The following is a 57,671-nucleotide window of genomic DNA, read 5'->3' as shown; positions in this document are numbered from 1 at the left end:
CGAGCGGGCGGTGAGCCGGTTCTCCTCCTCGACCGCGTGGGCGAGCACCGCCCAGTCGTCGAGTTGGTCCGGCCGGAGCGCCATCTCCTCGGCGGTGACGGGATAGCCGAGCGCGGCGCGCACGCCCGCCGCAACCTCCGGCGCCAGGGCGTCGAGCCGGCGGGCGGCGCGGGCGAGGAGCGCGATGCGCCCGAGGGCGAGGCCCAGGGCGGCTTCCGGCCGGGCGCCGCCCGCCTGGGGTGCGGCCGCGACCAGCCCCGGCAGGGCGCGCACCCGGCGGGCGAGGCCGGGGGCCTGGCCGTCGACGAGGCGGCCGGCCATGCGGTCCCAGAAGGCATAGGGTTCGGTGCGGGCGGCGGCCAGCCCGCGGCGCATCAGGTCGCGCAGCCAGAGATCCAGCTCGTCGAGGGCGGCCGCGACCTTGTCCTCGCGGGCCTGCCGGCGCCTGGCCTGCGCCTTCTCGTCGACGGGCTTGGCCGGCGCGGTGGCCTTGGTCTCGGCCGCGGCGGCGCGGCTCTCGCGCCCCTTCGCCCAGGCCGCGACCCAGTCCGGCGGCTCGGCCTCGGGCAGGGCTGAACTCGCATCGACCAGCATCAGGCCGAGGCCGTGCTTGCAGGGAAACTTCCGGCTCGGGCAGGTGCATTTCGAGGCCGGCCCGGCGAGGTCGGCGACGGTGCGGTAGGGCGTGGCGCCGCTGCCCTTGATCTCGCCCCAGATCACCGATCCCGCCCGGCCGAGGCCGCTCCATTTCGCCGGCTTGGCCTGATCCTGCCCGGCCTTGCGGCTCGCGGCATCGGGGGCGAGGTCGAGGATCTGTGCAGTCGTCAGGCTCATGCGGCAGGTCGGCGTCCGTCCATGCATCGTGTCTGGCGTGCGCCGCAGTCTGCACGAAACGATTTCGGGGGCAAGCGTGACCTTGGACACAAGATCAGGGATCGTTACACTTTACATCAGTTCCAAGTGTGATCTTGATGGTGCGGGGGCCTGTCGTTTGCCGGCTGGGGCGGGTGGATCAGGTGCCGGCGATCGTCTTGTGCGTGTCTCGAATGGTGTCCTGTCGTGGGGTTTTCTTGCGAGCGGTGTCGTGCGGTCCGCAGGGTATGCGAGAGCGACCGGCCATCGTGCGGGACAGGGCTATGGCCATCCATTTCAAGCTCTTCCCCTTTCCCGGACGACTGAAACGAAGTGGAAGGAGATCCGGGATCCAGCATAAGAAGCCGCGAAGCGTCCTTGTGCCTGAAGCGGTGCAGCATACGGAGCCGCTCCGCGGCGCTTCTCCCCTGGATCCCGGATCTCCTTCCGCTGACGCTTCAGTCGTCCGGGACAGGGGGCGATAAAGCGCGCGCCGATGGCGATGACGAGACGGCCGGAGCCGGTGAAGCGGCGCCCGTCCGCGCGCTCGATCGCGACCGAGTCGCCCGAGCGCGCGGTCACCTGGGCGATGTCGGCCCCGAGGGCAGGCGCGATGCCGTCCCGCGAAAACACCTCCCCGATGGCGGCGACGTCCGGATCCTCGCCGGCGGCGAGCCGGGGGCCGTGCTCGGCGATCGTCACCGCCGCGCCGCGATGCCCGAAGGCCTGCGCCGTCTCGCGACCCCGCCCGCCGCGGCGGCGCACCGCGATCACGACGGTCCGGCCGCTCGGGGCGGCGCCATCTTGCCCGCCGCCGCCTTGTCCTGGACAATCGGCGGAACCGCCGGCCGATGGCGGATCAGGAGAGGGACGCCATGCCGGGACCGAGCCGCTACCGGGACACCTACGCCGCCTGGCAGCGCGACCCGGAGGCCTTCTGGGCGGAGGCCGCCGCGGCGATCGACTGGGTGACGCCCGCCACCCGGGTTTTCGCCCCCGAGGAGGGCGCCTACGGCCGCTGGTTCGTCGGGGCGGAGGTCAATGCCTGCCACAACGCCGTCGACCGCCACGTCGCGGCCGGGCGGGGCGACCAGGCGGCGATCCTCTACGAGTCCCCCGTCACCGGGACGAAGCGCCGGATCACCTACGCGGAGCTGTTGAGCGAGGTCGCGGCGCTCGCCGCCGTGCTGCAGGATCTCGGCGTCGCGCGCGGCGACCGGGTGGTGCTCTACATGCCGATGGTGCCGGAAGCCCTGTTCGGCATGCTGGCCTGCGCCCGCATCGGCGCCGTGCACTCGGTGGTGTTCGGGGGCTTCGCCGCCCGGGAGCTCGCCGCCCGCATCGAGGACGCCGCCCCGAAGGTGGTGCTCGCCGCCTCCTGCGGCATCGAGCCGGCGCGGGTCGTCGCCTACAAGCCGCTCCTCGACGAGGCCTGCCGCCTCTCGTCCCACACGCCGGAGGCCTGCCTGATCCTGCAGCGGCCGCAAGGTCCCGCCGCGATGACCGGGGGGCGCGACCGCGACTGGGCGGAGGCGGTCGCGGCCGCCAAGGCGGCGGGCCGCGCCGCGTCGTGCGTGCCGGTCGCCGCCACCGATCCGCTCTACGTGCTCTACACCTCGGGCACCACCGGCAAGCCGAAGGGGGTGGTGCGCGACACCGGCGGCTACCTCGTGGCGCTGGCCTGGTCGATGCCGAACCTCTACGGCGTCGCCCCCGGCGAGACCTACTGGTGCGCCTCCGACGTCGGCTGGGTGGTGGGCCATTCCTACATCGTCTACGGGCCGCTCCTGCACGGCTGCACCACGGTGCTCTACGAGGGCAAGCCGGTCGGCACGCCGGATGCCGGCGCGTTCTGGCGCGTCATCGCCGAGACCGGGGCGGTCGCCCTGTTCACGGCGCCGACGGCTTTGCGCGCGGTGAAGAAGGAGGACCCGGAGGCCAAGCTCATGCAGGGCCACGACCTCTCGCGCTTCCGCACCCTGTTCCTCGCCGGCGAGCGGGCCGATCCCGACACCGTCGCGTGGGCGGAGCGGATTCTCGGTGTGCCGGTGATCGACCATTGGTGGCAGACCGAGACCGGCTGGCCGATCGCCGCCAATCCGGTCGGGCTCGGGGCACTCCCGGTCAAGCACGGCAGCCCGACGGTGCCGATGCCGGGCTGGGACGTGCAGGTGCTCGACGAATCCGGCAAGCCGCTGCCCCCCGACACGATGGGGACGATCGCGATCAAATTGCCGCTGCCCCCCGGCGCCCTGCCGACCCTGTGGCGGCAGGACGAGCGCTTCCGCGAGAGCTACCTCACGGCCTATCCAGGCTACTACAACACCTCGGATGCCGGCTTCCTCGACCCCGACGGCTACGTCTCGGTGATGGGCCGGACCGACGACATCATCAACGTCGCCGGCCACCGCCTCTCGACCGGCGGGATGGAGGAGGTGCTGGCCTCCCACCCCGCCGTCGCCGAATGCGCGGTGATCGGCATCCGCGACGCCCTCAAGGGCGAGGCGCCCTGCGGCTTCGTCGTGCTGAAGGCCGGCGCCGCGCAGGCGCCGGACGTGATCGAGCGCGAATTGGTGGCGCTCGTGCGCGAGCGCATCGGCCCGGTCGCGGCCTTCCGCCTCGCGCTCACGGTCGGGCGGCTGCCGAAGACCCGATCGGGAAAAATCCTGCGCGGCACGATGAAGAAGATCGCCGACGGAGAGGTGTGGGCGATGCCGCCGACCATCGAGGACCCGGCGGTACTCGAGGAGATCGGCGGGGCGTTGCGGGAGCGGGGGCTGGGATAGGGGCGGTCATCCGACAGAGGATCGCTCCCACGTCCCCGCGGCGGACAACGGCAGCGCCGCCGCCGCCTCGAGCGGCATCGGCCGGCCGGTCAGGAAGCCCTGCACCCGCGTCACGCCGAGCCCCTTGAGCACCGCATACTCGGCCTCGGTCTCCACGCCCTCGGCGACGATCTCGCAGCCGATGCGCCGGCCGTATCCCGTCAGCGCCTCGGCCAGCGCCCGGCGGCCGGAATGCGCGTCGATGCTCCGGATCAGGCTCATGTCGAGCTTGATGAATTCGGGGCCGAGATCGAGGACGTGCCGGAGCGTCGCGTGGCCGGCCCCGACATCGTCGATGGCGAGGCTCAGGCCCCGGCGCCGATACGGCTCCAGCACCGCGCGCAGGTCCTCGTAGGAGGCGACCGCAGCGTGCTCGGTCAGCTCGATCACCACCCGGTCGAGGGCCGCGCCCGCCATCGCCTCGGCGAGACGCGGCGAGGCGAGGCCGGCCGGCGACAGGTTGAGCGACAGCCTGATCCCGGGCGCCAGGGCGGGCAGCGCGCGCAGGGCCTTGCGCATGGCGAGGAATTCCAGCTCCTCGCCCAGGCCGACCTCGGCGGCATCCGCGAACCAGACATCGGGGCCCTCGCTCGCGGGACGCTCTCTCGCAGGATTCGAGCGCGTCGCAGGATGAGCGCCCAGGCTCGGCGGGAAGCGCGCCAGGGCCTCGAAGGCGGCCAGGCCGCCATCGGCCGTGCGGTAGATCGGCTGGAACACCATCTCGACGGCCTCGGCCGCGATCACCCCGGCGATGCGCCGGCGCTTCGCCTCCCGCTCGCGCGCCGCGTCGCGGGACTTCCACAGGATGGATTCGACGACCTCCGCGCAGAGGCGCAGGGTGGCGAGGTCCCGGGTCGTGAGGCTCCGGTCCGGCGTGAAGCTGAAGCAGCACACCGTCCCGTAGGTCTCGCCGTCGGCGTGGCGCAGCGGGACGCTCAGATGCGCCCCGACCGGCATCTCGCGGGTGGCCGTCAGCTGCGCCGCCACCGGATCCTCGGCCGCGTCCTGCATCAGGCCGGGCATCAGGCCCTTGGCGACGTAGTAGCAGAAGCTCTGCTCGAGCGGGGCGTGGGTGCCGACGACCACCGGGTTGTGCGCCGCCCCGGCATCCGAGAAGCGGAAGACCCGATCGCCCGCGACGAATTCCGAGATGAAGCCGACATCCATCGCCAGATGGCGGCGCACGGCGCGAAGCACCGACAGGATTTGTTCGCTGGCTGTGCCGGACGGATCGCCGAAGACTGATCTCAGGGGCATCGTTCGATTCGGCTGGAGGAGGGAGACAGTACCATGATCTCAACCAAAAGTTGTTTTCATTGCAGGGCCTGAAAACACGATTTTTAATTTTTGTTAAATAGATAATTGGAATTTAGTCTTACTAACGATCGGAGCGAATGATTTTTCGCTGCCACTGTGTCCGGAGTGGAGATTTGCAAGTAACGTCAAGGAGTCCAGCAGGTCGACGATGCTGCGCGGACCGCACCGACGCAGCGGTTCGATACAACCAGATGTTTCGTCGGTCCGGTTCACAGGTCGCGTACTCAAGGTCAGAGCAGGCATCTTGATATGCTCGGGTTTCTATGACGATTCAAGCACTTGCAAAAATTTCATAGAATTGCCATGATGACAAGGCCAAGCGCTCACAGTCGATCTGACTAGAGAACTCGCCATGCTCGGTTCGGATACCCACGGCATCCAGCGTCCCTCACGCGACGGTGCGATCGCGGTCGCGGACGAGGTGCCGCTGCCCCTCAGGGCGCTGCGCGACAGGATCGAGCTCCGCCTCGCCGATCTGGCGGCCAGCCTGGGGCAAGGCCCCGAGGTGCGCGAAACGATGCACGCCCTGCGCAGCGCCCTGTCCGACATCTGCGCGCTGACCGAGACCGACCCGAAGGTCCTGCGCCTCGTCGAGCGCCTTCTGGGCGCGGGCGAGCGGCTGGCCCAGGCCGACGGCCTGCCGCGCCGGTCGCTGGCGGCGACACGCGGCGCGGCGACCCGGGCCCTCAACGCCCTGACCGCGGCCCTGGTCGAGACGCGCCCGAGCCGGATCGCCGTGAGCCTCGGCCGCGGCTGGTAGGCGCGCCTCTCCGGTTCGGGCCCGCGGCCGGCGTTCGCGGTGCGCCAGCGCACGCCGCGCCGCGCCGGCGGCGCGCAGGCGCCCTGCATCGCCCGCGCTGGCCGGGGCCGCGGCCCCACGCCACATTGGCGGTACCCTGGCGGCCATCCTGCACCGGAGTACCCGTATGAGCTCTCCCCTCCTGTTCCAGCCCCTGCACCTCGACGGCCTCGCGCTGGAGAACCGCATCATCGTCGCGCCGATGTGCCAGTACTCGGCCCGCGACGGCGAGGCGTCCGACTGGCACATGATGCATCTCGGCCAGCTCGCGCTGTCGGGCGCCGGGCTCCTGACCCTGGAGGCCACCGCCGTGTCGCCGGAGGCGCGGATCACCTACGGCGATCTCGGCCTGTGGGACGACGGGACCGAGCGGGCCCTGGCGAAGGTTCTGGACGCGGTGCGGGACTACGCGCCGGTGCCGGTCTGCATCCAGATCGCGCATGCCGGCCGCAAGGCCTCGAGCGAGCCGCCGTGGCGCGGCGGCCACCAGGTGGCGCCGGATTCGCCCCGCGGCTGGCTCACCGAGGCGCCGTCGGCGCTCGCCCATGCCGAGGGCGAGGTGGCGCCCCGCGCCCTCGACCGCGAGGACATGAAGCGCATCCGCGACGGGTTCGCAGCGACCGCCCGGCGGGCCGTCCGCCTCGGCATCGAGGCGGCGGAGATCCACGCGGCGCACGGCTACCTGCTGCACCAGTTCCTGTCGCCGCTGTCGAACCAGCGGACCGACGCCTATGGCGGCAGCCTGGAGAACCGGATGCGCTTCCCCCTCGAGGTGTTCGAGGCGGTGCGCGAGGTGTTTCCCGCCGGCCAGCCGGTCTGGGCCCGGGTCTCGGCGACGGACTGGGTCGAGGAGGGGTGGGAGGTCGAGCAGACCATCGCCTTCGCCGAAGGCCTGAAGGCGCGGGGGGCCGCGGCCATCCACGTCTCGACCGGCGGCGTCTCGCCCCGGCAGAAGATCGCGATCGGGCCCGGCTACCAGGTGCCCTTCGCCGAGCGGGTGCGGGCGGCGACCGACCTCGTCACCATCGCGGTCGGCCTCATCACCGAGCCGCGCCAGGCGGAAGGCATCCTGGCGGAGGGCAAGGCGGATGCGGTCTCGCTCGCCCGCGCGATGCTGTACGACCCGCGTTGGCCCTGGCACGCCGCCGCCGAACTGGGGGCCCAGGTCCGGGCGCCGAAGCAGTACTGGCGCTCGCAGCCTCACCACCTGAAGGATCTGTTCAAGGAAGCGAGCTTCGGGCAGCGGTGATCGCGTTCACCCTGGGTCCGCTACACTCAACATAGCCAAAAGCCGATCCGCGGGGCAGATCGGTTCTCGTGACTCTCGCCCTTTCCCGGACGACTGGAGCGTCAGCGGAAGGAGATCCGGGATCCAGCACAAGAAGTCGCGAAGCGTCCGTGTGTGCGCAACGGTGCAGCAGGCGGAGCCGCTTCGCGGCGAGTCCTTGCGCTGGATCCCGGATCTCCTTCCACTTCGTTGCAGTCGTCCGGGAAAGGGCGAGGGTCGTAAAATGATGTCTGGAACCGTCCTCACCCGTCCTGCCCGTCCTCCAGCAGGATCTCGCGCTTGCCGGCGTGGTTGGCCGGTCCGACGATGCCCTCGCGCTCCATCCGCTCCATCAGCGAGGCGGCCCGGTTGTAGCCGATCTGCAGGCGCCGCTGGATGTAGCTGGTCGAGGCCTTCTTGTCGCGAAGCACCACCGCCACCGCCTGGTCGTAGAGGTCGGCCGACGGATCGCCGAAGCCGCCCTGGTCCATGACCGGGGCGTCCGCTTCCTCCTCGCCCTCCTCGGCGGTCACCGCTTCGAGGTAGGAGGGCCGACCCTGGCGCTTGAGATGGGCCACCACCTGCTCGACCTCGTCGTCCGAGCAGAACGGCCCGTGCACCCGGGTCGTCCGGCCGCCGCCCGCCATGAACAGCATGTCGCCCTGGCCCAGCAGCTGCTCGGCGCCCATCTCGCCCAGGATCGTGCGCGAGTCGATCTTCGAGGTCACCTGGAACGAGATCCGGGTCGGGAAATTCGCCTTGATCGTCCCGGTGATCACGTCCACCGAGGGGCGCTGCGTCGCCATGATCAGGTGCAGACCGGCGGCCCGCGCCATCTGGGCGAGACGCTGGATCGCCCCCTCGATGTCCTTGCCCGCCACCATCATCAGGTCGGCCATCTCGTCGACCACGATCACGATGTAGGGCAGCGGCGCGAGGTCCATGACCTCGTCCTCGTAGATCGCCTCGCCGGTCTCGCGGTCGAAGCCGGTCTGGACCGTGCGGGTGATCACCTCGCCGCGGGCCCGCGCCTCCGCCACCCGGGCGTTGAAGCCGTCGATGTTGCGCACGCCGAGCTTCGACATCTTCTTGTAGCGCTCCTCCATCTCGCGCACCGCCCACTTGAGGGCGACGACCGCCTTCTTCGGGTCGGTGACGACGGGGGAGAGCAGGTGCGGGATGCCGTCGTAGACGGAGAGTTCCAGCATCTTGGGATCGACCATGATCAGGCGGCACTCCTCCGGGGTCATCCGGTAGAGCAGCGACAGGATCATGGTGTTGATGGCGACCGACTTGCCCGAGCCGGTGGTGCCGGCCACCAGCAGGTGAGGCATGCGGGCGAGGTCGGCGATGATCGCCTCGCCGCCGATATTCTTGCCGAGGCAGAGCGCGAGCTTCTGCTTGGTCTCGGCGAAGGCCGGGGAGGCGAGGAGCTCGCGCAGGTACACCGTCTCGCGCTTGGCGTTCGGCAATTCGATGCCGATGGCGTTGCGGCCCTGCACGACGGCGACGCGGGCGGAGATGGCGGACATCGAGCGGGCGATGTCGTCGGCGAGCGAGATGACGCGGCTCGACTTGGTGCCGGGCGCCGGCTCCAGCTCGTAGAGCGTCACCACCGGGCCCGGCCGCACCGCCAGGATCTCGCCGCGCACCCCAAAGTCCTCCAGCGTCGATTCGAGCAGGGTGGCGTTCTGCTCCAGGGCGTCGGTCGAGACCGCGGCGCTCGGGGCCGGGTGGCGCGGCTCGGCGAGCAGCGTCAGGGCGGGCATCTCGTAGGCATCCGGCGCGGCCGGTGCGGGGGCGGGCGCGCGGCGGGTCTGGATCGGCGGGGGAGGGGGTGCGACGCGGCCGCGCGGGGCCTCCGCCTCGTCCTCGTCCGCGGAGTCGTCGTCGAACACCGGCTCGGCCCGGCGCGAACCCGCCTCGACCCGGCGCGGGGGAGCGTCCGCGAAGACCGGCTCGCGGCGGCCGGCCTTCGCCGGACGCTCGGCGGCCCTCTCGACCGCGGGCTCGTCCCAGGCCTCGTCCTCGCCGGGCTCGGCGAAGGCGCGGCGCGCGGCGAGCGCCGGCGAGTTGCCCGCATAGGGGTCGGCGGCACCGTGACGCCAGGAGCCGTCGCGGATCGCGTCGATCTTCTGCGCCACGGCGCTCCGCGCGCTGATCGCCAGGTGGGCGAGCGCCCCGAGGGAGGCGAGGCCGAGCCCGGGCGACTCGTCGTCATGGGACGGGCTCGCGCCGCGGCGGGGCTGCCGCTCGTCGTAGCGGCTCACCACGGGGGCGAAGGATTCGGCTTCGTCGTCGCCCTCCTCGTCCTCGATCAGGCCGAAGCCGCAGGCGCCGGTCAGGCTGACCACCGCGACCGCCGCGTAGAGGAAGCCCGCGAAGGCCCCGGCCGGGCCGGCGATCGCCTTGGCGGCGCCGAGCAGCGCGTCGCCCGCGACGCCGCCGAGGCCGGTCGGCAGCGGCCAGCGCGCGGTCGGCGGCAGCGCGCTCGCCATGCCGCTCGCCGCGCCGAAGCCGATGATCCAGAGCACCAGCCGCAATTGCAGCCGCGCCAGCCGGTGGGTGCGCAGGAGCCGCATGCCCCACACCGCCGGCGGCAGCGCGAAGGCGAGCGCGCCCAGGCCCAGGAGCTGCATCCCGAGATCCGACACCACCGCCCCGCCGAAGCCGAGGAGGTTGCGGGCCGTGCGCGAGGTGGCGTGGTTGAGGCTCGGGTCGTCGATCGACCACGTCGCCAGGGCCACGGTGAAGCACGCCGCCCCGACGAGCAGGGCGAGGCCGGTGACCTCTGTCGCCCGCCGCGTCAGGAACGCGCGGAACGTGTCGATGAGGCCATCGTAGGGCGAGGCCGAGCGACGAAGCGAACGCATGCGGGGCTGGACCGGGTACGCGGAACTGGACCGTGAGGATGGGGCGATGCGGTTAATGGTGGTTTAAGGCTAACCGCATCTTGCGGCATTGCGGGAGAGCGGCGGGACGGCGCTGGATCTGCTAAGGATTTCCGGTGGATGGCGGGTTCGGTCCGCCTGCTCTGCGCGAGGCATGGATGTCCTCTCCTGTCCTACACCGTCCTGACTTATCCGGTCCCGACTTGCCGGATTCCGAGACCGTGCATGCGGCCCGGACCTTCCTGCGCCACATCGCCGGGCGCTATCCCGTGAAGGAGACCGTGCTGTTCGGAAGCCGCGCCCGCGGGACGCACGATGCCGATAGCGATGTCGACTTGGCGGTGATCCTGAACGGTCCGGCTGGCCGGCGCTATCCGATCGCGGGCGAGATGGCGGAGATCGCCTTCACGGTGATGCTGGAGACGGGGATTCTGGTTCAGGCGGTGCCGCTGTGGGAGGACGAGTTCGACCGGCCGGAGACGTTCAGTAATCCGGGGTTGATCGCGGCGATCAAGCGGGACGGGGTTCGCCTGTGAGCAGACCTGCGACACCTGAACGGTATCTGGAGAAAGCCGAACAGGCGGCGCGTTCAGCCCGGATGCTCTTAATTGCAGGGGATTTGGATGGCGCTTGCAATCGTGCGTACTACGCGATGTTTGATGCTGCGCAGGCGGCTTTGATAGCGTGGTGCCAGTCTTCTGCCGGATCGGCCAGCAAAACACATCGCAGTCTGATCGCTGCTTTCGGGCGGGATCTTGTTCAGACTGGGCGTATCGATGCTGACTTCGGGCGCGCACTCAACCGCGTTCATGAGATAAGGCTGCTCGCGGACTACACTGATGAGCCTCCTAGTTTGGTCGAGGCAGAGTGGGCTGTCGCTCAAGCGGAGTTGTTGCTGGCAGTATTGCGGACAAAGATAAAAATTTAGCGATAGCAAAAATTCTGACAATATGATCGAGTGGCCTATTCATGAAAAAACCCCGGCGCAATCGCACCGGGGCTCTTCCACACTCTCGATCCTGCTGGCGAAGTCGGGCAGGACCGGATCAGGGTGGTCTTCCGCGGTGTTGGTGCCGATCCTTCGGTTCGCGAGGCCAACACCATGTCGCTCCGCCCGACCATCCCGAACGATGTTCCCGACGAGACCGCCCACGTTGCCCGCGCCGCCTTCCCGCACGGCTCGCTACTCCTCAGCCTGCGAGACGAGCTCGGCCCCATCTTCGATGATAAGCGCTTCGCCGCCCTGTTTTCGCCCCTCGGCCAGCCCGCCGAGGCACCCTGGCGCCTAGCCCTCGTTACTTTGCTCCAGTTCGCCGAGCGCCTCTCCGACCGGCAGGCGGCCGATGCCGTGCGCAGTCGGATCGACTGGAAGTACGTGCTCGCCCTGCCGCTCGTCGACGCTGGCTTCGACGCCTCCGTCCTCTGCGAGTTCCGGACGCGCCTCGTCGCGGGCCGGGCCGAGCACCTGCTCTTCGACGCCGTCATCGAGATCGCCCGCGCCCGCAACCTCGTTCGTTCGGGAGGACGGCAACGGACTGACGCGACGCACGTGCTGGCAGCGGTCAGCAGCCTCAATCGTCTCGCCTGCGTAATCGAGGCGATGCGCCACGCCCTCAGCGCGCTGGCCGTCGCCGCTCCGGCCTGGCTCGCGGCACACGCCCAGAGGCACTGGGCGGAGCGCTATGAGCCTCGCGGTCTGGCCGAGCGCCAGCCGCGCGCTGCGCCCGAACGTCGGGCGCTGGCCATCGGTGTCGGCGCGGATGGGCACGATCTCCTCTCAGCCGTCCACTCCGCAGATGCACCCGTCTGGCTACGACAGGTTCCCGCGGTCGAGACCTTGCGCCGGATCTGGATCCAGCAGTTCTGCCACGAGGGCGGCGCGGTTGGCTGGCGTGAGGCAGGTAATGTGCCGCCCGCAGCCCTGTTCATCAGCTCGCCCTACGATCTTGACGCGCACTTCGCGCGCAAGGGCACGGCTTCTTGGGTCGGCTACAAGGTCCACCTAACCGAGAGTTGCGACGCGGATCGGCCGCGCGTGATCACCCACGTGCAGACCAGTGCGGCGCCCCTTGCCGACGGCGCGGTGACGACGTCGGCGCACGAGGCACTCGCCGCGAAGGGTCTGCTCCCGGCCCAGCACCTCGTGGATACCGGTTACGTTGATGCCGGCATCCTGGTCGAGACGCGCCAGCGCTTCGCCGTCGACCTGATCGGCCCGGTGCGGCGCGACCTGCGCTGGCAGGCCAAGAGCGGGTCGGGCTTCTCGGCCGAGGCGTTCCACGTCGACTGGGGGCAGCGACAAGTGACCTGTCCGCGCGGCGCCGTGAGCGCGAGCTGGACGCCGGCGGTCGACAACCGCGCCACGGCCGTGGTCAAGGTGAAGTTCTCGCGGCGCGACTGCAAGACCTGCGCCGATCGCGCGGTATGTGCGGGCCCCCATGCCGACCGCCGCCTGATGACCTTGCGCATGCAGGGCGAGTACGAAGCGCTGAAAACGGCGCGTCACCGACAAGAGGCCCCGGCTTTCGCCGCGCTCTATGCGTGGCGGGCTGGCGTGGAGGCGACGATATCCTGGGCGGTGCGTGGCTTCGGGCTGCGCCGTGCCCGCTATATCGGACGCGCGAAGGTCCACCTCCAGCATCTCGCCATTGCGGCGGCCCTCAACATGATGCGGTTGACCCGGTGGATCCTCGGCCTGCCCATCGCCGGAACCCGCAGCAGCCCGCTTGCCCACCTCTTCCATCAGACCTCACCAGCCTGACTTCGCCAGCAGGATCACTCTCCGATGAGAACCGGGACGTCTCCGTCCCGGCCCCCAAAGTCTCAGTAGTTGTAAGCCCGCTCGCCGTGATCGGCGAGATCCAGGCCCTCGCGCTCCTCGTCCTGGGTCACGCGCAGGCCGACCACCACGTCGACGATCTTGTAGAGGATCGCCGAGCCGACGCCCGACCACAGGATGGTGAAGCCGACCGCCTTGGCCTGGGACAGGAAGGCCGGGCCGAACTCGTAGGCCGCGGCCACCAGCTCGCCGGGCTTCGTCGCGTAGTCGGGGGAGCCGACGCCGCCCAGCGCCGGGTTGACCAGGATGCCGGTGGCGAGCGCGCCCAGGATGCCGCCGACGCAGTGCACGCCGAAGACGTCGAGGGAGTCGTCGTAGCCGAGCGCGTTCTTGACGGTCGAGCACATCACGAAGCAGACGGCGCCGGCGACGAGGCCGAGCACGATCGAGCCCATCGGACCGGCGAAGCCGCAGGCCGGGGTGACGGCGACGAGGCCGGCGACCGCGCCCGAGAGCATGCCGAGCAGCGAGGGCTTGCCCTTGGCGGCCCACTCGACGAGGAGCCAGGACAGGCCGGCCGCCGCGGTGGCCACGAAGGTGTTGATCATCGCGAGCGCCGCCGAGCCGTTGGCCTCGAGGTTGGAGCCGGCGTTGAAGCCGAACCAGCCGACCCAGAGCAGCGAGGCGCCGATCATCGTCATGGTGAGCGAGTGCGGGGCGAGCAGGTCGCGGCCGTAGCCGATGCGCTTGCCGATCATCAGGCAGCCGACGATGCCGGCGATGCCCGCGTTGATGTGCACCACGGTGCCGCCGGCGAAGTCGAGGGCGCCCCACTTGAACAGCAGGCCGGCATCGGCGTTGACGGCGTCGAGCGCGTCCTGGGCCGCCTTCTTCGAGGCCTCGTCGGTGGCCGCGGCCAGCGCCTTGGCGGCGTTGCCGACCGCGTCGGGGCCGCCCCAGTACCAGACCATGTGCGCCATCGGGAAGTAGATGAAGATCAGCCACAGCAGGCAGAACAGCATCAGGGCCGAGAACTTCATGCGCTCGGCGAAGGCACCGACGATCAGCGCCGGGGTGATCATCGCGAACGTCATCTGGAAGCAGATGTAGACGTATTCGGGGATGACGACGCCGTTCGAGAAGGTCGCCACGACCGAGTTGGCGTCGACGCCGCGCAGGAACGCCTTCGAGAAGCCGCCGACGAAGTCGTTGAGGCCGCCACCGTTGGTGAAGGCGAGGCTGTAGCCGAAGAACACCCAGACGATGCAGGCGAGGCTGACGATGGCGAAGACCTGCGTCAGCAGCGACAGCATGTTCTTGGTGCGGACCAGGCCGCCGTAGAACAGCGCCAGCCCGGGGATCGACATCATCAGCACCAGCGCCGACGAGATCAGCATCCAGGCGGTGTCGCCCTTGTTGGGCACCGGCGCCGCCGCCGCGGCCGGGGCGGCCTCGACGGTCGGCGTCTGCGCCAGGGACGGCTCCACCAGGACCAGCGCCAGCGCGGCGCCTCCCAGGCCGAGAGCCAGGACGTTGCGAAGCTTCATGGAAGAGGAACTCCCGATGGACTCGAAGGCAATGACGTTGGGGAAGGGCGGCGGGGCGCTGAATGAGGCCCCGCGCGGGTGGCGCCGTCAGAGGGCGTCGACGTCGGTCTCGCCGGTGCGGATGCGCACGGCCTTCTCGAGCGGCATCACGAAGATCTTGCCGTCGCCGATCTGGCCGGTGCGGGCGGCGGCCGCGATGGTGTCGACGACGTTCGAGACGAGGTCGACCGCCACCGCCACCTCGATCTTGAGCTTGGGCAGGAAGCTGACGGCGTACTCGGCCCCGCGATAGATCTCGGTATGCCCCTTCTGCCGGCCGTAGCCCTTCACTTCGGTCACGGTCAGGCCGTGCACGCCGATGCTGGTGAGGGCGTCGCGGACCTCCTCCAGCTTGAACGGCTTGATGATGGCCATGACGATCTTCATGGGACGAGCCCCCTTTCGATTTCGGCGACCTCGCGCCTGGCTTTGAGCCGGGGCGAGGCGTGATCCGGCGCCGCGGCGAACCCGTGGGCCCCGATGCCGGTCTCGAAAGGACGTCAATCAAGGAACGTGCCACGGCGCGGCAGCGGACCTACGGACAAGCTGCCCGGTTCCTGGGCCGATTGCGGATAATGAAGCCGCTCAGGGCGGCAATGCCGGTGAAAAAACCGCCATATGCCCAAACAGGAGGCAGAGAGGGCTCAGGCCTCGGGCTCGGGCGCCGCACGCTTCTCGCGGATCATGCCTTCCTGCGCGACCGAGGCCACGAGGGTGCCGTCGCGGGTGAAGATCAGCCCGCGGGAGACGCCGCAGCCGCCGGACGCGCTCGGGCTGTCCTGGGCGTAGAGCAGCCACTCGTCGGCCCGGAACGGCCGGTGGAACCACAGGGCGTGGTCGAGGCTCGCCGGCTGGATCTGGCTCTCGAACACCGTGCGGCCGTGGGGGATGAGCGAGGTGTCGAGCAGCGTCATGTCGGAGGCGTAGGCCAGCACGGCCTGGTGGATCGCCGGATCGTCCGGCAGGGGCGAGGTCGCCCGGATCCAGACGTGGAAACGCGGCGGCCCGGGCGTGCGGGAGGCGTAGCGCTCGGTCTCGACCGGGCGCAGCTCGATCGGCCGCTCGCGCTCGAAATAGGCCCGGACCGGCTCGGGCATCCGCGGCAGCATCGAGGCCTTGAGCAAACCCTCGCCGGGCAGGTCCTCCGGCATCGGCACCGCCGGCATCTCGGCCTGGTGGTCGAAGCCCGGCTCCTCGACGTGGTAGGAGGCCGACATCGAGAAGATCGGCCGGCCGTGCTGGATCGCCACCACCCGCCGGGTGGTGAAGCTGCGGCCGTCGCGGATGCGGTCGACCTCGTAGACGATCGGCACCTTCGGGTCGCCGCCGAGCAGGAAATAGGCGTGGAGCGAGTGCGGCCGGCGCTCCGGCGGCACGGTGCGGGTCGCCGCCACCAAGGCCTGGCCGATCACCTGGCCGCCATAGACCCGCTGCCAGCGGTCCTTGGGCGAGCGGCCCCGGAAGAGGTTCTCCTCCAGCTTTTCCAGGTCGAGGATGTCGAGGAGGTCGGCGACCGCGCGCACGGGACGGATTCCGGATCGAGGGAGGGGCGCGTAGCTGACGCAGGCCGAGGCGCGCCGTCAAGCGACGCCAACGGCCCGTACTCATGCTATGAGCCGTGCCGTTCGGACGAGCAGCGGGCGATGGTGGCATGGCGCAGGGTGGCGGCGTGAGCGGGCGACGGGGGGCGGCGCGGGAGATCGTCGTCGCGGGCGGCGGGCTGCCGGGGCTGGCGCTGGCACTCGCCCTGCGGCTCTCGTTGGGCGAGAGCGTGCGGGTCACGGTCTGCGACCCGGCCTTCGGCCGGACGGACGCCCCGCGGGACCTGCGTGCCTACGCGGTCGCGGCCGCCGCCCGGCGGATGCTGGAGCGCCTCGGCGTGTGGGACGCGGTGAGCGCGACCGCCCAGCCGATCCGCGAGATGGTCGTCACGGACAGCCGCCTCGCCGATCCGGTGCGCCCGACCTTCCTGACCTTCGAGGGCGAGGTGGCCGAAGGCGAGCCCTTCGCCCACATGATCGAGGGCGGCGGCCTGCTCGCGGCACTTCGCGATGCCGCCGCGGCTGCGGGTGTGGTGCTGGAGGCCAGCCCCGTCCTCGCGGCCGTGCCGGAGGCCGACAGGATCACCGCGCGCCTGCCGGACGGGCGCCGGATCCGCGCCGACCTCGTCGTGGCGGCGGACGGCGCCCGCTCGCGCCTGCGCGAGGCCGCGGGCATCGGCTGGGTCGGCTGGTCCTATCCCCAGTCGGGCATCGTCGCGACCGTGGCGCACGAGCGCGACCACGAGGGACGGGCGATCGAGCACTTCTTGCCGTCGGGCCCCTTCGCGGTGCTGCCCCTGCCCCCCGGCGGGTCGCTGGGCCACCGCTCCTCGATCGTCTGGACCGAGCGGCAATCCGAGGTGCCGGCCCTCCTCGGCGGCGGGCCCGAGGAGGCGCTGATCGAGGTCGAGCGCCGCTTCGGCTTACGCCTCGGCCGCATCGCGCTCGAATCCCCCTTGCGGGCCTATCCGCTCTCCTTCGGCATCGCCCGGCGCTTCGGCGCGAAGCGGCTGATGCTGCTCGGCGACGCCGCCCACGTCATCCACCCGATCGCCGGCCAGGGCCTGAACTTGGGCCTGCGCAGCGCCGCCGCCCTGGCGGAGGCGCTGGCCGACACGATGCGCCTCGGCCTCGATCCGGGCGGGCCGGAGGCGCTGGAGACCTACGAGCGCAGCCGGCGCTTCGACACGCTGGCGATGGGGGCGGCGACCGACGGCCTCAACCGGCTGTTCTCGAACGACGCCCTGCCGGTCCGCCTTGCCCGTGACCTCGGCCTCGGCCTCGTCGACCGGCTGCCGGGATTGAAGCGGCTGTTCATCCGCGAGGCGGCGGGGTTGCGGGGGCGGCAGCCGCGGTTGATGCGGGGGGAGGCGTTATAGGAGGCGGGATCGCCTTGTCTCACATCGACGGGCGCCTCGGCCTCCTCCGTCCCGGGTTCCATTCAGCGGCCTCGGGAAGTCGAGGAAGCGTCGCAAGACCGTCGGTGATGTGAGGAAGTCGCGGGTGGAAGTCCTGTCAGGCTGACGGCGCCCATGTCGGCTGGGGATGGGGAGCGGACCCTGACCATTCGCCCTGAAGCGGACGTTCCGCCGCCGGCCCAACCCGGCCGCCGGGACCCCTGTCGGCGCTTCTCCAAAGCGGTCGTTCGCCAGCCCTTCGGCAACTTCGGTTTGGGGTAGTGAGCTGGACTTGGTTGCCTATCTACGACCTGACGTTCGGCTAAGTGCTTGCCGGATCGCGCCTGAGTGGCGAGTGGGCGCGCGGCGACCATGGGGCTCTAAAGAACCGCGATGACCAGCACTGCCGATTGCGATCCCCTGGTGAAAGGAGTCGATGACGTCCTGATCACGGCCGAGCTGGCAACCCGACCATCCAGGGCTCCAGACTACGAAACCGAGAGCCGAGCGCTCGGACGCCTGGCCCAGGAGATGGCCACCAATCCCCGTGGCGTGCTCCAGAAATGCGCCGAACTGGTCATGGAGCTGTGCCATGCGGACTCCGCCGGCATCAGCATTCTGGAGCCCGGCGGAGCAGGCGGCGTGCTCCGCTGGCACGCCGCAGCAGGCGGGTTTGCGCCGAACCTTCATGGCACCATGCCTCAGGAGGCGAGCCCCTGTGGGACGGTGATTGAACGCGACTGCGTCCTTCTGTTCCACGAAGCGGAGCGGTTCTTTCCAGCCCTCCGGGGGGTCGAGCCGCGCATTTACGAGAACCTCCTCGCACCCTGGCACGTGGAGGGCAAAGCGGTCGGTACCCTCTGGGCCATCAGGCACACGCCCGAGGGACGGTTCGACGGAGAGGATGCACGCGTTCTGCAGAGCCTCGCCCGCTTCGCCGCAGCCGCGTTCCAGATGACCCTGGCCCTCGACGAGGCCATAGCCGAACGATCAGCGATACGCGCCAGCGAGCAGCAGCTCCGCGAGAGCGAAGAGAAGTACCGCACGCTGTTCGACGCGATCGACGAGGGGCTGGCGATCCAGGAACTGTTCTACGACGGCCGGGGCGAGATCATCGACGTGATCTTCCGTGAGGTGAATGCATCCTATGAACGTCAGAGCGGCCTTCATGACGTCGTCGGCCGGTCGCTCTTCGAAGTGTTGCCGAGAGTCGAGGACTATTGGCTGGACTTATACCGGGAGTTGGCGCGAACCGGTCGGCCGGTCCGGGTCCAGCACTATCAGCAGGACGTCGATGGCTGGTTTGACGTCTATTTCTCGCTGTTCGGCGAGGGCAGACGGTTCGTCGCCCACGTTTTCAACAACATCACCGAACGTAAACGAGCGGAGGCCGCGCTGCGGGAAAGTGAGGAGCGGCAGGCGTTCCTGCTGCGCTTCACTGATGCGATACGGTCCGAGCCGGACGAACAGCAGATCGTCGAGCGCGCCGTTCAGATGCTTGCTGAGGAGTTGGCTGTCGACCGGGCGTACGCGACCAAGCATTACCCGGCCGCCGACTTGACCAATGTCATCTATGAGGTCCGTGGGAGCGACCTCGCGCCGTTACCGGCCACGCTCCGCTTCTCGGATTTTCCTGAAGCGGGCCGGCAGACTTTCGAGCAAACCCTGGTCTTCGAGGACACAGCTAACGACCCCGGCCTGACTGAAGCGGACAAGGTTGCGCTGGCGTCCATGCGTGTGGGCGCGCTTCTGTCCCGGCCGTTGCGCCGGGGCGGCAGCCCGATCTTCGCACTAGGCGTCGTAAGCGTTATTCCACGCCGCTGGACGGCCGCTGAGATCGCCCTGGTTGAGGATGTCGCTGAGCGAACCTGGGAAGCGGCAGAGCGGGCGCGCGGCGAAGCAGCGCTGCGAGAGAGCGAGGAGCGCTTCCGGCAGTTCGCAGATGCCTCGGCAGCAGGTCTCTGGATCAGGGCGGCGGACACGCTCGCAATGGAGTTCATAAGCCCCGCGGTCGCGACGAGCTACGGCGCCAAAGCGGACGCTCTCCTGGGCGATGTGACGCGCTGGGCCGCGATGATCGTGCCGGACGACCGCGACGCTGCCCTCGGCTGTCTAGAAGAGGCGCGGCGCGGTGAAGTCGTCGTGCACGAGTTCCGGATCCAGCGTCCATCCGACGGCGCTTTCCGCTGGATCAGGAACACCGATTTCCCGTTGCGCGACAACGGCCAGATCCTGCGGATCGGCGGGATCGCGGAGGACGTGACCGAGGCCAAGCTCGCCGCCGAGCACACGGCTGTCCTTCTGGCCGAACTCCAGCACCGGGTGCGCAACATCATGGCGATGATCCGCTCGGTGACCCGCCGCACGGGCGAGCGGGCCGCCAGCGTGCCGGACTACGCCGAGCTGCTGATGGGCCGCCTGCTCGCCCTTGCCCGCGTGCAGGGGCTCCTCACCCGCGCCGCGAACGTCAGCGTCGGGATCGCAGGCCTCGTGCATGACGAGGTGAGCGTGCAGGCGCAGCACGAAGGGCAATACGATCTCGCCGGGCCGGATGTCGCGCTGTCGCCCAAGGCCGCGGAGGTGCTGACGCTGGCGGTGCACGAGCTGGCGACCAACGCTCTGAAGTACGGCGCCCTGTCCGTCGCGGACGGCAAGGTCACTGTCCGGTGGTCCGTCGTCGAGAAGCGTAACAGCCCCTGGCTTGTCTTCGACTGGACGGAGGAAGGTGCACCCGAGCCCCCGCAGCCGACCCAAGATGCGCCCCGCCGGCGGGGCTTCGGCAGCGAGCTGATCGAGGCGCGCATCCCCTACGAGCTGCGCGGGCGAGGCAAGGTGACGATCGAGCCCGGTGGGGCACGCTGTCATTTGGAGTTCCCGCTCAAGGAGGGCGCCAGCATCCTGGAAACGGGTGCGCCGCAACGCATGACTGTCTACGGAGGAGCCCTCGATATGACGGGTGGACCGGATCTCACGGGTCGCCGTGTCCTAGTGGTAGAGGACGACTTCTATCTCGCGACTGACGCCGCTCGAGCCCTTGAGGGCGCAGGCGCAGAAATTGTCGGCCCGTGTGCGAGTGAGGAGGCTGCGCGAGCGGAGCTGGACGAGCAGCGGCCCGACGCTGTCGTGGTCGACATCAACCTTGGTCCGGGTCCGTCGTTCAAGCTGGCCGAGACGCTGAAGGACCGCGGCATCCCGTTCGTGTTCACGACCGGCTACGATGCCGAGGTGATCCCGGCCGAGTTCGCTGGCGTCGAACGGTTGGAGAAACCGTTCCAGCTTCGACAGATCGTCGGTGCCGTTGCGAAGCTCACGACGGTGGCGTAGCCCGGGAGCGGACCTTCCCAGGGTCTGCGACGGGTCGGCAGCGGACTCCGACGCGATCAGGTCGCGCGGGTGACGAACCCGAAGCCTTCACCGCAGATCCGCCACGTGCCGCACGGCGAAATGCGTCAGCTCCGTCAAGGTCGCCACCCCGAGCCGCTGCCGCAGGGCCGCGCAGGCATTCGTCACCGTCTTGTAGCTGACCGACAGGTCCTCGGCGATCGCCGCGTAGCCCCGGCCCTCCGCCAGCAGGGCCAGGATGCGGCGCTCGCGCGGGCTCAGGGTCCCGAGCAACAAGCGGCGCGGATCGGCCTGGAGCAGGGCGACCTCGGTGGCGAGGCGCCCTTCGAGATAGGGCCGCCCCGTGCGGACCTGCTCGTAGGCCCGCACCAGATCGCCGGCCGGCGCGTCCTTGAGCACGTAGCCGACGGCGCCGGCGGCGAGGGCGCGGGCGACGATCGCCGGGTCCGCGTGCATGCTGAACACCAGCACCCGGGTGGCGGGCGCGCGCTTGCGCACCCGGCCGATCAGCGCGAGGCCGGCGAGATCCCGGCCGGGAAAGGCGAGGTCGATCACCGCCACCTCGGGCCGGTGGCGCAGGATGGCGCGGTAGCCCTCCGGCAGGCCGGCGGCGGCGCGCACCTCCGCGCCGGCATCCTCCAGCAGGCGCCGGGCGCCCTGGAGCACGATCGGGTGATCGTCGACGACGACGACGCGGGTCACGGCGTCTCCTCCTCGGGCGTCCCGGTCGGAAGCACGATCCGCAGCGACGTGCCCGGCTCGCGCGGCACCAGGGCGAGCCGGCCCCCCAGGCCCTCGACCCGCTCGCGCATCCCGGCTAACCCCCGTCCTTCGCCTCGCCCCTCGCCCCGATCCCCGATCAGGCCGGTCCCGTCGTCGACGACGGCGAGGTGCAGGCTGCCCTCCTGCTCGGCGACCTCCACCGTCACCCGTGACGCGCCGGCGTGGCGCAGCGCATTGGTCAGGCCCTCCTGCACGCAGCGATAGACGGTGAGGTCGACGAGGTCGCCGTAGCCGGCCCTCAGGCCCGCGACATGCCCCTCGACCGCGATCTCGGGATGGTGCCGGGCGGCCTCGCGCACCAGGAGTTCGAGGCAGCGGCTCAGGGGCACCTGGCCGAGGCCGGCCGGGCGCAGGCGGTTGAGCAGCGCCCGGTTGATCGTCTGCACCCGCGTGACGATCGCCGCGATGTCGTCGGTGCGCTGGGTCAGGCGGGTGCGGGCGGGCTCGTCGAGGGTCGCGGCGATGCGGGCGATCGAGGAGGAATTGGCCTCCAGCCCGAACAGGCACGGGCCGAACTCGTCGTGGAGCTCGAGCGCCGTGCGTCGGCGCTCGTCCTCCTCGGCGGTGAGAAGGCGCCGGGTGAGCCGCAGGTTGGCGGCGCGCGCGCTACTCAGCGCCTCGGCGAGGCGGTTGAACCGGGTCGCGATCACCGCGAGCTCGCGGGTGTCGGGCCGGTCCACGCGCGCGTCGTAATCCTGCTGCTCCAGCCGGGTCAGCCCGGCGGCGAGCTGGGCCAGCGGGCTCAGGATCCGCCCGAAGGCGAGGAACAGGATCGCCAGCATGGCGAGGCTCAGGGACAGGCCGGTGAGGCCGAGCGCCAGGGCATAGCCCCAGACCTCGTCGATCTCGTCCGAGGGCTCGGCGGTGACGAGCGCCGTGCCGATGCGCTCACCCCGCAGCACCAGCGGCACCTCGTGGCGGTGCGCCGGCGGCGCGATCACCTGAGCGAACCAGCGGGGCGCCCGCCGCGTGCCCTCCCGCGGCGTCCCGGCCTCGGTCGGCCGGTGCGCGGCGTCGACGAGCGTCACCCGGACGTGGCGCAGGCCCTGAAAGCGCAGGGCGAGGGTGCGGAACAGGCCGGACAGGGGCGCGTCCTGCAGCGCCTGCAGGGTCTCGGCCACCAGCGGCTCGACCACCGCCATCGAGGCCGCGGTCTCGACCTCGGTGGCGGTGCGCGCCTTGTGGATGATGACCGCGCCCGAGATCGCCGCCGCCACCCCGTTGATGAGGACGACGACCACCATCAGCCGCGCCCGCATCGGGCGGCCGGACCAGAGCGCCGGCAGGAGCCGGGGCAGCGCAGGGTTGGGGGCGAAAGGGGAAGTCGGGCGCAACGGGCTCTCGGGAAAATTCCGTGGACAGGCTGCGCGGGTAAAGGATGGAGCGCGTCTCCCCTCTCCCGTTTGGGAGAGGGGCCGGGGGTGAGGGTGGCTCGGGTTCACGATGGATTACCAACCGTCGAGCTGCGTAGCTCGACAGTTCAGGGTCATTGCGGAACCCGAGCCACCCTGCGCGATCTTCGATCGCCCCTACCCCTCTCCCAAACGGGAGAGGGGATCCCGCGCTCTTCCGATCACGTCGGTGTATCCGGACAGCCGTCGCATGACACGAGCCCCGCGGCGGCCCCCGTGTCAATTGGAAGGCGCTACCAGATCATCCGCACGCCGCCATAGACCGAGAGCGGCTGCACCAGGGTGGTGGTGCGGGGATCGTTCAGCACGTAGCGGCCGGCAAACGCCGTGTCGCGCTCCAGGAAGGTGCCGAAATTCGCGTAGCGGTTGTTGAACAGGTTGGTCACCAGGCCGAAGATCTGGATGGTCGGCGTCAGCTGGAAACTGGTGTTGAGGTTGGCGGTGAAGTAGGCCGGCAGCTTGCGGTTGAGGTTCGACTCGTCGCCGCGGAAATAGGACGACGAGAAGGCCTGCATGTTCATGCCGAAGCGCCATTGCGGGGTGATCGCATAGTCGAACCCGGCCTTGATCTGGTGGTCGGGCACCAGCGGTACCTTGTTGCCCGGGCGCACGCTGATGAGCCCGTCATCGGCGAGCGGATTGTTGGGCGAGGACAGGTCGCCGCGGAACTGGAAGGTGGCGTCGATCAGCGCGTAATTGGCGTAGAGGCTCAGGCGCCCGGTCGTGTACTCGCCCGCGACCTCGATGCCCTGGCGCCGGGTCGCCGGCACGTTGACGAAGTAGCCGCGCGCCGCGTTGCCCGGCACCGCGACCTGGAGGATGTCGTTGGTGAGGTCGGTGCGGAAGGCGCCGAGCTTGTAGGTGAGGAGGCCGCCCTCGTAGACATTCGGCACCGAACCGCGGAGGCCGACCTCGTAGGTGCGGGCCTCGACCTGGCGCAGCGGCGGATCGGCGACGAGGGAGTTCGGCAGCAGGCAGGGCCGGTCCGGGTTGGCGCAGGCGAGTTCGAGCGGCGTCGGCGCCCGGTTCGACTCGGAATAGCCGCCATAGACGCTCAGCCAGTCGGTGACCCGGTAGGTCAGGCCGGCGACCGGGTTGATCCGGCTGAAGTAATGCGTGCCGGTGACGTCGGGCGAGAAGCCGGTGAGGTCCTGGGTACTGATCCGGGCGAAGTTCAGCCGCGCGCCGGCGGTGAGCGAGAGCCGGTCGGTGACGTCGAACGTGTCGAGGGCGTAGAGGCCCATATAGAGGTTCGAGCCTGAGACCTGGCTCGGCGCGATGCCCAGCGCCGCCGCCGTGCGGATCGGCCCGGTGCCGAGGCCCGGGATGTTGCCGTAGGTCGGGTTGAGCGGGTCCGTGGTGACGCTGAGGTCCGGGTTGATCACGCCGAGCGTGCTCGACGACTTGAAGCCGTAATCCGCGACGTCGATGCTGCCGCCGGCGATGAAGGTGTTCGGCCGGTCGAAGACCCGGTCGCGGTTGGTGGCCTGGAGCGTGCCGCCGTAGCCGGTCGCCTCGGTCCGGACCGTGTCGATCGTGCCGTAGGGCACGCCGGCCCGGAACGGGATCCGCTGGTTCTGCGGTCCCAGGATCAGGAACTGGTTGCGGAACTGCGCCTGGGTCTGGCCGGGGGCCGCCGAGAACCCGTCATCCTCGAAGCACAGGGAGCCGCGGAAGTTCGAGCGCGAGCTGCAATTCTCGAAGTTGCCGTCGTTGCCGTCGATCACATGCTGGCTGAGGCGGCGGACATAGGCGTTGCCCGAGAGGTCCCAGGTCGGCGACAGGTTGACCTTGCCGGTGACCTGGATCTGGCCGACCGCGGTGTCGATCGATTGCGGGGAGGTGAAGATCGCCCGCTGGTTGGTGCGGGTGAAGTCGACCGGTGCGGCGGCGGCGGCGCCGAAGTAGGTCTTGGCGCCGGAGGCGATGATGTGGAATTCGGAATCGAGGGTGCGGTGGCCGAGATCGGCGTAGACCCGGCCGATCTCCGAGGGCGACCGGTAGCGCCAGCCGGCATCGCGCAGGCCCTCGCCGGCGAAGTAGAAGCTCCAGGGGCCGATCACCTCGCCGTACTGGAGGGTGCCCAGGATGCGGCCGTCCGAGCCGCCCATCACCGAGACTTCCTTGCCCTGCCAGGTGAAGCCGTTCTTCATCTCGATGTTGACCGCGCCGCCGAGCGCGTTGAGGCCGAAGATCGGGTTGCCGGTGACGATGTCGATGCGGTTGATCGCGACCTGGGGGATCAGGTCCCAGTTCACCACGTCGCCGAAGGCCTCGTTGATGCGGGTGCCGTTCTGGTAGACCGCGAGGCCCTGCGGCGCGCCGAGCAGCGGCGAGGCGTCGAAGCCGCGATAGGTCAGGGTCTGGCGGAAGCTGCTGCCCTGGCCGTCGGACAGGTTCACGCCCGGGGTGGTGCGGGCCAGCGTGAAGGTCGGGTCGAGGGTGGCGCGGTCCTGCTCGAATTGCCGCGCCGTCACGGTCTCCACGGTGAACGGCACCTTGGCGAGCGGCAGCGCGCCGCCGCCGTCGATCCGATCGCCGGTCACGGGCCCGCTGCGCGTTCCGGCGGCGCCGCCGACCGGCGTCACTGGCACCACGTCGATCGTGTCGAGGGCGATGGTGCCCTGCGCCACCGCCGGCGCGATCAGCCCGGCCGAGACGAGAGCGGTCGTGACCAGAAATCCCCAGCGCGACGCCGTCATGCCCGACACACTCCCCCACCCGGCTCGTTTTTCGTGACGCCGCGCGGCGCCGCCCTCGGGAGTAGAGATAGCGAGCTTCACCGTTCTGCCGCAATCCCGCCGGACGGGGCATTGCACATTCCGGCAGTTCTGGTGCAGAGTCGGCGCCGGAACGATATGCGCCGTGACCTCGCGGCAACAATCCGTGAGTCTGAAAAGACTTTTTTTGGGAAGATCCGGCAATCAGATTTGCTTGATGTTCCCGAGAGAGTGACTGTCCCGAAGCTGACGGCGTGCTGTCAGGGCTGGCCGAGGGCCGCGACCGCCTCCGCACCGGTGAGCGGCGCGCTGTCCCACTGCGCCGGCCGGTCGATCGCGCCGCGCAGCATCGCCTTGTAGACGTGGCGCGGCACCTCTTCGGCGCCGAACTGGGCGAGGTGGCTGGTGACGAACTGGGCGTCGAGCAGGGTGTAGCCGCCACGCTTGAGCCGGGCCGCGAGGTGCACCAGCGCCACCTTCGAGGCGTCCCGGGCGGTGTGGAACATGCTCTCGCCGAAGAAGGCCGCGCCGAGGGAGACGCCGTAGAGACCCCCGACCAGGATCCGCGGCTCGCCGGCATAGACCTCGACGGTGTGGCAATGGCCGAGGTCGAACAACTCGCCGTAGAGGGCGCGGATGCGGGCGTTGATCCAGGTCCGGTCGCTGTCCCGCCGCGGCGCGGCGCAGCCCTCGATCACCGCGTCGAAATCGCGGTCGGTCACCACCTCGAAGCCGCCGTTGCGCACCGTGCGGGCGAGGCGCTGGCCGAGATGGAAGCGCTCGAGGGGCAGGATGCCCCGCTCCTTCGGCTCGACCCAGTACAGGGTCGGATCGTCCGCATCCTCCGCCATCGGGAAGATGCCGGCCGCGTAGGCCTTGAGCAGGATCTCGGCGGTGATCTCGACGTTCAGGCTGCCGTGCATCGGCGGGGGTTCCAGGCGCAGGGAGCGCGGGGAAGGCATTCTCCCCCACGGCCGAGTCTTGGCAAAGGTAGACCCTTGGCAACGATCAACCCTTGGCAAAGATAGGGCGTGGGACACCGCGCGACGAGAAAGGGCCCGCGGCCGTGGGCCGCGGACCCTTCGATCCGGAACCGGGACGCCGCCCCGGCTCGACCGCGATCAGCGCAGGAGCGGGCCGCCCGTGGTGTTGCCGAGATTCGGGTTCATGCGGCTCGGCATCTCGGCATTGCCGCCGGTGGCCGAGTCGACGTCGGTCGGCAGGGTGTTCTTGCCGACGCCGCCGACGCGGGACGGACGATAGGGGTTCGCCACGGTGCCGGTGGTGAGAGGGTCGATCACCGGGGCGACCGGGTTCGGCAGCACCGGGCCCTGGTAGACGGGGGCATCGTAAGCAGGGGCTTGGGCCAGGGCGGGGGTGGCCAGGAGGGCGGCCACGGCGGCGAGCTTGATCACGCGCATCGTCAGTCTCTCCGAGATGTGAAGTGTGCCATAACGACCGCGACCGGATCTGTGCTCTGCCTGACGCAGGGTTGGTCCAGTTCGCGCTGTCCGTTGTTGCCGGGAGAACTGACGAGACGTCACCGTGTTCCGCTGCGCCCGCGAAAATCTCGTGCACCATCGATTGCTGCGGTGCCGCGCGCGGACCGGCACGTCCGGACACGAAAAAGGGCGCCACGCGGCGCCCCTTCGTCGATCCCGGAACGTGCCCGCGCGATGCTCAGCCGATCTCGAGCCCGCCGGTCTTGAGGAACTCCTCGAGCCAGTGGATGTCGTAGAGGCCGTTCTGGATGTCGGCGTTGCGCACCAGGGTGCGGAACAGCGGCAGGGTTGTGTCGACGCCCGCGACCACGAACTCGTCGAGGGCCCGGCGCAGCCGCATCAGGCACTCGTTGCGGGTGCGGCCGTGGACGATGAGCTTGCCCATCAGCGAATCGTAGTGCGGCGGGATGCGGTAGCCCTGGAAGGCCGCCGAATCGACCCGCACGCCGAGGCCTCCGGGCGGGTGGAAGTAGGTGATGGTGCCGGGCGAGGGCCGGAAGGTCGCCGGGTGCTCGGCGTTGATGCGGCACTCGATGGCGTGGCCCTCGACCCGCACGTCCTCCTGGCGCACCGACAGCGGCGCGCCCGCCGCCACCCGGATCTGCTCGTTGACGAGGTCGATCCCGGTGATCATCTCCGTGACAGGGTGCTCCACCTGAATACGAGTGTTCATCTCGATGAAGTAGAACTGCCCGTCCTCGTAGAGGAACTCGATCGTGCCGGCGCCGGTATAGCCGAGCTCCTGCATCGCCCGGGCGACCGTGCCGCCGATCTGCTCGCGCATCTCGGCGTTGAGCGCCGGGGAGGGGCCCTCCTCCCAGACCTTCTGGTGCCGGCGCTGGAGCGAGCAGTCGCGCTCGGCGAGGTGGATGGCGTTGCCGCGGCCGTCGCCGAGCACCTGCACCTCGATGTGGCGCGGCTTCTCGAGGTACTTCTCGATGTAGACCGCGTCGTCGCCGAAGGCGGCCTTGGCCTCGGTGCGGGCGGTCATCAGCGCCGATTCGAGGTCGGCCTCGCTGCGGGCGACCTTCATGCCGCGGCCGCCGCCGCCCGAGGCCGCCTTGATCAGCACCGGGTAGCCGATCTCGGCCGCGACGCGCTTGGCCTCGTCGGTATCGGTGACCCCGCCCTCCGAGCCCGGCACGCAGGGGATGCCGAGGCGCTTCGCCGTGCGCTTGGCCTCGATCTTGTCGCCCATCACGCGGATGTGCTCGGCCTTCGGGCCGATGAAGCCGATGCCGTGATGGCCCAGCACCTCGGCGAAGCGGGCGTTCTCGGACAGGAAGCCGTAGCCCGGATGCACCGCGTCGGCGCCGGTGATCTCGCAGGCGGCGATGATCGACGGGATGTTGAGGTAGCTGTCGCGGGCCGGCGGCGGGCCGATGCAGACGCTCTCGTCGGCGAGCCGCACGTGCATGGCGTCGGCGTCGGCGGTGGAATGCACCGCCACCGTCGCGATGCCGAGCTCCTTGGCGGCCCGCAGGATCCGGAGCGCGATCTCGCCCCGGTTCGCGATCAGGATCTTGTCGAACATGGGGCCCTGAGCAGGTTTCGCAAAAGTGGCCGCCGGTTTTGCGATAAAAAACCTGCGGCAGAACAAGAAACGAAGCGGCCTCGCGTTGGCGTGCCAACGCAAGGCCGCTGAGCGGTCACTCGATCAGCAGGAGGGGCTCGCCGAACTCGACCGGCTGACCGTCCTCGATGAAGATCGCCGTCACGGTGCCGGCGCGCGGCGCCACGATGTCGTTGAAGGTCTTCATCGCCTCGACGAGCAGCACCCGGGCGCCGCTCTCGACCCGCGAGCCGACCTCGACGAAGGTCTTCGCGTCCGGCGAGGGCTTGCGGTAGGCGGTGCCGACCATCGGCGAGAGCACCGCGCCCGGATGGGCGGCGAGCGCCTTCGGGTCGGTCTCGGCGGATGCGGCGGGCGCGGCGGTCGGGACCGCGGCGGCGGGCAGGGGCGGGGCGAGCGCGGCCGCCACCGGGACCTGCACCTGCTGCACCACGCGCTCGCGGGCGACGCGGATGCGCAGGTCGCCCTTCTCGACCTCGATCTCGCTGAGATCGGTCTCGGCGATCAGGGTCGCGAGCTCGCGCACGAGCTCCGGGTCGAAGGGATCATGCTTGTTGTTGGAGGGCACGGCGGGTCTTCGGCAATCGTGATGGGGGCGGGGGTTGGCCCGCCGGGACCCGGTCCCGGACGACGCGGGGGGCGTCTTCTCGTCCGGCGGGCGATCGGCGGGCCTCATAGACCATGCGGCCGGCGCGCGATAGGGGCGCCGGCCCGCATGGGCGGGGCGTTCAGCTCAGCAGGTGGCGTGGCCGCACTGGCGCACGCCGGCCACCGTCTTGCGGATCGGCTCGACGCCGACGGCGCCCGGGATGATCTCGTCGCCGATGATGAAGGCCGGGGTGCCCGACAGGCCGAGCTTGTCGCCGAGGCCCACATTCTCCTGCAGGGCCGCCTGGATGTCGGCGGCCTGCATGTCCTTCTGGAGCTTGGCGATGTCGAGGCCCATCTCCTTCGCCACCGCGATCGCCCGCTCGCCGTTCACCCGGCCGCGGCTCTCGAGCAGGCGGGTGTGGTAGTCGAACAGCTTGTCGCCCTTGAGCTGCTGCTTGACCGCGAGCGCCACCTTGCTGGCTTCCAGCGAATCGGGGCCGAGCACGGGGAAGTCGCGCAGGACCACCTTCAGCTTGGGGTCGCCCTTGATCAGGGTCTGCAGGTCGGTGAGCGCGCGCTTGCAGTAGCCGCAATTGTAGTCGAAGAACTCGACCAGCGTGACGTCGCCGTTCGGGTTGCCGGCGACGAAGCCGTGCGGCGAGTTGTGCAGGATGTCGCGGGTCTCCTTGAGGGCGCTGGCCTGGGCGACCTTCTGGGCGTCCTGCTGGCGCTTCTCCAGTTCGGCCATCGCCTCCTGCAGCACCTCCGGGTTCTTCAGGAGGTATTCGCGCACCACGGTCTCGATCGCCTGGCGCTGGGCGTCGCCCATCGGGGCGGAGGCAGCCGTCCCCGGAGCCGCCGGCGTGGTCGTCGGCGCCTGCGCGCGGGTCGGGGCGGCGGTGGCGACGAGGCCCGCGAGCGCGAGGGCGGGCAGGAGGCGGGGCAGGGGCAGCATCGTCGTCCTCATCGGGTCGTCCAACGTCGGTTGGAGCACAGGTCCGGCGCGCTCCTTGAGCCGCCGGTTAGGCGGTTTCGCGGCGGTCTTGTCAAATCACGCCTGCGCCTGCGGCAGGGCGCAATCTCCGGCAAATCCCGCTATGTGCGGGGGCGCACCCGCGCATCCGCTTCAAGAGTTCGTCATGTCCGATCCCGCCTACCCGGTCTCCCGCCGCGCCGCCCGCGTCGCGCCCTTCCTGGCGATGGACGTGCTCGCCGCCGCGGCCCGGCGGGAGCGGCAGGGCGACAGCGTGGTGCACATGGAGGTCGGCCAGCCCTCGGCGCCGGCCCCTCGCCCGGCCATCGCGGCGGCGCAAGCCGCGCTGGCCTCGGGCCGCATCCCCTACACCGAGGCGCTCGGCATCGCGCCCCTGCGCGAGCGCATCGCCCGCCACTACGCCGAGGCCTACGGCGTCGCGGTCGCGCCCGAGCGGGTCGTCGTCACCACCGGCTCCTCGGCGGGCTTCGTCCTCGCCTTCCTGAGCCTGTTCGATGCCGGCGGGCGCGTCGCGATCTCGGCTCCGGGCTATCCGGCCTATCGCTCAGTGCTCCAGGCCGTCGATCTCGAGCCGGTCGGGCTGACCCTGCGGGCCGAGGACGGCTTCTTGCCGACCGCCGCCGCCCTGCGCGCCGCCCACGCGGCCGCGCCGCTCTCCGGGCTGCTGGTGATGAGCCCGGCCAATCCCTCGGGCACGATGATCGACCAAGCGGGTCTCGCCGCCCTGGCGCGGGCCTGCCGCGCCATGAACCTGCGCTTCATCTCGGACGAGATCTATCACGGCCTGACCTACGGCGTGCCGGCGGCCACCGCGCTCGCGGTCGATCCGGACGCGGTCGTGATCAACTCGTTCTCGAAATACTACTGCATGACCGGCTGGCGCATCGGCTGGATGGTGGTGCCGCAAGCGCTGGTGCGGCCGATCGAGCGCCTGGCGCAGAACCTCTACATCTCGGCGCCCTACCTGTCGCAGGTGGCGGCGCTGGCCGCCTTCGACGCCACCGAGGAGCTGGAGGCGGTCAAGGCCGATTACGCCCGGGCCCGCGCGCTCCTCCTGAACGAGCTGCCGGCCCTCGGCCTCGGCGATGTCCACCCGGCCGACGGCGCCTTCTACCTCTACGCCGACGTCGCCCGGCTCACCAACGACTCGATCGGCTTCTGCCGCCGCATGCTCGACGAGGCCGGCGTCGCGGCAACGCCCGGCCTCGATTTCGACCCGGACGCCGGTGCCCACCATCTGCGCCTGTCCTTCGCCGGCGGCGAGGCCGAGGCGCACGAGGCGGTGCGGCGGCTGAAGGGCTGGCTGCGCTGATCGGAGGAGACGGATGAACGATCTGCACCCTGCCGCCGCGGGCGGCTTTTCCGCCGGGGCGGAGACCTACGCGCGGGGCCGGCCCGACTACCCGGCGGCGCTCGCCACCTGGCTGCACGACGCCCTCCGCCTCGGGCCCGGCCGGAGCGTCGCCGATCTCGGCGCCGGCACCGGCAAGTTCACCCGCCTGCTCGCCGCCACCGGCGCCGACGTCACGGCGATCGAGCCCGTCGACGCCATGCGGGCGCGGCTCGCCGCCTCGCTCCCCGGCGTGACGGCCCTGGCCGGTACCGCCAAGGCGATGCCGCTGGCGGATGCCAGCCTCGACGCGCTCGTCTGCGCCCAGGCGTTCCATTGGTTCTCGACCCCGGCGGCTTTGGCCGAGATTCGCCGGGTGCTGAAGGTGGGCGGGCGGTTGGGCCTCGTCTGGAACGTCCGCGACGACGCGACGCCCTGGGGGGCGGAGCTCACGGCGATCATGAACGCCCACGAGGGCGACGCGCCGCGCTTCCACACCGGGGCGTGGCGGACTGTGTTTCCGGCCGACGGGTTCGGGCCCCTGCACGAGGAGGCCTTCGCGCACGGCCATGACGGCACCCCGGAGCAGGTGATCCTCGACCGCACCCTGTCGGTGAGCTTCATCGCGGCGCTGCCGGAGGCCGAGCGGGCGGGGGTGACCCAGGCCGTGCGCGACCTGATCGCCCGCACGCCGGAGCTGGCCGGGCGGGACGCGGTGACGTTTCCGTACCGGACGCAGGTGTATTGGTGCGAGCGGGTGTCCTGAAGCCCGCACTTACGGAATCGACTCCCCACGTCGTCCTGAAGGACTGTCCGGGAAACAACGAGGCGCGGGTCTTCTCCTCTCCCCGCGGGCGGGGAGAGGGTCGCTTGCACCTTGTCGTGCAAGCGACGAGCGCAGGCGCAGCCGGAGCAAGGGTGAGGGGGTCTCGACGGGTGAGACGCCTCCGGCAGCACCCCCTCACCCTCGCCCTGCGGGCTCCCTGAGCCCCTTCGGAGCTCAGGCCTCTCCCCGCCCGCGGGGAGAGGGGACTGCCCGCGCCATTCATTGTCCCCGGACAGGCCTGTGTCATCCCGGGTTCCCGGGATGACGGGGAGCTGAAAGGGCGGCGAGGTCGAGAAACGACGTCGCTTCTTCTCCGCATGGAGCCGTTATTTCCCCACCGGCGACCCCGCCCCGAAGTGGTCCGCCAGCTGCGCCCCCGTATAGGTCTCCGAGAAGCTGTCTGCCCGCTCGGGCAGCATGGTGGCGTTCCAGGCATTCCACGCCGCCTGGAGCCGCGAAAACTCCTCCGGCCGCCGGGCCTTGAGGTTCGCCCGCTCCAGCGGGTCGGCGACGACGTCGAACAGGAAGGTCTGGTCGCGGATCTTGAGGTACTTGAGGTTGCCGTCGCGCATCGCCGCTTGCGCGTTGGCGCGGTAGCGCCAGTGGAAGCTGCGCGGGCGCTCCGGGCCTTCGCCGCTCAGGATCGGCAGGAGGTCGATGCCGTCGGAAGGGTAGGCGGGGTCCGGCGCCGTGCCGGCGGCGGAGAGCAGCGTCGGCAGCCAGTCCATGGTGATCATCGGCTGGGCCGAGACCGCTCCCGCCTTCAGGCGCCGCGGCCACGACACGATCGCCGGGATGCGCAGGCCCCCTTCCAAGAGTTCGGTCTTGCGGCCGGTGAAGGGCCAGGTGTCGGAGAAGCGCTCGCCGCCATTGTCGCTGGTGAACACCACGATCGTGTCCTCGGCGACGCCGTTCGCCTCCAGCGCGCCGAGGACGCGGCCGATCTGGGCGTCCATCTCGGCGACGATGCGCCGGTAGGTCTCCTGGGTGCCGCCGTCGAAGTGGCGCAGGTTGCTGCCGGCGATCCGGCGCGATTCGGCCTCGTCGTCGGGCGTCTCCCACGGCCAGTGCGGCGCGTTGAAGTGCAGGCTGAGGAAGAACGGGCGCCCGGCCTTCACTGACGCCGCGATCGTCTCGACCGCGCGCTTGCCGAGGAGGTGGGTGGCGTAGCCGACCTCCTCGATCCGCACGTCGCCGTCCCACAGGTCCGGCTTGTCGTCGGTGCCGCGGTGGCTGAAATAATCGATGGTGCCGCCGCGAAAGCCCCAGAACGCGTCGTAGCCGCGCTGCAGCGGCCCGTGATCCTGCACGCTGCCGAGGTGCCACTTGCCGACGAGCGCCGTGCGGTAGCCGGCCTGCCGCAGGAGCCCCGGCAGGGTCGGGTGGTCGGCCGGCAGGCCGCCGGTGAAGCGGGTCGAGACCGGCTCCTCGAGCCCGACCGGCAGACGGTACTGGTAGCGCCCGGTGATCAGCGCCGTGCGGGTGGCCGAGCACACCGCCGAGTTGGCGTAGGCCTGCGTGAAGCGCACGCCCCGCGCGGCGATCCGGTCGATGTGCGGGGTGGCGAGGTCGGGCCGGCCGTAAGCCGCGACGTCGGCATAGCCGAGGTCGTCGGCCATGATGAAGACGATGTTCGGGCGGTCCGCCGCCCGGGCCGCCCGCGGCCCGGCGAGAGACGCCGCCCCCAAGGCCGCGCTGCCCAGCACGCGCCTGCGCGTCATCCCCGCCATTCCCGTCCTCCCGGATTCCCCGGAGGGAAGCTACGGGGCGAGGGACCGGCGGGCAACCGGGTGACGGATCAGCCGGCGGCCGCCCGCTCCAGCGCCGCGGCGTCGATCCGGACCATGCCCTGCATCGCGGAAAAGACCCGGGCGGCCACGGCCGGGTCCGGATCGGCGAGCAGGCGCGGCAGGATCTCGGGAAAGATCTGCCAGGGCACGCCCCAGCGGTCGCGCAGCCAGCCGCACTGGATCGCCGTGCCGCCCCCGGCGAGCAGCGCGTCCCAGAGCCGGTCGACCTCGGCCTGGTCCGGGCAGGCGACGGCGATCGAGGCGGCGGTGCCGTACTCGGCCGGCATGCCGCCGTTCAGCGCCTGGAAGCTCTGCCCGCCGAGGGTGAAGCTCACCAGGATCGCGTCGCCGGGCGCGCCGCCGGGCCAGGGCCCGGGCGCGCGCAGGATCGGCCCGAGAGCCGAGCCCGGGACGAGGGCGATGTAGGTCCGCACCGCCTCCTCGGCATCGCGCGCGAACCACAAGCAGGTGCTGACATGGGTCATGGTGCGTCTCCCTGAGGCTTAGAGCCGGGCGGCGAGGTCGGCGAGCTGGTCGGCGCAGCGGCCCCAGCCATCGTGAAAGCCCATCGCCTCGTGGGCGGCGCGGTCCTCCGCGGTCCAGTGCCGGGCGAGCGCCGTGTAGCGGGTGGCGTCCCCTTCCGCCGCGAAGGTGATGACGCCGGTGAAGAACGGCTTCGCCGCCGGCTCCCAGGCGCGCGTATAGGCGTCGGTGAAGACGATGCGGGCGTTCTCGACCAGTTCGAGATAGATGCCGCTCATGGCGAACTCGGTCCCGTCCGGGCCGCGCATGACGATGCGGGTGGCGCCGCCGGGGCGAAGCTCGGTCTCGGCCTCCGCGACCGTGAAGGGTTTGGGGGCGAACCACTGCTTGATCAGCGCCGGCTCGGTCCAGGCTCGGTAGAGCGCGGCCGGCGGGGCGGGGATGAGGCGGGTGAGGACGAGGTCGCGTCCGCTCTGATCGGTCATCGGTCGGGGCTCCGGGCGAGGGGAGGGGGGACCGGCTTTGCCCGGTCCCGGCGTCACGGTCAGCGTTTCTGCTGGTTCATCGCCCAGACGACGCCGAACGGGTCGCGCAGCTGGCCGTAGCGGTCGCCCCAGAACATCTCGGCCGGCGGCATCAATGCGGTGGCGCCGGCCGCGACGGCCCGGGCGTAGCGGGCGTCGATGTCCTCGACCATCAGGGTCAGGGTGAAGGCCTGCGGCGGCTGGAGGACGGCGCCGTGCTCGGGAAAGGCGTCGCTCAGCATCAGCGACGAGCCGTTGACGTGGAGATGCACGTGCGGCGTCCGGCCCTGCGGGTCGGCCGGCATCGCCGCGACGATCTCGGCGCCGAAGGCGCGGGTGTAGAACTCCGCCGCCTTCAGGGCGCCGTCCAGCATCAGGTAGGTGACGAGGCCGCCCTTCACGGGGGCGATGGTCGGGGTTTCGTCGGTCATGGTCCTCTCCTTCATGGGCCGGCTTTTTCGCGGCCTCGCGTCAAGGACGGGCGGTCCTCGCCCGTCCCGACAGGCGCTCTCAGATTTTTTCGGGACCGGCTTCGGTCAGCCGGTCGAGCTGGCGGCGGATATGCGCGGCCTCGGCCGGGGTGCCGGCGAGCGCGATCGCCCGGCCCATCGCCTCCCGGGCCTCCGCGCTCCGTCCGAGCTGCATCAGCAGGGCGCCGCGCAGGCCGTGGAAGTGGAAGTAGCCGTCGAGCGGCCCGGCCAGGGGCTCGACGAGGGCGAGCCCGGCCGCCGGACCGCCGACCTTGGCGGTCGCCACCGCCCGGTTGAGCGTCACGACCGGCGAGGGCTGCATCCGTTCCAGTGCGGCGTAGAGCGCATCGATTCCCGCCCAGTCGGTGTCGGCGGGACGGCCGGCGCGGGCGTGCAGCGCGGCGATCGCGGCCTGGACCTGGTAGGGTCCGGGGGAGCGGTGGCGCATCGCCTTGTCGACGAGGGCCAGCCCCTCGGCGATCATGGGCTTGCGCCAGAGCCCGCGATCCTGGTCCTCCAGGAGGACGATCTCGCCGTCGGCGTCGAAGCGCGCCGGGGAGCGAGCGTGCTGGAGCAGCATCAGGGCCAGAAGCCCCATCACCTCCGGGTCGGTGGGGAACAGCCGCAGCAGCAGGCGGGCGAGGCGGATCGCTTCGTCGCACAGGGCGGCCCGCTCCGAGCCGGTCGCCGCCGAGTAGCCGGCATTGAAGACGAGGTAGAGCATCGCCGCGACGGCGGAGAGCCGGTCCGATCGCTCGGCCGGTCCCGGCGCCCCGTAGGGCACCGGGCTTCGACTGATGCGGGCCTTGGCGCGGGTGAGGCGCTGCTCCATCGCCGCCTCCGAGACCAGGAAGGCGCGGGCGATGCGCGCGAGCGGCAACCCCGAGACGATGCGCAGCGCCAGCGCGATCTGCTGCGTCGCCGGCAGCTCCGGATGGCAGCAGATGAACAGCAGCCGCAGGATGTCGTCCCGGTAGGCCTGCGCGTCGATCGCCTCGGCGAGCGGCGTTTCGGCGTCCTCCAAGTCGGACACGGCATGCTCCGAGAGCGCGCCGACCTCGGGCAGCGGCGCCTCGCGGGCGACGCGGCGGCGTCCGTCGAGGGCGGCGTTGCGCCCGACCAGGATCAGCCAGGCCGCCACGTCCCGCGGCGGGCCGGTGCGGGGCCAGGTGCGAAGCGCCCGCAGGCTCGCCTCCTGGAAGGCCTCCTCGGCGGTGTCGAGGTCGCGAAACACCCGCAGCAGGGCGGCGACCACCCGCGGCCGCGCCGCCGCGAGGGCGCAGGCCAGCCAGGCCGCGTCGGGCGAGGCCTCGCTCACCGCGCGCCCGCTGCGGCGGGCGGGCGCGGATCCGGGTTGTAGAGCAGGACCGGGCGCAGCTCGTAGGCGCCGCCCGGATTGGCGCCCGCGAGGTCGCGGGCGATCTCCAGCGCCTCGTCGAGGTCGGCAACGTCGACGACGTAGAAGCCGAGCAGCTGCTCCTTGGTCTCGGCGAAGGGGCCGTCGATCACCAGCGGCGGCTCGCTCGCCTTGCGCAGGGTGGTGGCGGCGGTGGTCGGCAGGAGCCGCAGCGAGGGCCCGAGTCGGCCCCGGCGCTCCAACTGCGCGTGCACGTGCCCGAGCCGCTCCATCACGGCCTCGTCCTCCGCCGCGCTCCAGGCGGCGACGACGTCCTCGTCCTTGTAGCACAGGATGGCGTAGAGCATGGTCGGTCCTCCCACAGGCCAGGACGCGCGGCGCGGCGCGAATCCGACGAGGATCGCCGAAAAATCTCACATGGGCGACCAGATGGGCGACGGCCCGGTCAGGGCCGCGCCATCCCGTCTGCCGCGGCCACCATCGCCTTGGCGGCGGCCTCGAAGGCCTGGAAGGCGGGGATCGCCCGGTCCCAGGCGCCCTGTCCCAGCGCATCGGCCAGGGCGGCGGCGTGGCGTTGCGCCTCGGCGCCGGCAGCCGTGAGCCGGGCGGCGGCGGGATCGGCGGGATCCACCCCGAGATCCGCCGCGGCGTCGCGGAAGGGCGGCACCGCCGCACCGACCGGGCCGAGCCCGACCAGGGCCGCGGCGAGGCGGCGCTTCCACACGCCCATGTCGGCCGGCAGGCGCACCAGCGCGTAGGCCGGCACTCCGCGGGCGGCCCCGGCCGCGAGCGCGTCCTGCGCCGCCGTCTCGGCCCGCACCAGGACCGCCATCAGCCCGTCGATCTCGGTGCGGGTCTTCTGCGCCTTGCCGGCGACCTGCTGCACGCCCGCCGAGATCTCGGCGGTGGCGGCCTCCTGCTGGCCCAGGACCTCGGCGAGCGCCCGGATCCCTTCCGCCGAGCGGGCCACGGCCTGGCCCTCCTGCGCCACCCGGGCCTCGACCCGGCCGACCGCGGCGGTGCCGCTCGCCACGGCGTGGCGGCTCTCGGCCACGGCGGCCTGGATGGCGGCCAGCTCCTGGAGCAGCACCGCCAGGCGCCCGCGGATCTGCTCGGTGGCCCGCGCGGTCTGGCCGGAGAGCTGCTTGACCTCCGCCGCGACGACCGCGAAGCCGCGCCCCGCCTCGCCCGCCCGGGCCGCCTCGATCGTGGCGTTCAGCGCGAGGAGGTTGGTCTGGCTCGAGATCGCCTCGATCGTGCCGGCCATTTCCTGGATCTGGAGCGCCGCGCCCTCGAAGCCGGTCAGGCGCTGCTCGATCTGCCCAGCATGGGTCTCGATCGCCGCCATGGTGCGGCTCGCCTCGCGCATGTCGGCGGCGCAGGCCGCGATGCCGCCGCTCGCCTGCTCGGCGACGTCGGCGCTGGATTGCGACCGACCGGCGAGCTCCCGGGTCGAGGCCGCGACCTGCTCGACCGCCGCCGCCATGGCGCGGGTCTGCCCGGCGATCTCGCCGGCGTCGTGGGTCATCCAGCCGAGCACCGTGGCCGCTTCCGAGGCCTCGGCGGCGACGCGTGCGGTGCTGCCGAGATCCGAGGCCGCCGCCCGGCGCATCTGACCGACGAGGCGGGCGAGCGCACTCGCCAGCCGGCCGGTCCCCAGCTCGGCTCCGGCGCCGACCCGGTCGACCAGGCCGGCGAGCCGGTCCTCGACCATCTCGGGTGTCTCGACGGGCGCGGGCGCGGCGGTGGAGCGGGAGCGGAACATGGCGGGGACTCGCGAAGCAGCAGCATGATTTCCCGCAAGGCCCGTATCCGTTCGGTTAACGGCGCGCCGAACGTTGCGTTTAGCGTGCTAGATGACCTCGGGGCGTCCCCTGCTGTCTGCCGGTTCTGTCCCGCCGCACCACCGCACAGGGCATTCTTATTATATTTGGATTGCCCATCCCCGCGTCGGGGGCAGCAGGACTTGCCTCGCTTGAGCAGGACTTGCCTCGCTTGAGCAGGACTTGCCTCGCTTGAAAGAAAGCGGGCCGCGCCCCTGCCGGAGCGCGGCCCGCCGCGAAGCGTCATGGTGTGCGCGGGACGGGCCTGACGCCCGTCCCGGGGCCGGTCACTCGCCGCCGATCGCCGCCTTGGTGCGGGACCACCAGCCGGCCCGCTTCGGACGGTCCGGATCGGGCGGGGTCAGCACGACCGCCACCGGCTCCGGCTCGGGCTCCGGCGCGGGGGCAGGAGCCGCCTCGGGGGCCGGCGGGGCGTCCGCCGCCCGGGTGGGCTCGAAGCCGCCGGCCGGCGCTTCGATCGCCTCGGCGGTCAGGGCCTCGCGCTCGACAGCCGAGAGATCTTGCGCCGGCAGATCTTGCGCCGGCAGGTCAGGCGCGGCGACCGGGCTGCCGACCGCCTCGGGCGCCGGCCCGGCGATCTCGTCGAGGGCGACGATCTCCTCGGCGAGGGCGTCCTGCACCAGGCTGCCGCCGGTCTCGCCCGGCTCGGCCCCGGCCACGACCTCGTCGCCGATCGTGCCGACGCTCTCCTCGAAGCGGTCGCGCCCGCGGCCGCCGCGGCGTCCGCGCCGGCGGCGCCGGCTCAGGGCTTCCTCGCGGCTCTCGCGCTCGGGCGCCGCGCCGTCCTCGGTGATCGGGATCGACACCGCGCCGGATCCCTGCTCGGCGCCGGCCTCGCCGGCCTGGACCACCTCGCCGGCGGCCTCGTCGACCTCGTGACCCTCGGCCTCGTCGGCGCCGCGCTCGCCCCGGCCCCCGCGCCGGCGGCGGCGGCGGCGGCGGCGCTTGCCCGCGCCCTCGTCGTCGCCGGGTGCGCCCTCGGCGGTCTCCGCCTCGGCCTCGGTCTCGCCCTCGGCATCCGCCTCGGCGTCGCTCTCGGTCTCGCCCTCGGCCTCCTCGACGATCTCCTCCTCGTCCTCGTCATCCTCTTCCAGCGGGGGCGGCAGCACCGCCTCGGCCCGGATGCTGGTGACGGGGCGCGGCTCGGGTCGCTGGGCGATGTCGCCGCGCTCGAGGTGGAAGGCCGAGGTGGCAGGCAGCCGCTCGTCGGCCGCGATGATGATCGCGACGCCGAACCGCGCCTCGAGCTCGGAGAGGTGGGCGCGCTTCTGGTTGAGGATGTAGAGCGCCACCTCGGTCCGGGTGCGCAGGATCAGGTTGTGGCTGCTCGACTTGATCAGCGCCTCCTCGATCGCCCGCAGGATCAGCAGGGCCACCGAGGCGGTCGCCCGCACGAACCCGGAGCCGCCGCAATGCGGGCAGGGGACCGAGGAGGATTCGAGCACGCCGGTGCGGATGCGCTGGCGCGACATCTCGAGCAGGCCGAAGGGCGAGATCCGGCCGACCTGGATGCGGGCGCGGTCGTTCTTCAGGCACTCGTTCAGCTTCTTCTCGACGGCGCGGTTGTTCCGCTTCTCCTCCATGTCGATGAAGTCGATGACGATGAGGCCGGCGAGGTCGCGCAGGCGCAGCTGGCGCGCCACCTCCTCGGCGGCCTCCAGGTTCGTCTTGAACGCGGTGTCCTCGATGTCGTGCTCGCGGGTAGCCCGCCCCGAGTTCACGTCGATCGAGACCAGCGCCTCGGTCGGATTGATGACGAGGTAGCCGCCCGAGCGCAGGGAGACGTGGCTGGAGAACATCGCGTCGAGCTGCTGCTCGACTCCGAAGCGGGCGAAGACCGGCGTCGGGTCGCGGTAGGGCTTCACCACCTTCGACTGCGTCGGCATCAGCATCCGCATGAAGTCCTTGGCCTCGCGGTAGGCGTCCTCGCCCGCGACCAGAACCTCGTCGATGTCCTTGTTGTAGAGGTCGCGGATGGCGCGCTTGATCAGCGAGCCCTCCTCGTAGACCAGGGCCGGCGCGGCCGAGGACAGGGTGAGCTCGCGCACGCTCTCCCACAGCCGCATCAGGTACTCGAAGTCACGCTTGATCTCCGGCTTGGTGCGCGAGGCGCCCGCCGTGCGCAGGATGACGCCCATCCCCTCGGGCACCTCGAGGTCGGTGGCGATCTCCTTCAGGCGCTTGCGGTCGGCCGCGCTGGTGATCTTGCGCGAGATGCCGCCGCCCCGCCCGGTATTGGGCATCAGCACCGAGTAGCGGCCGGCCAGCGACAGGTAGGTGGTGAGCGCCGCGCCCTTGGTGCCGCGCTCCTCCTTGACGACCTGGACCAGGATGACCTGCCGGCGCTTGATCACCTCCTGGATCTTGTAGTGCCGGCGCGGGGTGCGGGGCCGCTCGGGGATCTCGGCCAGCGCGTCGCCGCGGCCGCCGACCTGTTCGACGACCGGCTCCTCGTGATCCTCGTCGTCGTCCTCGTCTTCCCCGTCGTCCTCGTCCTCGTCCTCGTCGTCATCCTCGTCGGACTCGTCGTCCTCGTCCGAATCCTCCTCGTCGTCGGACTCGTCCTCATCCTCGGCGGCCTCCGCCTCCGCGGCATCGACCGGCTGCGAGGCGGCGACGGGCTGGGGCAGGACGCCCTCGTCGGACGCCTCGGGTGCGGGCTCGGCGGCCTGGGACGCGGACGCCTCGTCGGCGGCGGCCCCGACGGGCGCGGGCTCCGCCGAGACGGCAGCGGCGATCGCCGCCGGGGGCTCGGGCGCGAGATCGGCCACGCTGCCGCTCACATTGTCCTGCACCGGGGCGGCCTCGCCCGCGGGGGTGTCCTGCGTGGATGCCGCCTCGACCGAGGTCTCCTGGGCGAAGTGCTCCTGAGCCGGGTGCTCCTGGGCGGAGTGCTCCTGGGCGGCGAAGTCCTGCGCGGGAACGTCCCCGGCCGGCGCCTCGACGCGGTCCTGCGACTCGCCCGCCGAGGCGGTCTCCTGCGCCGGGTGCTCGCCGGTCTCGGGTTCGAAGCCCTCCGGCCGCGGGGCCTCCTGCGCGGAGTCATCCTGCGCAGGAGCCTCTTGCGCGAACGTCTCCTCCCCGACCATCGCCTGGGGATGCGCGTCCTGCCAGCCGGTCGTCTCGGCACCGGTGTCGTGGCCGGACACTTGACCGTTCTCTTGCCCGGCCTCCTGCGCCTCGCCGGCGGGGGCGGTCACGACGGCGTCGGCCGGGCGCGACGAGGCCTCGGCGCGGCGGCCGCGGCGGCGGCGGCGGCGCGGCTGGTCGCTGCGCTCCGGACGCTCGCTGCGCTCCTGGCGCTCGGGGCGCTCCTCGTGCTCGCGCTCGGCCCGCGCCTCCTCCTCGAGGAGCGCCATCCGGTCGGCGATCGGGATCTGGTAGTAGTCGGGATGGATCTCGCTGAAGGCGAGGAAGCCGTGGCGGTTGCCCCCGTACTCGACGAAGGCGGCCTGCAGCGACGGCTCGACCCGCGTGACCTTGGCGAGGTAGATGTTGCCGCGCAGCTGGCGGCGGCTAGCCGATTCGAAGTCGAATTCCTCGACCTTCGAACCCTTGACCGTCACCACCCGGGTCTCTTCCGGGTGGGCGGCATCGATGAGCATCTTGTTGGCCATGACGAACTTTCGGCATGGCGATCAACGGCAGCGCCGCTGGACGGGGGCATCCGGGAACGGAGCCCGAGGAGGAAAACCTCGGAGATCCTGGCCGTGCGCGGGAGGACGAGCCTCCGTAGTCCGGTGCCGCCCCGGGCGCGGAATCCTGCGCCGGGAGGGCTGTCCCGTGCCGTGCCCGGTCGGGCGCGGCGGATGATGTCGTGCGGGGGATGCCGTCAATCGCCGCTGCGCGCATCCACGCGCGCGAGGGGTTGACGAGGGCCGGGGGCAGGGGGCGCGGACGGGCGCGACGCCTGACGCGTGCGCCGGGGACGGCAGCTTCGAGACCGAAGGCTGTGCGTCCACGCATACTCCCACCGACCTTTCGAATCGAGGCGCCGGGACGCGAGGGTCCGGCCGCCGGTAAAAACGGGCGACGACGTTCACGAACGCCGTCGTGGATCAGCAACACCTGCCCGGCTCGCGAGATCGTCGGACGATCCGCCGGCGGCCGGCCAGCGCCGAAGCCGCTGCGGGAGCGCCCGGGCGAGCCCGAGGTCCGCGGCGTAAAGCCGGCGGCAACGGGCAGGGGTCATCATCATTACAGAGTGTCCGGCGGAATTTGCAAGCATCATCACCGGGTCCGAGGCCAATGACCCCGCCATCCCCTGTGTACCCGCGCGGCCACAGCCCGGCGCCGGCGATCCGAACGCCTTTGCGATGCGTTAACCATGGCGCGGTTATCGCGTAACCGGGATGCCGCCTGAGGTCGCCGCGAGACCATGCCGACACGCGCACGTCCGATCCGCCTTCTCGCCCGCGCCGCCGTCCTGGTCGCGGGCCTCGTCCTGCCGGCCGCCGCCGGCGCCACCCCGTCGGTGCCCGGCACCGCCGCGGACCGCCCCGTGGCGGAACGGCCGGCGGTGGCCATCGCCGCCGAGACGGCGATCCTCCCGGAGGGCGGCACCCGCCTGACGGTCGTGCTGTCGCGCCCTGTCGAGGCGCGGGCCTTCGTGATGGAACGGCCCGACCGGGCGATCGTCGACCTGCCCGAGGTCAACTTCCAGCTGCCGCCCGAGGCGGGGCGCAAGCGCGACGGCCTCGTCGCCTCCTACCGCTACGGCCTGTTCGCCCCCGGGCGCTCGCGCATCGTCATCGACCTCGCCCAGGCCGCGACCGTGGCGCGGGTCGCCACGACCACGCGCCCGCGGGACGGGGCGACGCTGCTCACCATCGATCTGAACCGCAGCGACCGCGACGCCTTCCGCCGCGCCGCGCAAGCCCCCGAGCCCGCCCGCGCGGCGGAGGCGCCCGCCCGCGAGGGCATCGATTCGCGCCCCCTCGTCATCGTCGATGCTGGCCATGGCGGCATCGATCCCGGCGCCATCGCGGGCCCCGGCGTCTACGAGAAGGACATCGTCTTCGGGGTCGCGCAGGGTCTGGTCCAGCGCCTCGAGGCCGGGGGCCGGATCCGGGTCCAGATGACCCGCGACCGCGACGTGTTCGTGCCGCTCAATGAGCGGGTCCGCATCGCCCGAGACGCCCGCGCCGACCTGTTCGTGTCGATCCACGCCGATTCGATCTCGGCCGCGCCGCAGGTGCGCGGCGCCACCATCTATACCGGGTCCGAGAAGGCGACCGACGCCGAATCGGCCCGTCTCGCCGACCGCGAGAACAAGGCCGACGCGACGGCCGGCGCCGACCAGGGCGACGGCCCGGCCGACGTCGCCGACATCCTCCAGGAACTCACCCTGCGCGAGACCCGCGGCTTCTCGGCCCGCTTCGCCAAGGGCCTGCTGACGCGCCTCTCCGGCGTGATGGAGATGAGCGTGAAGCCCCACCGCGAGGCGGGGTTCCGGGTGCTGCGCTCGCCGGACGTGCCCTCGGTGCTGGTCGAGCTCGGCTACCTGTCGAGCAAGCGCGACCTCGATCTCCTGCTCTCCGACGAGTGGCGCGCCAACGTCACCGGCCAGATGGCGGGAGCGATCGAGGCGTTCTTCGCCGGCCGCCTGCCGGCCGCCGTGACCGCCCGCGGGGCGGACGCTCCCCGGATCGGGCGCGCCGCCCAGATCGGACCCGCCCCAGTTTCACCATAGATCCCGTGTCGATAGGGCCCCGTCGGCCCCTCGCTGTCCTGGCTTTCGCACGCCTCTTCCGCTAAGCGCGGGAACGGCGTCCCGCGTCGCCATGGCTGTCGCGTTTCCGTGAGGAGCCGTGCCCGGGCGTTGCCTCGGGCTTGAGTTTCGGGCCCTCTGGGGCCGCGCGGCATCATCGACGGATCGGGTTTCGATGCGCTTCATCCTCCGCTTCTTCGGCTTCCTGTTCAGCATCGCGGCGATGGCTCTCGTCGTCGGTGCCGCGGCGGGCGGCTACTTCTTCTGGAAGTACTCGCGCGACCTGCCCGACCACGCGGCGCTCGCCAATTACGAGCCGCCGGTGATGACCCGCGTCCACGCCGCCGACGGCAGCCTCTTGGCCGAGTACGCCCGCGAGCGCCGGCTCTACCTGCCGATCCAGGCGATGCCGAAGATCGTCATCGCGGCCTTCCTGTCGGCCGAGGACAAGAACTTCTACAAGCACGGCGGCATCGACCCCGAGGGCATCGTCCGGGCGATCCTGACCAACGCCTCGAGCGGCAAGAAGCAGGGCGCCTCGACCATCACCCAGCAGGTCGCCAAGAACTTCCTGCTCTCCTCCGAGCAGACCCTCGACCGCAAGGTCCGCGAGGCGCTGATCGCCCTGCGCATCGAATCGACCTACTCGAAGGACAAGATCCTCGAGCTCTACCTCAACGAGATCTTCCTCGGCACGATCGTGCCGGGCCGCAACCTGCACGGCATCGCGGCCGCCGCCCTCGACTATTTCGGCAAGTCGGTCCACGAGCTGACGATCCACGAGGCGGCCTATCTCGCCGCCCTGCCGAAGGGTCCGAACAACTACCACCCCTATCGCCGCACCCAGCAGGCGCTCGCGCGCCGCAACGAGATCATCGGCCTGATGGCCCAGAACGGGTACATCACCAAGGAGGAGGCCGAGTCGGAGCGCAAGCTGCCGCTCGGAGTCAACCCGCGCAGCGTCTCGCCGAACACCGCCAACGCCAACTACTTCGCCGAGGAGGTCCGCCGCGAGATCTCCGAGCGCTACGGCGAGAAGAAGCTCTACGAGGGCGGCCTGTCGGTGCGCACCACCCTCGACCCGAAGATGCAGGCGATGGCCCGTCGCGCCCTCGTCGACGGCCTCGTCCGCTACGACCAGGCGCGCGGCTGGCGCGGGCCGAAGAGCCGGGTCGATCTCGCCGGCCGCGACTGGGGCATGGCGGTGGCCGAGGTGCCGGCGCTCGGCGACGTGCAGCCCTGGCGCCTGGCCGTGGTGCTCGACACCTCGGGCGGCCGCGCCACGATCGGCCTGCAGCCGAAGCGCGAGAGCTCGGGGCAGGTCTCGAAGGACCGCGAGACCGGGATCATCGGCGCGGAAGGCGTCCGCTGGACCGGCCGCGGCGTCGCGGCGGCGCTCAATTCCGGCGACGTGGTCTATGTCGAGCGGATGGAGGGCGCCGGCAACACCTACCGGCTGCGCCAGATTCCGGAGGTCTCCGGCGCCATCGTCGCCATGGATCCCTATACGGGACGCGTCCACGCGATGGTCGGCGGCTTCTCCTACGACGAGAGCGAGTTCAACCGCGCCACCCAGGCGATGCGCCAGCCCGGCTCGTCGTTCAAGCCGATCGTGTACTCGGCGGCGCTCGACAACGGCTACACCCCGTCCTCGATGGTGCTCGACACGCCGATCACCATCGAGGCGGGCCCCGGCCAGGAGGCCTGGACCCCGACGAACTACGGCGGCAAGGCCGGCGGCGGCCCCCACACCCTGCGCTACGGCATCGAGCACTCGAAGAACCTGATGACGGTGCGGCTCGCCAAGGATGTCGGCATGCCGCTGATCGCCGAGTATGCCCGCCGCTTCGGCGTCTACGACGACATGCTGCCGGTGCTGCCGATGTCGCTCGGGGCCGGCGAGACCACCGTGATGCGGATGGTCACCGCCTACTCGATGCTCGACAATGGCGGCCGGCGCATCCGCCCGACCCTGATCGACCGGATCCAGGACCGCAACGGCGAGACCATCTACCGCCACGACACCCGCAAGTGCATCGGCTGCGACGCCGAGAAGTGGTCGGGCCAGGACGAGCCGAAGCTGGTGGACGATTCCGAGCAGGTCCTCGACCCGCTCACCGCCTACCAGATCGTCTCGATCATGGAGGGCGTGGTCCAGCGCGGCACCGCCACGATCCTGAAGGAGATCGGCAAGCCGCTCGCCGGCAAGACCGGCACCACCAACGACTCCAAGGACGCTTGGTTCGTCGGCTTCTCGCCCGACCTCGCGGTGGGCATCTATATCGGCTACGACAAGCCCCGCTCGCTCGGCGACAGCGCCACCGGCGGCGGGCTCGCCGCCCCGATCGCCCGCGACTTCCTGAAGGCCGCCCTGAAGGACAAGCCGCCGACGCCGTTCCGCGTACCCCCGGGCATCAAGCTGATCCGCGTCAACGCCGCCTCCGGCACCCGCGCCGGCGGCTCGGAGGGCGGGCTGCTCGAGGCGTTCAAGCCCGGCACCGCCCCGCCCGACAGCTACTCGGCCCCGGCGAGCTCCCAGCCGGCCGCCCCGGCCGCGGTGCCGGCGGATGCCGACCGGGCGGCGCAGGCCGGCGGGCTGTACTGACGGACTCGAAACGGCGAGGCGGCGCGCACCGGCGCGCCGCCTCGTCCCATTCCCATTCGGACACGCATGCCGGCGTGAGGGCTATCGTGCGGCGATCGGCACGGGAGCCCCGCCGCGAGACGGACGACCTCCCGCGATGCTGCATCTTGGCAAGAGCCTCACGACCCAGAAGCTCGTGACGACCCGGTGGGCCTTCGCGACTGCCGACGGTCACCCGCTCTCGGCGAACGTCCACTTCGCCCCCGACGGCGCGATCACCGGCGACAGCCCGCTCGGCGGCGACCGCTGGTCGATCGAGGGCGACGAGTTCCGCCTCGCCTCGGCCAAGGGGCAGGATTCGTGGCGGGATTCCTGGCGCGCCGACCACCTCTACGTCCGCGACGGCAGCCTGCACGTCGCGCTCCGCGGGGTCGAGGATCCGGGCCGGGAGGCGCTGCTCTACGAGTGCACGCCCGACGGCCATCTCGGCTTCGGCGGCCAGGCCGGGCTGCCGGCGGGCGAGTTCCTGTTTCCCCGCGACCTGCAGGTCACGCCGACCGGCCTCACCCGGGTGCTGCTCGTCGGTTCGTGCCTGACCGAGCTCTACCACCGCACCTATGCCCAGGCGATCCCCGAGGTCGCCTTCGACTACGTGCTGTTCAACAGCGCCAGCGACCTGCCGGCGAGCCCGCCCCAGCCGATCGGGTCCTACGACTTCCAGTACCTGCAGATTCCCCTGCGCACGGTGCTGACCGACCGGATCATCACCGGCGGGCGCATCTTCGATCCGGCCTTCCTCGATCAGACCTATCGCGATGGCTGCGTGATGATCGACGCGATGCTGGAGGCCGGGCTCGCCTATAACCGGGCGCACGGGCTCCTGACCTTCGTGGCGACCTTCGTCGTGCCGCAGCTCGACATCGCGGCGAGCCTCGACCGGCGCTCGGCCGACGGCGATCTCGCCTTCCTGATCCGGCGGCTGAACCATTACATCGCGCAAGCGATCAAGCCGTACCAGAACGTCTTCCTGTGCGACGTCGATGCCGTCGCCTCGAGCCTCGGCAAGCGCTACTTCCTCGACGACATCACGGGCTTCTACGCCCATGGCTCCAACGTCCAGCAGGACGGGGTCGACCTGGTGCCCTCGGCCCGGATCGAGCCGGTGCCGCTCATCAACACCTTCTACGAGTCGCGCCAGCGCGAATTCCTGCTCGCGGTCTACGAGCAGGCGGTGGCGACCTACCGCACGGTCCGCCAGATCGACCAGGTCAAGGCGGTGATCTTCGACCTCGACAACACGCTCTGGCGCGGCCTGATCGCCGAGGATTTCCACCCCGACCGCTTCCCCTGGCCGCGCGGCGGCTGGCAGAACGGAATCTGGGAGGCGATCCAGCACCTGCGCGCCCGCGGCATCCTGGTCGCGGTCTGCTCCAAGAACGACCACCACATCGTCGAGGCGCACTGGGACAACGTCGTCGATCCGCCGTTCCTGAAGCTGTCCGACTTCGCGGTGGCGAAGATCAACTGGCAGCCGAAGGCCGAGAACGTCGCCGAGATCTGCCGCGCCTTCAACCTGACGCCGAAGAGCGTGGTGTTCGTCGACGACAACCCGGTCGAGCGGGAGGCGGTGCGCCACGCCCTGCCGGAGATCCGCACCATCGGCTCGAACCCCTACCTGACCCGGCGCATCCTGCTCTGGGCGCCCGAGCTGCAGCTGCCCCGACTCTCGGCCGAGGCCGCGTTGCGCGAGACCTCGATCCGCAACCAGGTCGCCCGCGAGGAGACCCGGGCGAAGCTCAGCCGCGAGGAATTCCTGGCCGGCCTCGGCTGCGCCGTCGCCTTCACCCGCGTCACCCGGCCCGACCAGCCGGAATTCCCCCGGGTGCTGGAGCTCACCAACAAGACCAACCAGTTCAACACGACGGGCCGGCGCTGGACCCACCCCGAGCTTCTGGCCTTCCTCGCCGAGGGCGGCGAGATCCACGCCTTCACAGTCAAGGACAAGTTTTCGGAATACGGCCTCGTCGGCATCCTCTACGCCAAGGCCGGCGAGGGCGGCGCGGAGGTCGTGCAGTTCGTGATGAGCTGCCGGGTGCTCGGCATGGAGGTCGAGAAGGCGGCGCTCGCCTATCTCTGCGCCCGGCTCCGCGAGAGCAGCCCGGCCGCCATCACCGGCTGCCTGATCGAGACACCGGCGAACGGGCCCTGCCGCGAGGTGTTCGCGCGCGCCGGGTTCGCCCGGGTGGAGGAGAGCGACGGCCCCGCCTTCCGGCTCGCGCCGGACCAGGACGTCGTCGCGCCCGCCCACGTCGCGGTGACGCCGGAGATCGGGTTGAAGCGCGCGGCGAACGATGCCTCGGGCCCGGCCGCACCCCCGGCGCGGGCGAGTGGACTGAAATGGACCAAGCGGCTGTTCGGGCTCGGGCGGCGGTGAAGCTGCCTGGAAGACAAACGCTCACGATATTCCGTTTCAAACTCTCCCCTTTTCCCGGACGACTGCAACGAAGTGGAAGGAGATCCGGGATCCAGCACAAAAAGTCGTGAAGCGTCCGTCCGTCTGCAACGGTGCAAATATAGAGTCGCTTCGCGGCACTTCTCTCCTGGTTCCAGGATCTCCTTCCGCTGTCGCCCCAGTCGTCCGGGAAAGGGGAGGGGATCAGGGAAGGCGACGCTCCGCGATCGAAAGCTCGCGCAGCGACGGCGTCCGTGCCAAGGATGGAGTACAGACGGGAGGTGGGACCTATGCCAATCATCGTGACGGTTCACCTGCAGGGCGACGCGCGCATTGTCACGCTCCCCGACGCACTCCTCGACCGGATCGGCGCCGACGTCGGAACGGCTTTGGCGTTGGACGTGAAGGACGGTGCCATCGTGGCGACCCCTGTCCGGGAAGCCCTGTCCCAGCCGCGCCGGCGCTACACGATGGCCGAACTCCTCGTCGGCGCGGAGCACCTGCCCGCCATCTACGACAGCGTCGCGGACGCGCTGTGACGGATGCTGCGTGCGGCTGCGCGACGAGTCCGATCGACCCCGCGCCCGAGGCATAGCGCACCCCGCCGTTTACACCCGCGCCCCCCGGCGCTATCACCCTGGCCCCACCCTCACGCGAGTGAACCCACACCAAATGCGCGCCGAGATCGAGCAACTCTCGGATGCCGCCAAGCAGTCGATCGGACTGCTGAGGAGGCATCTTTGACTGGGATACCGTTGACAAGCGCCTCGCGGAGCTGAACGCCCGCTCCGAGGACCCCTCACTCTGGAACGATCCGGAGGAGGCCCAGAAGGTCATGCGCGAGCGCACGCAGCTCGACGACGCCGTCACGGCGATCCGGCGCCTGGAGCAGGGGCTGGAGGACGGCGCGACGCTGATCGAGCTCGGCGAGATGGAGGAGGATGCCGCCAGCATCCGGGAAGGCGAGGAGCAGATCCGCGCCGTGCAGGTCGAGGCGGCCCGCCGCCAGATCGAGACCCTGCTCTCGGGCGAGGCCGACGCCAACGACACCTATCTCGAAGTGCATGCCGGCGCCGGCGGCACCGAGAGCCAGGACTGGGCCAACATGCTCCAGCGCATGTATGCCCGCTGGGCCGAACGCCGGAAGTACAAGGTCGAGATCGTCGAGTGGGCGGACGGCGAAGAGGCCGGGATCAAGGGTGCCACGCTCCTGATCAAGGGCCACAACGCCTATGGCTGGCTGAAGACCGAATCGGGCGTCCACCGCCTGGTCCGGATCTCGCCCTACGATTCCAACGCCCGGCGGCACACCAGCTTCGCCAGCGTCTGGGTCTACCCGGTCATCGACGACCGGATCACGATCGAGATCAAGGAATCGGACTGCCGGATCGACACCTACCGCTCGTCGGGCGCGGGCGGCCAGCACGTCAACACTACCGACTCGGCGGTGCGCATCACCCACAACCCGACCGGGATCGTGGTGGCGTGCCAGCAGGAGCGCTCGCAGCACAAGAACCGGGCCACCGCCTGGAACATGCTGCGCGCCCGCCTCTACGAACTCGAGCTGAAGAAGCGCGAGGAGAAGGCCAATGCCGAGGCGGCCTCGAAGACCGATATCGGCTGGGGCCACCAGATCCGCTCCTACGTGCTCCAGCCCTACCAGCTGGTGAAGGATCTGCGGACCGGCGCCCAGTCGACCAGCCCCGACGACGTCCTCGACGGCGACATCGACGACCTGATCGAGGCATCGCTCGCTCACCGGGTCTATGGCGGGGCCGAGGCGGTCGAGGACATCGACTAGGCGTTCATGTACGACGACACGGGTGCGGTGCCTCCTCCGGAGCGGGGGAGGGGCCGCGCCCGTTCCCATGCCGGTTCCTCAGATCTCGCTCCGCCGCAACAGGTAGTCCAACCCGCCGACCCGGTACCAGCGGTAGCCGTAGCCCTCCAGCAGCACGCAGTGGCAACCGTCGTCGTCGGCCAGGCTCCGCTGACCGGTGAGGAGGTCGATCAGGTTGCGGCCGTCGCCGTCGAGGCCGGTGGCGAAGGTGACCTCCTTCGGCTCGGCTGCGAGGTTGTGCAGGCAGAGCACCGAGTTCCGGCGCCAGTCGTAGCGCAGGGCGAGGATGCTCGGATCATGGGTCTCCAGGGCGGTGAAGTCGCCCCAGCCGATCTCCGGCACCTCCTTGCGCATGCGGATGATGCGCTCCATCCAGTTGAGGAGCGATTCCGGCGCGCAGCGCTGCGCTGCCGCGTTGACGTGCGAGTAGGCGTAAGGACCCTCGTGGATCGGCGGCGATTCAGGGCTGTCGCTCAGCGTGAAGCCGCCCTGGGGCTCGTGCGACCACTGCATCGGCGTGCGGGCGCAGTCGCGCTCGGGCAGCGAGAGGTCGTCGCCCATGCCGATCTCGTCGCCGTAGCGCAGCACCGGCGTGCCCGGCAGGGTGAACATCAGGCTGTAGGCGAGCTCGATCCGGCGCCGGTCGCCGCCGAGCATCGGCGCGAGGCGCCGGCGGATGCCGCGGTCGTAGAGCTGCATCTCGGGCTCGGGCCCGAAGGCGTCGAACACGGTCTGGCGCTGCTTCTCGGTCAGGCGCCCCAGATCCAGCTCGTCGTGGTTGCGCAGGAAGATCGCCCACTGGGCGGAGGGCGGCCGGTTCCAGGTCTTCTGCAGCGCCTTCACCAGCGGGCGCGCATCGGCCGAGGCGAGCGCGTAGAACAGAGCCTGGTTGACCTGGAAGTTGAACATCATGTGCATGCGGTCGGCGTCGTCGCCGAAATAGTCGAGGTCCTGGCGCGGCAGGATGTTGGCTTCGGCCAGGATGATCGCGTCGCCCTGGCGCCATTGCAGGAACTCGCGAAACAGCCGCAGCAATTCGAACTGCTCGCGCGGCTCGCCCGAGATGTCCGGCCCCTTCTCGGCGATCACGAACGGCACCGCATCCATTCGGAAGCCCGACACGCCGAGCTGGATCCAGAACCCCATGATCTTCAGGATCTCGGCCTGGACGTGAGGGTTGGCGGTGTTGAGGTCGGGCTGGAAATTGTAGAAGCGGTGGAAGTACCAGGCCTTCGCTTCCTTGTCGTAGGTCCAGGTGCTCTTCTGCACGCCCGGAAACACCATGCCCTCGTTGGCGCTCGCCGGCTTCGTCTTCGACCAGACGTACCAGTCGCGGGTGCGGGCGTTCGGATCGGAGCGGGCGGCCTGGAACCACGGATGCTGGTCGGAGGTGTGGTTGACCACGAGGTCGATCAGCACCCGCATGCCGCGCTGCTTGGCGGCGTGGGTGAAGGCGACGAAGTCGCCGAGCGTGCCGTAGCGCGGATCGACGCCGTAATAATCCGCCACGTCGTAGCCGTGGTCGCGCCCCGGCGAGGGCTGGAACGGGTGCAGCCAGATCGCCGTCACCCCGAGGCCGAGGAGATAATCGAGGCGGCGCTCCAGCCCCTCGAAATCGCCGATGCCGTCGCCGTTGGCATCCATGAAGGAGCCGACCGAGAGGCAGTAGATCACCGCGTTCTTGTACCAGAGGTCCTCGATCACCCCGGTTCTCCTCGGCCGGCGACGATGCCGGCTGGGCGACTCATCTAGGGCAGACAGGATCCAAGCGTAGCCTTGACGACGGCTTAGGCAGAGTGGCGCGCAGGTGGGCAGCACCTGCGGCGAAAATCGGGCACGTGGCGCCGGATGCCGGCGGATGCCCAGAATTTGAGCCTGAAGCCACGGGAACTTTTTCGAAATCTTTCCTGGCACGGCCTTTGCGGAACGGGGTTCGGCCGCAACGGCCCAGGGAGAAGAACACCATGACGTGGAAGGGTTGGCTCTCGCGCGCCGCGGTCGCGGGCGGGTTGGCGCTCGGCACGCTGGCGACGACGGTCGCCTCGGCGCAGGAGACCATCAAGGTCGGCATCCTGCACTCGCTCTCGGGCACGATGGCGATCTCCGAGACGACGCTCAAAGACGTCATGCTGATGCTCATCGAGGAGCAGAACAAGAAGGGCGGCGTGCTCGGCAAGAAGCTCGAGGCGGTGGTGGTCGATCCGGCCTCGAACTGGCCGCTCTTCGCCGAGAAGGCGCGCGAGCTGATCGCCAAGGACAAGGTCTCGGCGGTGTTCGGCTGTTGGACCAGCGTGTCGCGCAAGTCCGTGCTGCCGGTGTTCAAGGAGCTGAACTCGATCCTGTTCTACCCCGTCCAGTACGAGGGCGAGGAGAGCGAGCGCAACGTGTTCTACACCGGCGCCGCCCCGAACCAGCAGGCGATCCCGGCCGTCGACTACCTGATGAAGGAGGAGAAGGTCGAGCGCTGGGTGCTGGAGGGCACGGACTACGTCTATCCCCGCACCACCAACAAGATCCTCGAGGCCTACCTGAAGGCCAAGGGCGTGAAGCCCGAGGACATCTCGATCAACTACACCCCGTTCGGCCAGTCCGATTGGCAGACCCGCGTCGCCGCGATCAAGAGCTTCGGCTCGGCCGGCAAGAAGACCGCGGTGGTCTCGACCGTCAACGGCGACGCCAACGTGCCGTTCTACAAGGAGCTGGCGAACCAGGGCATCAAGGCGACCGATATCCCGGTCGTGGCCTTCTCGGTCGGCGAGGAGGAGCTGGCCGGCATCGACACCAAGCCGCTGCTCGGCCATCTGGCGGCGTGGAACTACTTCATGTCGATCGACACGCCGGCCAACAAGGCGTTCATCGATCAGTGGCACGCCTACACCAAGAACCCGAAGCGCGTCACCAACGACCCGATGGAGGCCCACTATATCGGCTTCAACATGTGGGTGAAGGCGGTCGAGAAGGCCGGCACCACCGATCCGGACAAGGTGATCGCGGCGCTGCCGGGCATCAAGCAGGACAACCTGACCGGCGGCACCTCGGAGATGCTGGCCAACCACCACATCACCAAGCCCGTCTTCATCGGCGAGATCAAGGACAACGGCCAGTTCGACGTGGTGTGGAAGACCGAGGGCCTGATCGCCGGCGAGGCCTGGTCGAAGCAGCTCGACGGCTCGAAGGACCTCGAAGCCGACTGGGTCAAGCTGAATTGCGGCAACTACAACACCAAGACGAAGAAGTGCGGCGGCGCGTGATCGTCTAGCACAATCCCCCCTCTCCCGTGTGGGAGAGGGGCCGGGGGTGAGGGTGCTACGGTTCTGTGTGAAGCACTCAGCGTCCCGCTGCCAGCACGACAGTCAGAGCTCTACGCTGAAGCGTGTCACCCTCACCCCTAACCCCTCTCCCACACGGGAGAGGGGAATTTTGGCACCCTGCCCTGGACAGCCTGAATGCGCCGCTGCCTCGTCCTTCTCCTCGCGCTCTGGTGCGCCGCCTGGGTCCTCCCGGCTGCGGCGCAGACCGGGCCCGACGCCGCCTATGCGCGGCTCGCCAGCGACAGCTATTCCGACATCGAGGCCGCCATCGCGGGCCTCGCGACCAGCGGCGACCCGAAGGCCGGGCCGGTGCTGCGGGCGCTCGCCGACAACCGCCTGCTCTACCGCCCGGACGACAAGGCGCTCGCCGTCAAGGACGGCGCCAAGGTGACGGACGCCCGCACCGGTGCGACCGTGAGCGCCGAGGGCCTCAAGCCCGTGCGGGTCAACAACCGGATCCGGCGCGCGATCGACGCGGCCCTCGGCACCCTGAACCTGCTGGCCCCCGACCCGTCCACACGCCGCAATGCCGCCGACGCGGTGCTCAAGGCCCGCGACGCCGCAGCCCTCCCGGCCCTCGACGCGGCGCTCGCCCGCGAGACCGATGCGGGCGTGAAGCGCAGCCTCCAGGAGGCCCGCGCCGCGGCGCTGCTGGCCAAGCCCGGCGCCCCCGAGATCGAGCGGCTGGCAGCCATCGACACCCTCCAGGCCCGCGGCGATTCGGAAGCGCTCGCCATCCTGCGCGGCCTCTCGGGCGATTCCGTCCAGAGCGTGCGCGACGCCGCCGGTCGCGGCGTCTCGGCGATCGAGACCCGCCAGGCCCTGATGGCGAACGTGCAGAACGCCTGGTACGGCATCTCGCTCGGCTCGGTGCTGCTGCTCGCCGCCATCGGGCTCGCCATCACCTTCGGGGTGATGGGCATCATCAACATGGCCCACGGCGAGATGGTGATGCTCGGCGCCTACACCACCTACCTGGTGCAGGAGCTGATCCGCCAGAAGGCCCCCGGCCTGTTCGACTGGTCGCTGCCGATCGCGATCCCGCTCGCCTTCCTGGTCGCCGGCGCCGTCGGCATCCTGATCGAGCGGACCGTCATCCGCCACCTCTACGGCCGGCCGCTCGAGACGCTGCTGGCCACCTGGGGCATCAGCCTGATCCTGCAGCAGGCGGTGCGCTCGGTCTTCGGGCCGACCAACCGCGAGGTCGGCGCGCCGTCCTACATGGCGGGTGCCTTCGACCTGTTCGGCCTCTCCATCACCTGGGGCCGGCTCTGGATCGTGGTGTTCGCGATGGCCGTGTTCGTCGCCCTCAACCTGATCCTGAAGGCGACCTCGTTCGGCCTGAAGACCCGCGCGGTGACCCAGAACCGCCGCATGGCCGCCGCCATGGGCATCCGCACGCCGTGGATCGACGCCTTCACCTTCGGCCTGGGCTCCGGCATTGCCGGCGTCGCCGGGGTGGCGCTCTCGCAGATCGACAACGTCTCGCCGAATCTCGGCCAGGGCTACATCATCGACTCGTTCCTGGTCGTGGTCTTCGGCGGCGTCGGCAACCTGTGGGGCACGCTGGTGGCCGCGCTGACGCTCGGCGTCGCCAACAAGTTCCTCGAGCCCTATGCGGGCGCGGTGCTGGGAAAAATCCTGCTCCTCGTCTTCATCATCCTGTTCATCCAGAAGCGGCCGCGCGGCCTGTTCGCGCTCAAGGGCCGGGCGGTGGAGGCCTGACATGCTGCTCTCCCGCATCGACAAGCCGGGCTGGATCTTTCTCGCGGTCATCGCCGCGGCCTGCATCGTGGTGCCGGCCCTGAACCTCCTCACCGCCCCGGGTTCGGCGCTGCACGTGCCGACCTACGCCGTCTCGCTGATGGGCAAGTACCTCGCCTACGCGATCCTGGCGCTCAGCCTCGACCTCGTCTGGGGCTATTGCGGCATCCTCTCGCTCGGCCACGGCGCGTTCTTCGCGCTCGGCGGCTACGCGATGGGCATGTACCTGATGCGCCAGATCGGGCCGCGGGGCGTCTACGGCAATCCCGTTTTGCCCGACTTCATGGTGTTCCTGAACTACAAGGAATTGCCCTGGTACTGGCACGGCTTCGACTGGTTTCCCTTCGCGGCCGTGATGGTGCTGCTGGTCCCCGGCATCCTCGCCTTCGTGTTCGGCTGGCTCGCCTTCCGCTCGCGGGTGACCGGCGTCTACCTGTCGATCATCACCCAGGCGATGACCTTCGCGCTGATGCTCGCCTTCTTCCGCAACGACATGGGGCTGGGCGGCAACAACGGCCTGACCGACTTCAAGGACATCCTGGGCTTCAGCGTGCAGGCGCAGGGCACCCGCGCCGTCCTGTTCGTCCTGACCGCGGTGGCGCTGGCGCTGGCCTATCTGGTGGCCCGCTTCATGACGACCTCGGCCTTCGGCAAGGTGCTGATCGCGATCCGCGACGCGGAATCGCGCACCCGCTTCCTCGGCTACCGCACGGCGCACTACAAGGCCCTGGCCTTCACGGTCTCGGCCATGATGGCGGGGGTGGCGGGCGCCCTCTACGTGCCGCAGGTCGGCATCATCAACCCGTCCGAGTTCGCCCCCGCCAACTCGATCGAGGCGGTGATCTGGGTCGCGGTCGGCGGCCGCGGCACGCTGGTCGGCGCGGCGCTCGGCGCGGTGCTGGTCAACTACGCCAAGACGCTGCTCACCGGCGCGCTGCCCGACGCCTGGCTGTTCGCCCTCGGCGCGCTCTTCGTCGTCGTCACCCTGTTCCTGCCCAAGGGCATCCTCGGCACCCTGACCGAGCGGCTCGGCTCCCGCCGCGCCAAGGCCCGCCTGCCGGGCCCCAAGCCCGGCGACATTCCCCCTGCACTCGCCGAGGAGGGCCGCGGATCATGAGCGCCGCGATGGCTCTGCCCGTTTCCGACCCGGTGCACGAGAAGCGCCTCACCCAGGCCCTTCTCTACGTCGACGACATCAAGGTCACGTTCGACGGC

43 protein-coding genes (2 of these 43 only partly in view) are annotated in these 57,671 nt (G+C 70.6%); 19 read left to right on the top strand and 24 right to left on the bottom strand.

What is annotated here, in order from left to right:
* Positions 1-834, bottom strand: partial view of an SWIM zinc finger family protein gene (locus DK412_RS07210; protein WP_109971393.1) — the 5' portion only. The gene continues 537 nt to the left of window position 1, outside the view; 834 of the gene's 1,371 nt are visible here — the first part of the coding sequence; it begins with the start codon at positions 832-834; its stop codon lies off the left edge, out of view.
* A 315-nt stretch (positions 835-1,149) separates the two neighbouring features.
* Positions 1,150-1,626, bottom strand: a complete 477-nt coding sequence (locus tag DK412_RS07205; protein WP_109971392.1) for a hypothetical protein — start codon at positions 1,624-1,626, stop codon at positions 1,150-1,152.
* 101 nt (positions 1,627-1,727) lie between these two features.
* Here DK412_RS07205 and DK412_RS07200 point away from each other — a divergent pair, with 101 nt between their 5' ends.
* Entirely contained in the window at positions 1,728-3,638 is a 1,911-nt protein-coding gene (locus DK412_RS07200; protein ID WP_109971391.1) for a propionyl-CoA synthetase, read from the top strand.
* Positions 3,639-3,644: 6 nt separating this feature from the next.
* On the opposite strand, the gene DK412_RS07195 is transcribed toward DK412_RS07200, so the two are convergent.
* Positions 3,645-4,934 (bottom strand): EAL domain-containing protein, encoded by a 1,290-nt coding sequence (locus tag DK412_RS07195; RefSeq protein ID WP_109971390.1) that lies wholly within the window; start codon positions 4,932-4,934, stop codon positions 3,645-3,647.
* 412 nt (positions 4,935-5,346) lie between these two features.
* On the opposite strand from DK412_RS07195, the gene DK412_RS07190 reads away from it, so the two are divergent.
* Both DK412_RS07190 and DK412_RS07185 read left to right on the top strand, forming a co-directional pair.
* Positions 5,347-5,754, top strand: coding sequence for a hypothetical protein (locus tag DK412_RS07190; RefSeq protein ID WP_109971389.1), 408 nt, complete (start codon positions 5,347-5,349; stop codon positions 5,752-5,754).
* 166 nt (positions 5,755-5,920) lie between these two features.
* On the top strand, positions 5,921-7,042 hold the full coding sequence (locus DK412_RS07185) for an NADH:flavin oxidoreductase/NADH oxidase (RefSeq protein WP_109971388.1): 1,122 nt from the start codon (positions 5,921-5,923) through the stop codon (positions 7,040-7,042).
* Positions 7,043-7,323: 281 nt separating this feature from the next.
* Here DK412_RS07185 and DK412_RS07180 read toward each other — a convergent pair whose 3' ends face one another.
* Positions 7,324-9,933: a DNA translocase FtsK gene (locus DK412_RS07180; protein ID WP_109971387.1), complete on the bottom strand. Its 2,610-nt coding sequence runs from the start codon at positions 9,931-9,933 to the stop codon at positions 7,324-7,326.
* Positions 9,934-10,067: 134 nt separating this feature from the next.
* Here DK412_RS07180 and DK412_RS07175 point away from each other — a divergent pair, with 134 nt between their 5' ends.
* The 3 genes from DK412_RS07175 to DK412_RS07165 all read left to right on the top strand — a co-directional run bounded on the left by DK412_RS07175 (position 10,068) and on the right by DK412_RS07165 (position 12,712).
* On the top strand, positions 10,068-10,487 hold the full coding sequence (locus DK412_RS07175) for a nucleotidyltransferase domain-containing protein (RefSeq protein WP_245447462.1): 420 nt from the start codon (positions 10,068-10,070) through the stop codon (positions 10,485-10,487).
* The gene (locus DK412_RS07170; RefSeq protein WP_245447461.1) at positions 10,484-10,879 is read left to right on the top strand and encodes a HEPN domain-containing protein; all 396 of its coding nucleotides are present in this window, start codon (positions 10,484-10,486) and stop codon (positions 10,877-10,879) included. The genes DK412_RS07175 and DK412_RS07170 overlap by 4 nt, the downstream gene beginning before the upstream one ends.
* 174 nt (positions 10,880-11,053) lie before the next feature.
* Positions 11,054-12,712, top strand: a complete 1,659-nt coding sequence (locus DK412_RS07165; RefSeq protein ID WP_109971385.1) for an IS1182 family transposase — start codon at positions 11,054-11,056, stop codon at positions 12,710-12,712.
* A gap of 62 nt (positions 12,713-12,774) precedes the next feature.
* On the opposite strand, the gene DK412_RS07160 is transcribed toward DK412_RS07165, so the two are convergent.
* From DK412_RS07160 to tesB, 3 genes are all read right to left on the bottom strand, one after another.
* Positions 12,775-14,277, bottom strand: coding sequence for an ammonium transporter (locus DK412_RS07160; protein WP_109971384.1), 1,503 nt, complete (start codon positions 14,275-14,277; stop codon positions 12,775-12,777).
* Between the two features lie 87 nt (positions 14,278-14,364).
* A complete protein-coding gene (locus DK412_RS07155; protein WP_048450383.1) occupies positions 14,365-14,703 on the bottom strand; it encodes a P-II family nitrogen regulator in 339 nt (112 codons plus the stop codon).
* 257 nt (positions 14,704-14,960) lie between these two features.
* Positions 14,961-15,839, bottom strand: a complete 879-nt coding sequence (gene tesB / locus DK412_RS07150) for an acyl-CoA thioesterase II (protein WP_109971383.1) — start codon at positions 15,837-15,839, stop codon at positions 14,961-14,963.
* Between the two features lie 128 nt (positions 15,840-15,967).
* On the opposite strand from tesB, the gene DK412_RS07145 reads away from it, so the two are divergent.
* Together DK412_RS07145 and DK412_RS07140 are read left to right on the top strand one after the other, a co-directional pair.
* A complete protein-coding gene (locus DK412_RS07145; RefSeq protein WP_109971382.1) occupies positions 15,968-17,236 on the top strand; it encodes an FAD-dependent monooxygenase in 1,269 nt (422 codons plus the stop codon).
* Between the two features lie 411 nt (positions 17,237-17,647).
* Positions 17,648-20,578, top strand: a complete 2,931-nt coding sequence (locus DK412_RS07140; RefSeq protein ID WP_109971381.1) for a PAS domain S-box protein — start codon at positions 17,648-17,650, stop codon at positions 20,576-20,578.
* An 87-nt stretch (positions 20,579-20,665) separates the two neighbouring features.
* Here the strand turns inward: DK412_RS07140 and DK412_RS07135 are convergent, their stop codons facing one another.
* The 8 genes from DK412_RS07135 to DK412_RS07100 form a co-directional block, all read right to left on the bottom strand.
* Positions 20,666-21,298, bottom strand: coding sequence for a response regulator transcription factor (locus tag DK412_RS07135; protein ID WP_109971380.1), 633 nt, complete (start codon positions 21,296-21,298; stop codon positions 20,666-20,668).
* A complete protein-coding gene (locus tag DK412_RS07130; protein WP_245447460.1) occupies positions 21,295-22,713 on the bottom strand; it encodes an ATP-binding protein in 1,419 nt (472 codons plus the stop codon). Before DK412_RS07130 ends, DK412_RS07135 begins: the two co-directional genes overlap by 4 nt.
* A gap of 311 nt (positions 22,714-23,024) precedes the next feature.
* Entirely contained in the window at positions 23,025-25,493 is a 2,469-nt protein-coding gene (locus DK412_RS07125; RefSeq protein WP_109971379.1) for a TonB-dependent receptor, read from the bottom strand.
* A gap of 278 nt (positions 25,494-25,771) precedes the next feature.
* Positions 25,772-26,434 (bottom strand): leucyl/phenylalanyl-tRNA--protein transferase, encoded by a 663-nt coding sequence (gene aat, locus DK412_RS07120; RefSeq protein ID WP_109971378.1) that lies wholly within the window; start codon positions 26,432-26,434, stop codon positions 25,772-25,774.
* Positions 26,435-26,632: 198 nt separating this feature from the next.
* On the bottom strand, positions 26,633-26,932 hold the full coding sequence (locus DK412_RS07115) for a hypothetical protein (RefSeq protein WP_109971377.1): 300 nt from the start codon (positions 26,930-26,932) through the stop codon (positions 26,633-26,635).
* A 259-nt stretch (positions 26,933-27,191) separates the two neighbouring features.
* On the bottom strand, positions 27,192-28,547 hold the full coding sequence (accC, locus tag DK412_RS07110; RefSeq protein ID WP_109971376.1) for an acetyl-CoA carboxylase biotin carboxylase subunit: 1,356 nt from the start codon (positions 28,545-28,547) through the stop codon (positions 27,192-27,194).
* A 115-nt stretch (positions 28,548-28,662) separates the two neighbouring features.
* A complete protein-coding gene (accB, locus tag DK412_RS07105) occupies positions 28,663-29,154 on the bottom strand; it encodes an acetyl-CoA carboxylase biotin carboxyl carrier protein (protein ID WP_245447459.1) in 492 nt (163 codons plus the stop codon).
* A gap of 165 nt (positions 29,155-29,319) precedes the next feature.
* Entirely contained in the window at positions 29,320-30,132 is an 813-nt protein-coding gene (locus tag DK412_RS07100) for a DsbA family protein (RefSeq protein WP_109971374.1), read from the bottom strand.
* 184 nt (positions 30,133-30,316) lie between these two features.
* On the opposite strand from DK412_RS07100, the gene DK412_RS07095 reads away from it, so the two are divergent.
* Both DK412_RS07095 and DK412_RS07090 read left to right on the top strand, forming a co-directional pair.
* Positions 30,317-31,483, top strand: a complete 1,167-nt coding sequence (locus DK412_RS07095; RefSeq protein WP_109971373.1) for an aminotransferase class I/II-fold pyridoxal phosphate-dependent enzyme — start codon at positions 30,317-30,319, stop codon at positions 31,481-31,483.
* A 13-nt stretch (positions 31,484-31,496) separates the two neighbouring features.
* The gene (locus tag DK412_RS07090; protein ID WP_109971372.1) at positions 31,497-32,267 is read left to right on the top strand and encodes a class I SAM-dependent methyltransferase; all 771 of its coding nucleotides are present in this window, start codon (positions 31,497-31,499) and stop codon (positions 32,265-32,267) included.
* 386 nt (positions 32,268-32,653) lie between these two features.
* On the opposite strand, the gene DK412_RS07085 is transcribed toward DK412_RS07090, so the two are convergent.
* The 8 genes from DK412_RS07085 to DK412_RS07055 form a co-directional block, all read right to left on the bottom strand.
* Positions 32,654-34,048 carry a sulfatase-like hydrolase/transferase gene (locus tag DK412_RS07085; protein WP_109975113.1) on the bottom strand — a complete coding sequence of 465 codons (1,395 nt, stop codon included), beginning with the start codon at positions 34,046-34,048 and terminating at the stop codon, positions 32,654-32,656.
* 77 nt (positions 34,049-34,125) lie between these two features.
* Positions 34,126-34,602 (bottom strand): VOC family protein, encoded by a 477-nt coding sequence (locus tag DK412_RS07080; RefSeq protein WP_109971371.1) that lies wholly within the window; start codon positions 34,600-34,602, stop codon positions 34,126-34,128.
* A gap of 18 nt (positions 34,603-34,620) precedes the next feature.
* A complete protein-coding gene (locus tag DK412_RS07075) occupies positions 34,621-35,085 on the bottom strand; it encodes an SRPBCC family protein (RefSeq protein WP_109971370.1) in 465 nt (154 codons plus the stop codon).
* A 59-nt stretch (positions 35,086-35,144) separates the two neighbouring features.
* The gene (locus DK412_RS07070) at positions 35,145-35,555 is read right to left on the bottom strand and encodes a glyoxalase/bleomycin resistance/extradiol dioxygenase family protein (protein WP_109971369.1); all 411 of its coding nucleotides are present in this window, start codon (positions 35,553-35,555) and stop codon (positions 35,145-35,147) included.
* Between the two features lie 79 nt (positions 35,556-35,634).
* Positions 35,635-36,912 (bottom strand): RNA polymerase sigma factor, encoded by a 1,278-nt coding sequence (locus DK412_RS07065; protein ID WP_204165519.1) that lies wholly within the window; start codon positions 36,910-36,912, stop codon positions 35,635-35,637.
* On the bottom strand, positions 36,909-37,298 hold the full coding sequence (locus tag DK412_RS30580; RefSeq protein ID WP_204165518.1) for a YciI family protein: 390 nt from the start codon (positions 37,296-37,298) through the stop codon (positions 36,909-36,911). The genes DK412_RS07065 and DK412_RS30580 overlap by 4 nt, the downstream gene beginning before the upstream one ends.
* Before the next feature lie 98 nt (positions 37,299-37,396).
* The gene (locus DK412_RS07060) at positions 37,397-38,716 is read right to left on the bottom strand and encodes a methyl-accepting chemotaxis protein (protein WP_109971367.1); all 1,320 of its coding nucleotides are present in this window, start codon (positions 38,714-38,716) and stop codon (positions 37,397-37,399) included.
* Between the two features lie 345 nt (positions 38,717-39,061).
* Complete coding sequence (locus DK412_RS07055) at positions 39,062-42,412, bottom strand: Rne/Rng family ribonuclease (protein ID WP_109971366.1); 3,351 nt, start codon at positions 42,410-42,412, stop codon at positions 39,062-39,064.
* Positions 42,413-43,173: 761 nt separating this feature from the next.
* On the opposite strand from DK412_RS07055, the gene DK412_RS07050 reads away from it, so the two are divergent.
* The 5 genes from DK412_RS07050 (at position 43,174) to prfB (ending at position 51,342) form a co-directional block, all read left to right on the top strand.
* A complete protein-coding gene (locus tag DK412_RS07050; protein ID WP_109971365.1) occupies positions 43,174-44,487 on the top strand; it encodes an N-acetylmuramoyl-L-alanine amidase in 1,314 nt (437 codons plus the stop codon).
* Between the two features lie 193 nt (positions 44,488-44,680).
* A complete protein-coding gene (locus DK412_RS07045) occupies positions 44,681-47,110 on the top strand; it encodes a penicillin-binding protein 1A (RefSeq protein WP_109971364.1) in 2,430 nt (809 codons plus the stop codon).
* A 136-nt stretch (positions 47,111-47,246) separates the two neighbouring features.
* On the top strand, positions 47,247-49,523 hold the full coding sequence (locus DK412_RS07040) for an HAD-IIIC family phosphatase (RefSeq protein WP_204165517.1): 2,277 nt from the start codon (positions 47,247-47,249) through the stop codon (positions 49,521-49,523).
* Between the two features lie 308 nt (positions 49,524-49,831).
* Complete coding sequence (locus DK412_RS07035; protein ID WP_109971363.1) at positions 49,832-50,080, top strand: PbsX family transcriptional regulator; 249 nt, start codon at positions 49,832-49,834, stop codon at positions 50,078-50,080.
* Between the two features lie 133 nt (positions 50,081-50,213).
* Positions 50,214-51,342, top strand: a protein-coding gene (gene prfB, locus DK412_RS07030; RefSeq protein WP_109971362.1) for a peptide chain release factor 2 whose coding sequence is annotated in 2 segments (ribosomal slippage) — positions 50,214-50,282 and positions 50,284-51,342 — 1,128 coding nt in all. Because the reading frame shifts where the segments join, the coding sequence is not laid out codon by codon here.
* Positions 51,343-51,420: 78 nt separating this feature from the next.
* Here the strand turns inward: prfB and DK412_RS07025 are convergent.
* On the bottom strand, positions 51,421-53,085 hold the full coding sequence (locus tag DK412_RS07025; RefSeq protein WP_109971361.1) for an alpha-amylase family protein: 1,665 nt from the start codon (positions 53,083-53,085) through the stop codon (positions 51,421-51,423).
* 260 nt (positions 53,086-53,345) lie between these two features.
* Between DK412_RS07025 and urtA the strand changes: the two genes are divergently transcribed.
* The 4 genes from urtA to urtD all read left to right on the top strand — a co-directional run.
* Positions 53,346-54,632 carry an urea ABC transporter substrate-binding protein gene (gene urtA / locus DK412_RS07020; protein ID WP_109971360.1) on the top strand — a complete coding sequence of 429 codons (1,287 nt, stop codon included), beginning with the start codon at positions 53,346-53,348 and terminating at the stop codon, positions 54,630-54,632.
* A 195-nt stretch (positions 54,633-54,827) separates the two neighbouring features.
* Positions 54,828-56,417: an urea ABC transporter permease subunit UrtB gene (urtB, locus tag DK412_RS07015; RefSeq protein WP_109971359.1), complete on the top strand. Its 1,590-nt coding sequence runs from the start codon at positions 54,828-54,830 to the stop codon at positions 56,415-56,417.
* Between the two features lies 1 nt (position 56,418).
* Positions 56,419-57,573, top strand: a complete 1,155-nt coding sequence (urtC, locus tag DK412_RS07010) for an urea ABC transporter permease subunit UrtC (protein WP_109971358.1) — start codon at positions 56,419-56,421, stop codon at positions 57,571-57,573.
* A gap of 8 nt (positions 57,574-57,581) precedes the next feature.
* A protein-coding gene (gene urtD / locus DK412_RS07005; protein WP_162596352.1) for an urea ABC transporter ATP-binding protein UrtD crosses the window boundary here: on the top strand, positions 57,582-57,671 show its 5' end (the start). The gene runs 690 nt beyond the window's last position; only the first 90 of its 780 coding nucleotides appear in the window; its start codon is at positions 57,582-57,584; its stop codon lies off the right edge, out of view.

This window comes from Methylobacterium sp. 17Sr1-1 (assembly GCF_003173775.1).
Taxonomy (GTDB): Bacteria; Pseudomonadota; Alphaproteobacteria; order Rhizobiales; family Beijerinckiaceae; genus Methylobacterium.
The sequence above is the reverse complement of the archived record's forward strand: the minus strand, read 5'-3'. Positions and strand labels throughout refer to the sequence as shown.

Coding starts and splice junctions, on each gene's coding strand:
- aat (WP_109971378.1), bottom strand. CDS start 26,434: ATGCACGGCAGCCTGAACGTCGAGATCACCGCCGAGATCCTGCTCAAG.
- DK412_RS07160 (WP_109971384.1), bottom strand. CDS start 14,277: ATGAAGCTTCGCAACGTCCTGGCTCTCGGCCTGGGAGGCGCCGCGCTG.
- DK412_RS07045 (WP_109971364.1), top strand. CDS start 44,681: ATGCGCTTCATCCTCCGCTTCTTCGGCTTCCTGTTCAGCATCGCGGCG.
- DK412_RS07180 (WP_109971387.1), bottom strand. CDS start 9,933: ATGCGTTCGCTTCGTCGCTCGGCCTCGCCCTACGATGGCCTCATCGAC.
- DK412_RS07165 (WP_109971385.1), top strand. CDS start 11,054: ATGTCGCTCCGCCCGACCATCCCGAACGATGTTCCCGACGAGACCGCC.
- DK412_RS07055 (WP_109971366.1), bottom strand. CDS start 42,412: ATGGCCAACAAGATGCTCATCGATGCCGCCCACCCGGAAGAGACCCGG.
- DK412_RS07060 (WP_109971367.1), bottom strand. CDS start 38,716: ATGTTCCGCTCCCGCTCCACCGCCGCGCCCGCGCCCGTCGAGACACCC.
- accC (WP_109971376.1), bottom strand. CDS start 28,547: ATGTTCGACAAGATCCTGATCGCGAACCGGGGCGAGATCGCGCTCCGG.
- DK412_RS07155 (WP_048450383.1), bottom strand. CDS start 14,703: ATGAAGATCGTCATGGCCATCATCAAGCCGTTCAAGCTGGAGGAGGTC.
- DK412_RS30580 (WP_204165518.1), bottom strand. CDS start 37,298: ATGCTCTACGCCATCCTGTGCTACAAGGACGAGGACGTCGTCGCCGCC.
- DK412_RS07115 (WP_109971377.1), bottom strand. CDS start 26,932: ATGCGCGTGATCAAGCTCGCCGCCGTGGCCGCCCTCCTGGCCACCCCC.
- urtB (WP_109971359.1), top strand. CDS start 54,828: ATGCGCCGCTGCCTCGTCCTTCTCCTCGCGCTCTGGTGCGCCGCCTGG.
- DK412_RS07050 (WP_109971365.1), top strand. CDS start 43,174: ATGCCGACACGCGCACGTCCGATCCGCCTTCTCGCCCGCGCCGCCGTC.
- DK412_RS07100 (WP_109971374.1), bottom strand. CDS start 30,132: ATGCTGCCCCTGCCCCGCCTCCTGCCCGCCCTCGCGCTCGCGGGCCTC.
- DK412_RS07085 (WP_109975113.1), bottom strand. CDS start 34,048: ATGACGCGCAGGCGCGTGCTGGGCAGCGCGGCCTTGGGGGCGGCGTCT.
- DK412_RS07200 (WP_109971391.1), top strand. CDS start 1,728: ATGCCGGGACCGAGCCGCTACCGGGACACCTACGCCGCCTGGCAGCGC.
- DK412_RS07080 (WP_109971371.1), bottom strand. CDS start 34,602: ATGACCCATGTCAGCACCTGCTTGTGGTTCGCGCGCGATGCCGAGGAG.
- urtA (WP_109971360.1), top strand. CDS start 53,346: ATGACGTGGAAGGGTTGGCTCTCGCGCGCCGCGGTCGCGGGCGGGTTG.
- DK412_RS07075 (WP_109971370.1), bottom strand. CDS start 35,085: ATGACCGATCAGAGCGGACGCGACCTCGTCCTCACCCGCCTCATCCCC.
- DK412_RS07040 (WP_204165517.1), top strand. CDS start 47,247: ATGCTGCATCTTGGCAAGAGCCTCACGACCCAGAAGCTCGTGACGACC.
- DK412_RS07070 (WP_109971369.1), bottom strand. CDS start 35,555: ATGACCGACGAAACCCCGACCATCGCCCCCGTGAAGGGCGGCCTCGTC.
- DK412_RS07035 (WP_109971363.1), top strand. CDS start 49,832: ATGCCAATCATCGTGACGGTTCACCTGCAGGGCGACGCGCGCATTGTC.
- DK412_RS07090 (WP_109971372.1), top strand. CDS start 31,497: ATGAACGATCTGCACCCTGCCGCCGCGGGCGGCTTTTCCGCCGGGGCG.
- DK412_RS07125 (WP_109971379.1), bottom strand. CDS start 25,493: ATGACGGCGTCGCGCTGGGGATTTCTGGTCACGACCGCTCTCGTCTCG.
- DK412_RS07140 (WP_109971381.1), top strand. CDS start 17,648: ATGACCAGCACTGCCGATTGCGATCCCCTGGTGAAAGGAGTCGATGAC.
- DK412_RS07185 (WP_109971388.1), top strand. CDS start 5,921: ATGAGCTCTCCCCTCCTGTTCCAGCCCCTGCACCTCGACGGCCTCGCG.
- DK412_RS07195 (WP_109971390.1), bottom strand. CDS start 4,934: ATGCCCCTGAGATCAGTCTTCGGCGATCCGTCCGGCACAGCCAGCGAA.
- DK412_RS07095 (WP_109971373.1), top strand. CDS start 30,317: ATGTCCGATCCCGCCTACCCGGTCTCCCGCCGCGCCGCCCGCGTCGCG.
- urtC (WP_109971358.1), top strand. CDS start 56,419: ATGCTGCTCTCCCGCATCGACAAGCCGGGCTGGATCTTTCTCGCGGTC.
- DK412_RS07190 (WP_109971389.1), top strand. CDS start 5,347: ATGCTCGGTTCGGATACCCACGGCATCCAGCGTCCCTCACGCGACGGT.
- DK412_RS07145 (WP_109971382.1), top strand. CDS start 15,968: ATGGCGCAGGGTGGCGGCGTGAGCGGGCGACGGGGGGCGGCGCGGGAG.